This is a genomic window from Phyllobacterium zundukense, assembly GCF_025452195.1.
Taxonomy (GTDB): domain Bacteria; phylum Pseudomonadota; class Alphaproteobacteria; order Rhizobiales; family Rhizobiaceae; genus Phyllobacterium; species Phyllobacterium zundukense_A.
On the sequence record NZ_CP104969.1, the window covers coordinates 137672 to 192783 of the forward strand.

The window sequence follows — 55112 nt, forward strand, 5'->3', positions numbered from 1 at the left end:
AGCCGGTACAACGGCAGAGATTACCCTGCAGAGACTTCTCGATTTCCTGGATATTCGGTTTCGCGTTCTGCATCCACAGACCGTAGAGCGACATGACGAAGCCGGGCGTGCAGAAACCGCACTGCGAAGCATGGGTATCAACCATCGCCTGCTGCACCGGATGCAATGTTCCATCCGATCCAGCCAGCGCCTCGACCGTCACGACATGGCAACCGTCCAGCGAACCAACAAAGCGGATGCAGGCGTTGACTGATTCATATTTGAGCAAGCCGTTGAACAGGCGTCCCACGAGGACTGTGCAAGCGCCGCAATCGCCCTCCGCACATCCCTCCTTGGTGCCACGCAGTTTGCGGTCAAGCCGGAGAAAATCGAGGAGAGTTTCGGTCGGAGAAACGTCGGTGCGTTCGACAACCTTATCGTTGAGCAGAAACCGGATGCTGTTGCGGATTTGTAGTTCCATGTGGAATCAGCTCCCCCGATAGGTTGAATAGCCGAAAGGAGCGACAAGCAGTGGCACGTGATAATGAACGTTCTCATCATCGATCCCAAAGCGGATCGGGACTACGTCGAGAAATGGCGTCTGGCCATTCGCAGGCTGGCCGCCGAAGTATTCGCCTACGTGGAACCGAAGCTCGTAAGCACCAGAGCGCATATCAACGCCGGTCAATAACGGTTTGTTGCAGCGTCCATCTTCATTGGTGCGTGTGCTGTGCAGAGGTAGAAGGCGGTCGCCATCGACGCGAAAGAGATCGATCCGCAAGCTGGCGGCGGGCTTGCCGCTGGCCGTATCGAGCACATGGGTCGTCAGGCGGCCGGCAACTTCATCGTGAAGGCTCATGTGTGTTCCTCCCTCCCGCGGAGTACTTTCAATTTCCATCGCTCAATGTGCCCCTTGGCATCAGTCCCGGGTAGGCAGCGCCTGATTGCAGGACTTTCAAAATTTTCTGGGGGAATGCCTCGTCCATTATTTGAGTATTCAGAGTGGAATAGCGATTTGAGGAGGGACCACATTGGCGAGATATTCCCGCGACATGCACGGCTACGGCGCAAATCCACCGCCAGCCAACTGGCCAGATAGTGCGCGCATCGCCGTTCAGTTCGTTGTGAATTACGAAGAAGGCGGCGAGAACTGCGTTCTGCATGGCGACGCCGCCTCCGAAGCTTTCCTGTCAGAGATTGTCGGCGCACAAGCGTGGCCTGATCAGCGCCACTGGAACATGGAGTCCATCTACGAGTACGGAGCCCGCGCCGGTTTTTGGCGCCTCCACGGCCTGCTGACATCGAAGAACGTGCCCGTCACGGTCTACGGCGTGGCGACAGCCCTGCAGCGGTCGCCTTCGCAAGTTCAAGCCATGCTTGATGCAAACTGGGAGATCGCATCGCACGGCCTGAAATGGATCGACTACAAGGATTACAGTGCTGGCGCCGAGCGCGAGCACATGCTCGAAGCGATCCGCATCCACACTGCCGTTACCGGCGAACGTCCCCGCGGCTGGTACACGGGTCGATGCTCGGCGAACACAGTCGATCTGGTGACCGAAGAAGGCGGCTTCGACTACGTCTCCGATTCCTATGCCGATGACCTGCCCTATTGGTACGAATCCGGCGGCAGGCAGCAGCTCATCGTTCCCTATACGCTCGATGCCAACGACATGCGGTTCGCCACTCCGCAAGGGTTCAACGCCGGCGACCAGTTCTTTTCCTATTTAAAGGACAGCTTCGATACCCTTTACGCGGAAGGCAAAGCCGGTTCGCCCAAGATGATGAGCATTGGTCTGCATTGCCGTCTGGTTGGCAGGCCCGGACGAGTCGCAGCTCTTGCCCGGTTCATCGACTATTTAAAAAGCCACGAGAAGGTCTGGCTTGCCCGCCGCATCGACATCGCGCGGCACTGGGCAGCGAACCACCCATACGAGGCGCGTGGATTGCGTCCGTCATCGCTCGATGAAGCCGCATTTGTCGAACGCTTCGGCGGCGTCTTCGAACACTCCGACTGGATCGCCGGGCGCGCCTTTGACTCAGAACTATCCGCCGCAAATGACACCGCAACCGGCCTCCATGCAGCGTTGACCAATGTGTTTCGCAGCGCGTCCGAGAGCGAACGCCTCGGCGTGTTGAATGCCCACCCGGATCTCGCCGGAAAACTGGCGCAAGTCAGGCGCCTGACGGAGAGCTCTGCGCTGGAGCAGGCATCCGCAGGTTTGGATGAGTTGACCGACAACGAGCGTGAGGACTTCACCACGCTCAATACGCGTTATATCGAGACTTTTGGATTTCCATTCATCATCGCGGTCAAGGGCCGAGGCAAAGACGAAATCCTTTCCAGCTTCAAGACCCGGATCGCGAATGATCACCAGACAGAATTCAACACGGCGTGCCGCGAAGTGGAGAAGATCGCTCTTCTGCGCCTTCAAGACATGCTGCCAAATTGAGGAATGAAAATGTCAAACACAAATGCAGATATCCCCGCATTCGCGCGCAACGCGATCAACCTTGCATCGGCTGGCCTCGGGGCAAAGCCGATCTTCGCGACCGATGAGTTCTTCGCACCGCTTGAACGCATGCTGAGCGACGAGCCTGCAGTTTTCTATCCTGAAAAATTCGACGACAATGGCAAGTGGATGGACGGTTGGGAAACACGCCGGCGCCGCAGTAGCGGGCACGACTATGCCATTGTACGGTTGGCGGCAGCTGGAACGATTTGCGGCTTCGACGTCGATACGGCGCATTTCACCGGAAACTATCCTCCTGCCTGCCGTATCGAAGCTTGCAATGTAGCGGGCGAACCTGACGAAGCCACCTTGTGGACCGAGGTGCTCGGATTGAGCCAACTCGGCGCCAGTTCACACCACTATTTTACTTGCAGCTCCAAGCAAGTATGGACTCATGTTCGCCTGCACATACATCCGGACGGCGGCGTTGCACGCTTGCGTGTCTATGGTCAGCCGTCGCTAAACATTGACAGCGTCAATGGTGAGGCAGTCGATCTTGCGTCCTCGCTTCTTGGCGGCCGGGTCGTCGCCATGTCAAATGCGCATTATGGCTATCAACGCCTGCTCGCGCCGGGTCGCGGCATCAATATGGGCGACGGTTGGGAAACACGCCGCAGACGTGAGCCAGGCAATGACTGGATCATCATCAAGCTTGCCGCGCGCGGAACCATTGAAAGCGCAATTGTGGATACGGCCCATTTCAAGGGGAACTATCCGGATGCCTGCTCGATTCAGGTCGCCGATCTTGGCGACGCCGGCGAGAGCCTCGATGAGTTGGTTGTCGCTTCATCCATGTTCTGGGAAGAGATTTTGCCTGCCCAGAAGTTGTCCGCGGACAACATCCATGAATATGGCGGCAACCAGATCAAGCAAAACGGTGCAGTAACGCATGCTCGCTTCAACATCTATCCGGATGGCGGCGTGAGCCGGTTGCGGCTGTTTGGCAAAATCGCCCGCGGATAATCATATGCGCGAAATCCTCATTCAACAGGTGACCCGGGAGGCGTTTGCGCCTTTCGGAGATGTCATTGAGATCGAAGGCGCAAGCAGCTTTCCCATCAATCATGGCATGTGCATGCGCTACCATGATCTGGCCAAGGTCGAGACGACTGGCGACAACGCACGTACCTTGATCAGCCTGCTGCGCGGCAAGCCTTACGAGCTGCCTCTCAAGCTGGAAATGGTCGAACGGCATCCATTCGGCAGTCAGGCATTCGTGCCCCTGTCGCGCAATCCGTTTCTCGTCGTGGCAGCTCACGACCAGCCGGATGGCCCAGGTGACCCTGTCGCCTTTCTGACGCGACCGGGCCAGGGTGTGAACATTCATCGCAACGTGTGGCACGGCATTCTGACGCCGCTTGAGGGCCAGTCAGATTTTGTTGTCATCGACCGGGGCGGCGACGGCATCAATCTGCAGGAACACTTCTATCCCGAGACGTTTCTCATACGCTAGCGCCGAACAACACACGCAAAAAAGACCGCCCTCCTCAGGAAGGGCGGTCAATTTTTGTGCGATAAAACAATCAGTTCAGCGGAATAGAGTTCTCGTCCTTGCCGGCCTGATACTGCTCCGAGAGTTCCGCATATTTTGCGCTGATCGCCACAGCGCGGTTTTTGAGTCTCGCCCGATCCCGTTCGGGAAGCTGCGCGATCATCTTGTGGATGGAATAGCTGTTCCAGAAAGCGTTTTCCTTATTGTAACCGCCCGGCTCCAATGTGAAAACTTCCTTCAAGATTTTGAGATCGTGCGGGATTGCAAATGCATCACGCGAATCTTCGTGGCTGAAGAAGTAGTAGAAATTGTCAAAACCTGCCCAGGTGATAGCTGAAAGGCACATGGAACAAGGTTCGTGGGTCGACAAGAAAATCAGTTCGCGCGGATCTGGACGGGTAACTTCCGCCATCTCGAAGAAGCGCTTCAATGTATGAACCTCGCCATGCCATAGCGGGTTTTCCGTCTCATTGTTGGTCTCCGCCAAGACGAGCGACAAATCCGATTTGCGCAGCAGCGCCGCGCCGAAGATCTTGTTCCCGGCGGCTACACCGCTCTCGGTTTTTGGAATAATCCAGCGCTCGATCGTATCAAGCAGTACCTCAACAAGGTTGTTCGTCGCGGTTTTCTGCTCCATCGGTGGCTTTCTGATCAGGGATTGTTTGATATTCAAAATAGCAATGGCGCGGATGCGACGCAATCGCCGCATCCGCGCCAGATCGTGAGGTCAGCCCGGAAACAGCGCGAACTTTATAACAAAGAGCGCAGCCACAAGCCATGTCGCCGGGTGCACAACACTCGCCTTGCCTGTGAATGTCTTCAGCACGACATAGCTGATGAACCCGAAGGCGAGACCATTCGCTATCGAATATGTGAACGGGATCATCAAAGCGGTTATCGCAGCCGGTGTCGATTCCGTAACATCGTGCCACTCGATGTCGACGAGTTCATGCATCATGAGTCCCGCCACATAGAGCAACGCTGGAGCGGTTGCATAACCCGGCACGGAAGCCGCGAGCGGCGAGATGAACAGTGCTGCCAGAAAGAGCAGGGCGATGGTCAACGCGGTCAAACCTGTACGACCGCCAGCTTGAACGCCCGAGGCACTTTCGACATAGGCGGTTGTGCTGCTCGTCCCGAGCAATGAGCCGGCCACGATTGCCGTACTGTCGGCAAACAATGCGCGGCCAAGATTATTCGGCTTTCCCTCTTCGATCAGCCCGGCACGCTTGCTGACGCCGATCAAGGTTCCGGTCGCATCAAATACTTCGACAAGAACGAAAACGAGGATGACCTGAAGAAGCCCGGTGTGCAGAGCACCCATGATATCAAGCTGGAGGAAGGTTGGTGCCAGACTTGGTGGCGCTGAAAACACGCCCTTGAACTCGCTCACGCCAAGGATCATCGACAGGACTGTCACAACAAGAATGCCGATCAGAATTGCCCCGCGAACTTTGAGCGCATCGAGCGCGGCGATGACGAAGAAGCCCAGGATCGCGAGCAACGCACCTGTACTTCCAAGATGACCCAAACCAACGAATGTCGCGGGATTTGCGACAACAATGCCAGAATTTTTCAACGCTATGAATGCGAGGAAGAGGCCGATACCTGCCGCGATCGCGCTCCGCAATGATTTGGGAATGCCCGCGACGAGCCAGCGACGTATTCCCGTTACCGTAAGTAGTAGAAAGATGCAGCCCGAGATGAACACTGCTCCGAGCGCCTGCTGCCAGGAAAAGCCCATGGCAGCCACGACAGTAAACGCGAAGAAGGCATTGAGGCCCATGCCAGGCGCCATGCCGATCGGCCAATTGGCAACCAGCGCCATCACGCCGGAACCGAGTGCGGCGGCGATACAGGTCGCGACAAACACAGCATTGCGATCCATCCCCGTCGAGGACAAGATCTCTGGATTGACGAAAATGATATACGACATCGTCAGGAACGTCGTCAGTCCTGCCAACACTTCCGTGCGTACCGATGTGTCGTGGTCGTTAAGCTTGAAAAGCTTTTCGAGCATAGTTCCTCCCCTTGGCAAAAGCCTAAGTCTCCGGTTGCCTGGCAAGCGCGCTACGCGTCAATGCAGGCTGCCTCTTTTGAGTTTTCGATAATTCTCCTATCAGGAGATGGCAGGCATACACTCCTCCGCATACCGCCGCTCCTCAGTGTCGCCACTGCAAACGGGATTGTGCGATTTTCGTCGCGGCGATGCTAGGCACCTATTCCGCATTCATTTGCGAAACACCTTCAATATTTTCTTGAGCTTTATGATGGATTTACCGCGTCGCAACGATGAACATGCGAGGGAATGGCAATAGCACTATCCCGTCATCCATCGGCTTGTAGGATTGAGCCAAACGTCGCCTGTACTTGTCAAGAAAATCTGCTCGTTCATCGCTATTTAGCAGAGAAAGATACGGGCGTAGCGCTGAGCCCTTGAACCATTCGATGATGCCATCCAGCCCTTGCAACGTATGATGATAGGTCGTGCGCCAAATGTCGACGCGCTGGCAATGGGGCCGCAGCAATTGATAGTAGAATGACGCGGTGCCTATCTCGCCGCGAGTGGCATCCGCCTGTGTCACCCTTGCCGCCCAGCGCGCGTCAGCCGCCACTTCCCGCATAGCCACATGTGTCGCCTCCTGCAGATTATCTGGCATCTGTATCGCCAGGGAGCCTCCAGCACTGAGAAAACCCGTCAGCCGCGGGAAAAGCCGGTCATGGTCAGGAAGCCACTGCATGACGGCATTGGCGTAGAGAAGATCGGCATTCCTTTGAGGCTGCCACACATCAATGTCGGCAACCGCGAATTCGCAGTCCGGCAGTCGCTCCTTGGCCTTGGCGGTCATATCCGCAGAAGAATCGATCCCATGGACTTCAGCATGTGGATACCGCTTCACAAGCAGTTCGGTGGAGTTGCCCGGGCCACAGCCGAGATCCACCGCAAATTGTACATCCTGATTGGGAACAGCAGAAAGCAGGTCATTTGCCGGGCGGGTTCGTTCGTCTTCGAACTTGAGATACTGGTCAGGCGACCAATCCGCTTTTCTCATCTGCGACTCATGCTCCCTGTCATTTGCGCTAGCCTTAGCATGGCCACGGCAATGAAGCTGAAAGAATGCACCGTTCAATGAGGACACATCGTCTATTGAATTCGCCGCATAATGTCCGACGCTATCGTCTTGACGATATTCCCAGGCGTGAGGATGCTGGCCCTGCTTTCCTGGATCTCGTTTTCGGGAGGTTGGGCAGTAAAATCTGTGGGATTGGTATCATCCGGGAAAAACGCAGGTCCGACAGTCCTCACATTTTGATGGCGTGGCTCGTCTTCATCAATGTCTCCCTGAGCAGGTTCTTCCGACAGGTTGTCGACATCTGGTTCTCCGGTCTCTTTCACCACTGATATGGTAGGCTTTGATTTGGAAACGGGCGTCCCCGGTGCGGCCGCCATCATGCCGGCTTGAGCATGGCACGTGCAACCCGGCACGGCTTTGACACCCGCCGTGCGGTAATTGAATGCATTGGGGAGTTCGCTGTAGGGCTTATTGTCGGCGACAGAAATCATTGCATCCGATTCCTGTTCGGGCACCGCGTGATAGTACAATTTCGCGTTCCCAACCGGACACATCGCACTGCAGGCATTTTGATCGCGCGCAAAATATTTCGGCTTGGTCGAAAACGAGATCGGGAAATAATATCCATCGCATGTACGCACACAAATGGTTCGAAAACCCTTTTTGACGACGCCGTTAACGCTCGGCTCTGTCCCTTCATACGTCGCTGCAAGCGTCTCCGGCGCCGCAGTCGCCTTGCGATATGCCTCGCGTTCATCCAGTTGCCGTTTGACAATTATTTTGGGAGCAGGCTTTTGCTCGTCAGATTGAGTGCCAAACAGAACTTCCAGCAAGGTCTTGCGCCTGACATTGGATGAATCGTTGTTTTTACCAGTCGAAGCCACCCTGTCATTGCAGCCTCTAGCTGCCATTGAGGCCAGAATCTGCTGGCGCGAAGGTTGCGCCGAACCGGATCTTTCACCCGGATTTTGAAGCCTTGCGAGTTTGGCGGACATAGCATCGATTGTTTGGGCATAGCGCTTGCAGAGTGCAGGATTCCCACGAGAAAACAGGAAGCCTCCACAGCCTGCGTTGCTTGCCTTCGCCCGCATTTGTTGGAGCTGCAGCGCTTGCCGCTGCACCAGAGGGCTGTTCTTCTGCGAAACGCTTCTACCGCTTGACGCGGCCACCAACTGCCGCTGCATAGTCGCACATGCCGCAGGGGCGGCGTGGGCGATTTTTAGCGATGTCGGAGCAAGCCCCGATATCAACCCGGTCACAACCAAAAGTTGAAAGAATGGAAACAGCCGCGTTGCCATTTGCAGCCCTCCGAGACGCACCAACCTGAAGAAAGCTCAATCGCGTTAGATGACAGAAAAAACGAATGCTTGGCGGAGTTGCCAGATCGCAATACCTCCGATTTCAACGAAACTTTCGACGCGAGAATAACTCATTCTTCCAATTAACGTAATCCCAATTATTTATTTACCGTGTTAATATTAATGACGATTTCGTGAATTACTGTCCCGAGCAACTCGGCGGAGTATTAACCACTTCTTCGAAGTCGATCAACATGTTTTACTCCGGTACACCTCTTCAGTTAGAATCCATTATATAATAGATAGCTGGCTACGATTCATTCCGCCTCTTACATTTGGGTACTACGAGAAATGCTCTCGCGGTTCATTTTTCGGCGCACAGTAACCTTTACCATTATCTGTGAATCTCCCCTCGACAACACTTAGGGAATCACATTTGCTGCCGCTAATATTGGTAGAGTTTGAATAATGCCCAGCGGGAGGTGACCCAATGTCCAGCAATCTGTTATCAGCCATTTGGATTAGTATCGGATTGTTTGCTTGGCCAGCATCGGCCTTGGCGGACGTCGGCTATACAACCGGAAATGTCAATTTGCGTACCGGACCGGGAGCCAACTATGCTCGTGTCGGAACCTTGTCGGAAGGGACGCACATCAACATTCTGGGGTGTCAGCCGAGTTGGTGCCACGTCGCAACACAAGGCCTTCGTGGATGGCTTTCTGCCAACTACGTCCAGCGGACAAGGGTTATCGTACAACGCCCAGTGGTCATTCGCCCTACTGTCGTTGTAAGACCGCCATATCATTATGGTCATGGTTATCGTCCCCGTCCCAAACCCAACCGCCCGCGGCCAAATTGCAAAATAGCACCCGGATTTCCTTGCAGGTAATTGTCTGACGGGATGGCGGGATAGCCCCTTGGTACTGGTCCCGCCGTGGCGCTGCTATCTTTCGAGAATGCATAATTTTCTAGACCCGATGTCGGGATTGGCCATAGTGGATCGTCTTCAAATCAGAAGGAACGATCCATGCTTTACGCCATACTTTGCTATAATCCCGAAGATGTTGTCAGTTCCTGGACCAAGGAGGAAGATGACGCCGTTATGGCGCGCCTTGCTGTCGTCCAGGAAGAGCTTACCAAGCAGGGACGTCTTGGCCCTGTCGCTAGGCTTCTACCGACTACGGCTGCGACCACCCTTCGTAAAGGTCGTGAGGACCCAATTGTCATCGACGGGCCGTTTGCCGAAACAAAAGAGCAGCTTCTCGGGTTCTACATTGTCGATTGTGAATCGCTGGACGAGGCACTGGAAACGGCGCGAGACCTTGCGCGCGCAAACCCGGGCACCGGCTCCTACGAGATAAGGCCGGTGGGCATCTTCAGGCGAGGATCGAGTTTTCCATGAATGACACGAACTGGATAGACGCAGCTCTGGTTGCCGCGCGCCCACAGGCAGTCGGCGCATTGCTTCGCTACTTCCGCAACCTCGATACGGCAGAGGAAGCATTTCAAGAGGCCTGCCTTCGCGCGCTGAAAAACTGGGGAAAGAATGGTCCGCCGCGAGATCCCACTGCGTGGTTGATCTTTGTTGGCCGCAATAGTGCGATCGACGTCGTCCGGCGGCAGGTGAAACAACAGCCTCTACCACCCGAGGAGCTTCTGTCCGACCTGGAAGACGCGGAAACCGCTATCGTCGAAAAGATAGACGGTTCCGACTACCGCGACGATATCTTGCGCCTGCTGTTCATTTGCTGTCACCCCGATCTCCCTGCAACCCAGCAAATTCCCTTGGCTCTCCGGATCGTGTCAGGCCTGTCTGTCCGGCAGATCGCCCGAGCGTTTCTCGTTGGCGAGAGTGCAATGGAGCAGCGGATAACACGTGCAAAGAGTCGCATTGGAGCTGGCGAAATACCCTTCGAAACGCCTGGGCCGATCGAACGGGCCGAACGGCTCGCAGCGGTCGCGGCCATGGTCTACCTGATCTTCAACGAAGGCTATTCGACCGGTAGTACTGAGGCACAAGCACGATCACCACTATGTGACGAAGCAATCCGCCTGTCGCGATTGCTACTGCGCATCTTCCCGACTGAGCCGGAAATTATGGGATTGACCGCACTCCTCCTGCTGCAAAGTGCCCGCTCTGATGCCCGCTTTGATACGGATGGTTCGGTTGTACTGCTGGAGAACCAGGATCGCGATCTCTGGAATCGCAGTATGATCAATGAAGGGTTGGCGCTGATCGACAAGGCAATGCGCCATAGAGCGCCCGGTCCCTATCAGATTCAGGCGGCAATCGCCGCGTTGCATGCACGGGCCAAGCGCGCGGAGGACACGGATTGGGCCGAGATCGATCTGCTTTACGCAGCACTCGAGAGGCTGACCCCTTCGCCCGTCATCACGCTCAATCGTGCGGTCGCCGTCGCGAAGGTGCGAGGTCCCGCCGAAGCGCTGGCGCTGATCGAGCCTCTGGAGGACAGGCTCTCCGGGTATTTTCATTTCTTCGGTGTCAAGGGTGGCCTCCTGATGAAGATAGGCCGTACCGGCGAAGCTCGCGAGGCGTTCAATCGGGCGATCTCTCTCGCCAGTACGGCCGCAGAAGCCGCCCACATCCGAATGCATCTTGATCGGCTCGCGCGAGACTGATTCCACCAACTGAACTGATTTTCGCAGCCATGTCGGATCGGCGGTTGTTCATTCGTCCTTGGTTCAGACGTAACGAAGGAGAACAACATGACCACGCACGACGAGAAAACCGCAGTCGCGACTGTAATAGAGGACTGGTCGAAAGCAATCAGCAACAAGAATGCCGCGCAAGTCTTGTCTCATCTTGCCGATGATGTTGTACAGTTCACGCTCGCTCCACCACTGCGATATCAGGGCAAGGAGGCTGAAGACCTGCAAGGCTGGTTCGATACGTGGGAAGGGCCAATCGGCATTGAATCGCGAGACATGCGGGCGATCTCTCTCGCCAGTACGGCCGCAGAAGCCGCCCACATCCGAATGCATCTTGATCGGCTCGCGCGAGACTGATTCCACCAACTGAACTGATTTTCGCAGCCATGTCGGATCGGCGGTTGTTCATTCGTCCTTGGTTCAGACGTAACGAAGGAGAACAACATGACCACGCACGACGAGAAAACCGCAGTCGCGACTGTAATAGAGGACTGGTCGAAAGCAATCAGCAACAAGAATGCCGCGCAAGTCTTGTCTCATCTTGCCGATGATGTTGTACAGTTCACGCTCGCTCCACCACTGCGATATCAGGGCAAGGAGGCTGAAGACCTGCAAGGCTGGTTCGATACGTGGGAAGGGCCAATCGGCATTGAATCGCGAGACATGGCGATCTCAGCCGGCAGTGACGTGGCTTTCGCCACAAGTCTCGTCCGCATGTCAGGAGCGAAGACCGACGGCGAGAAGCCCGATGTCTGGTTTCGCCAAACACTCGGCTTGATCAAGCAGAATGGCACATGGAAAATCGTGCATCAGCACGCCTCCGTACCATTCTACATGGATGGCAGTTTCAGGGCTGCCGTCGATCTGAAGCCATAATCCTACCCGGGAGCTCGCGCGATCTGACTTCGGATTATGTGCCGCGTTCCATGCTGGATTGCGCGTTTCTGCTGGCAAACCGGCCGGAATTCGACACTGACCTGCCTTCGGCTGTCCGCATGATGACCAGTGTTCCGGCGCGGGTCTGCGGTCTCGACGACCGCGGCGAAGTTCTTCCGGGCTTGCGTGCAGACCTTATTCGGGTACATCTGGCGGACAACATCCCCGTCATCCGCTCCGTGTGGCGGCAAGGGCTGCTCGTCAACTAAAATGGAAATATCATGACCGAAATGCTCGTCACCAACGCCCGGCTGGTTCTGGCGGATCGAACTCTTGACGGGGCCATGAGCGTTCGCGATGGCCTGATCCGGGATATCGGAGAAGGACCGAGCGCCGTTGCTGATGGCGTTGATTTTGAAGGCGATTTTCTCATTCCTGGCTTCGTCGAACTGCACACCGACAACCTTGAAAAGCATCTGCAGCCGCGGCCCGGGGTCATGTGGCCCTCAAGTGCTGCATCGGTGGTTGGGCACGATGTGCAGATTGCCGGCGCTGGGATTACCACAGTATTCGATGCTGTCGCGGTTGGCGAGTATTCTTCCGCAAGTGCACGCCGCCAGATGATCACAACTACTGTGGAAACTGTTGCTAATCCGCGTGTAAGAGAAGTACTTCGCAGCGAGCATCTCTTGCATCTGCGCTGCGAGCTCGCAGATCCGGCTGTGCTCGATATTTACGAGCCGATTGCGGACAATCCTTACGTCAAGCTCGTCTCATTGATGGATCATACACCCGGGCAGCGGCAATGGGCAGATCTCGCCAAATGGCGGCAATTCAATCGCGACAAAAAATGGACGGATCTCGAATTCGATCAGATGGTTGCGGATCGAATTGCGGCACAATCTCAATATGTTAGTCACTATCGTGCCGCCGTGATCGACCTTGCTCGCGAGCACGGCACCGTGCTGGCCAGTCACGATGACACAACGCCGGAGCACGTCGACGAAGCCATGAACGACGGCATCTCCATATCGGAGTTTCCGACAAGTATAGATGCCGCAGCCCATGCCCACCGGCGCGGCATGAAAGTCGTGATGGGTGCACCGAATGTGGTCCGTGGCGGGTCGCATTCAGGCAACGTCTCGGCGATCGATCTGGTGCAGCGGGATCTTCTTGACGGGCTCTCATCCGACTATGTGCCTTCCAGCCTGATGCAATCGGTGTTTTTGCTCAACCAAAGCGCAGGAATCGATCTTGCCAAGGCTGTATCGTTCGTTTCAGCCAATCCGGCTCGGATGGTCGGCTTGAACGACCGTGGCGTTATTGAGATAGGCAAGCGGGCCGATTTCAGCAGAGTTCGGCTGATAGATGGCGTTCCGGTCATATTGAGCGTGTGGCGGGAAGGAAGGCGCGTCTCCTGACGCGCCAGTATCGTCAAGTACTATACTTTTCGACGAAGGCCTTGGCACTCAGGGCACGCATATCAGGAAGCGTTTCTCCAAGCTTTTCGTGACTCCAGTCCCACCAGGCGAGAGAGATCAACTTCTCCGCAAGTATTTCCGGATGGCGGCGCTTGATGAATTTTGCCGGCACGCCAGCAACGATCGTATATGGCTCGACATCCTTGGTCACCACTGCTGAAGAGCCAACGACAGCGCCGTCCCCGATAGTAATACCCGGCATGATAACGGCGCCATGACCGATCCAGACGTCATTGCCAATGTTTACCTTGTGATCACGGCGCCATTGGAAGAATTCGTCGTCGTCGCCAAGATCAAAACCGAACTGGCGTGAGCGATAACTGTAGTGATGCTGACTAGCGCGCCACGTTGCATGATTTCCCGGATTGATGCGGGTAAAGGCGGCGATCGAACAAAACTTGCCGATCTTTGCGTAAATAATCGAGCCGTCATGCACGATATAACTGTAGTCGCCGAACTCTGTTTCGGCGATGGCCGTGCGCGCGCCAACCTCTGTATATTGCCCCAATGTGCTATCCCGCACGGTTGCCGTCGGGTGAATTGTCGGGGCAATCCCCAGCATCTTTTCGCTCATTTTGGCGCCTCTTGTTGTTGCATGAATCGTTTGGCGGCTTTCTAAGCCCCGCATACGACAACAATATGAATGTATTGAACAATTCCGCGTTATCAGGACAGATCAATCGGCGTCTTGTGCGCGGCAATATCGTGCGGCAGGATGGTTTGGCGCTCGATCATGCGATGCACGCGCGGTTCCGACAGACCGCGATGCAACGCGCGAATCCGATCGCCGATGGCGGCGTCAGCCTGGGTTCGCCGCTGATTGTGACGCACATACTCGACCCAGGTCGGCGTGTGGTAACTTTCGGTCCAGATTTCAGGGTTCTCCAGATCGCGCATCAGCGCCCAATGCCCTGCCCCGTCGCGAATGCGGACCCGCCGCCGCGCCGCCATAACCTCAAGGAAATCAGGGACATCGTCCTCGGTGATAACATAATCTATCATGATGACGATGGGGCCGCTGCGCGGTTTCAGGTCGAGTTTCAGCAGCGGCTCGCTGAACCGATTGAGCGGATCGAGATTGAGCGTTTTAAACTCTGGCAAAGCATAGCGCAGGCCAATTGCCGCGCCGAACAACATGACTATACTTGAAGCGAGCAGTGCCCTGTCTGCGCCATACTCGCCCGCCGCAACACCCCATAACCAGCTGCCGCCGGCGATGCCGCCAAAGGTAGTCGTCTGATAAAGCGACAATGCGCGGCCGACTACCCAACGCGGTGTCGAGAGCTGTACCGTTACGTTGAAGAGCGAAAGCGCAAGCACCCAGCATGCACCGGAAAGCAGCAATGCGACATTGGTCGGCCAGACATTGTTGCTGACTGCGGTGAGGCCGGCACTCACTGCGAAGCCAATAAAGGCAATGCGAACAATGGCTTCGCTCGACAAATATTCCCGCAGACGCGCGCTGATCAATGCACCGGCGATCGCCCCGATGCCGAAGGAGCCGAGCATGACACCGTAAACCAGCGGGCCGCCATGGACGAGATCGCGCGCCACCAATGGTAAAAGAGCGAGAACGGCGCTGGCGGAGAGGCCGAAAATGAAGCTGCGAAAAATCACCTTTCCGATGTTCGGGGACATCGCGACGTAGCGCAAACCGGCGGAAATCGCCCGCCCCAGAGTCTCGCGCGGCAAAGGATTGGCGTCGTATTTTGGCTGCCAGCGGAACAATGCATAAATCAATGGCAAATAACTTATAGTATTGACTGCAAACGCCGCCGCCGCGCCTGCTATAGCGACAATCACACCGCCGATGGCCGGGCCAACGCTCCGGGTGATATTGAAGCCCATGCTGTTCAATGCGACCGCATTCGGCAAATCATTGCGCGGTACCATATCCCCCACCGACGCTTGCCATGAAGGGTTGTTCAGCGCCGTCCCGCACCCGATCAAGAAAGTGAAGCAAAGCAGCAGCCATGGCGTGATCAGGTTGAAGTGAGAAAACAGGGTCAGTAAGACCGATACGCCCAGCATGAAACACTGCGCGACAATCATGACCCGGCGGCGGTTGAAATTGTCGGCAAGAGCGCCGGATACCAACGAAAACAACATGATAGGCAATGCCGTCGAAGCCTGCACCAGTGCAACCATGTCGACGGAATCGGAGATGGTTGTCATCATCCAGGCCGCGCCGACTGACTGGATCAGGGAACCGAAATTGGAGGAAAGGCTCGCAAGCCAGACGGTCCTGAAAATATCATGTCTGAATGGCGCGAGTGGCGATGCCCGGTTTTTCACCTCGTCAGCTTTCTTCTTTGGAATACATGAGCGTTACTATCCCGTTATAGGCGAGACTGCACCGATTGCCAGCCGTCGAATTCCGTCCTCCTGCCAAATTGCGGGTTTCTCACAACTTCATACAATCAGATTAAACGCGCCGGTTGAGATTCTTGCAGCAGATTCGAGGTTTCTTGCATCAGAATCCGGCATTCATGTGTGAGAATCCCGAGAAGATGCGCGATATTTGCACCGGAAACAGCTTCCGAACCCGCGAAATTGGGCAGATTTCGGCAAATCGGCGGAAAATTAATTGAACGAGCGTTTCTTTAATTTACCTGCACAGGTTTCATCCGGTACGATTCAAGAGGTAATCGTAATTTCACCCCCCTCTGTCCTACCGGACATCTCCCCCACAAGAGGGGAGATCAGCCTACAAGAATGTTGGCGCATTATCTCCAATCTTTGTTAGTGCAGGAAGTTAGTTGTGTCATCTGATCAAAGCAATCGCATATGGTAGAATCACCCCCACCCGCAGCTTCGCTGCGACCCCCCCATCCAGGGGGAGGTGGACGATGCCACCACCGCCTTCACCCTCCCTTCGATGGGGAGGGTCGGACCAAAGGTCCGGGGTGGGGTGAGACGTGCCAGCTATCAAGTGTGCAATTTCCGCGGACACAAAATCAACCAGATGCGATTACCCTGCCCAGAAGGGAGAGATGTCCGCAGAGGGGGTGAGACTCTGTCCAATCAAATTTGACAGTGGATCGTCATTTGCCGCGCCGGAACAGAATCTCGCCCTTGCCGGACACGGCGACATCGCCGCCAAATTTGCCCGGTCTTGCACCGAGCAGCGGCTTGTCCATGATTTTCTCCTGGATAAGAAACCTGTCGAACACGCCCGAAAAGGCGATGTCGGTTTCGCCGCAGTCGACAAAGGTCGGAGCAAGATTTTCCGGGCGGCGGTCGAGGAACAGGGAGCCGCGTTTCATCAGGTAACCGGGCATCGCGCCAACGCGGCCGGTCACGACAATCGATCCGGCGATCATGCGGTAGCCGGCATAGTCACCGCAGCCCTTGAGGACGGCAATGATGCCGCGGCGCAATCTCTCGCCTGCATAGTTTCCTGCCTTGCCGCGAACAATCAGCAGGCCGCCTTCCATGCCGGTGATTTCACCGGCAAGCGGCCCGCCGAGATCGTCTCCGGCATTGCCCTTGATCTCGAGCCGGCCATCAACCATGCCGGAACCCGCGTGATCGCCGGCGCTGCCGTCAATTTGCAGAGAGCCGCCGGACATTTTCCTGCCGACCTCAAGGCCGACATTGCCCGTTACCCGGATGGCGCCACTGCTCAAGCCGGTACCGACCTTGTCGAAGCGCGCACTGCCGCCCTCGAAGATGATGCTCTCCGGATCCTTGCCGGTCACCTTGAAGATATCGCCCACCAAGGCGGGATCGCGGGTGGTTCCAACGCGCAGCTTTTCTATCTGCACATCCGTCAGCCCGGCCAGCCCGGCAGGTGTCAGAGCCGACAGGTCGAGACGTTCTTCCGGATCGACACGAAGCGAGAAGGTCAGCGCTTTCATGGAAGCAGATCCTTCAGGTGGTAGTGGAACTTGCCGAGCTTGCCGCCGTAGTTACCGGCGCTGATCCGAACCGCACCTCGCTTGGGGCCAAGTTCGATGACCGCTTTCAGCCCTGCGCGCATGGCAGCCGCCACAGCGTCGTTGGTTTCGCCATCAATGACGATCTCCAGCACCGCATTGACCTCCGGCGTCAGTGCAGAATTGACCACACCGCGCAGGGTGGGTGCGAAAGCATCATTGGTCGAAGCCATCATGCCCTTATATTTGCCGCCGACTTTCGAGCCCGACCGGACGACGCCTCCCGGGAACGGCATGATCGCGCCGGGAACCTTTTCAATGGCGGCCACCGCACGCTCGGCGGCGCGCATGGCCTTGGCGTTATCGGCGGCGAGAAACAGCAGATTGCCGCCGCCGACGGCAAGCTTGGTCAGCCCCGTTGTCGCTTCGCACAGGAACTCGCCATCCATCACGGGTACACGCCAATAGTGCTTGCCACCAAACTTCTTCGATATCTGCCAGCCATCGCCGAAGTAACGCAGCGCATTGCCGAGGTCGAGCGGTGCTGTTCCCTCAAGATCGGCAAAGCAGGCGCTGCCGGGCGATGTCAGCACGCATTGGCCGAGACGGTTCTTCAACTGCTTCTGCAATTCGTCCGTGCCCATAGCGAAAATCATGACACGGCAACCGGGCTGGCCATCGGGAGTTTTCGATGCCGGCAGATCCCTGTCGATGGCCGCCTCGCAGCCGCAGCCGATGACCGACGTCGCAAAGCCGGTCATGGTGATCGCTGCCTGCCGTGCCCATTTCAATGTCGGCGCCGTGATGATGATCGCGGTGGCGCGCATACCGAACGCTTCGGCAAAAGTATCGTCGATAAGAACGCCATTGCGGGTCAGCTGATGCATCTGGTTCATGAAGTCACCTCCGCAAATGGGTCCGGACGCTGGATTGCGGAATCCGGGAAGGTGAACCAGTCGAGCGAAAGACCGTAGCGCTCTTCGTGGTAGGCCTGCATGCGCTTGACCATCGCCTTGTCCGGCGGCGGGTTGAGGCGCAGGGTCTTGCCCCAGCGATAGTGGGTTACCTTGCCGTTCTTGACGACGAGATCGCCATTCTTGAAAACCAGCGCCGCCTCGCGGAACATTTTTGCGATGTCCCTGCCCCTGCGATAGACCGCGACATCGGCGATGGCCCCTGCCCCGAGATGACCGCGATCCCTGAGGCCAAGCAGCTTCGCCGGTGCTGCACGGGTCATGATGGCGATCTCTTCCAGCGTATATTCGCGGCGCACCGAAGCGAGCGTCGTCAGCCCGAGCGCGGTTGCATTGAGCTCTGTGGATTTCGCATCGCGGGCATCGCTGCTCATCAAAAGTTCGAAGAGTTCCGGATAGGCGGTGAAAGGCGCGCCGTTCGGGTGATCGGTGGTGAAATATACGCGCCATGGATCGGTGATGAGCAGGAAAAGCTCGAGGCCGACGGCCCATTGCAGCGAGCCGTAATAGTCCTGTTTATAGCGATAGGGCACAATGCCGCCGCCGCCATTGCCATCGCCATCCAGAATCACGGTCTTTTTCGGGCTGGCATTGCCGATTGCGGAAAACTGCCGCATCACGTCCGACGAGATGGTCACCGTCTGGCCGAACATCACCTGGCCGATATCGATGGTGACATCGGGGTTGGCATTGACGGCTTCCGCCAGCCGTGCCGCCTCGGACGAAAACTTGCGCTTGCCCTCGGTGCCATAGCCATAGAACTGGAGGTGGGCGAGATGCAGCGGCACCCCTTCCGTGGCGGCGATCGTTGCGGCGGCCGTATCGACGCTGCCGGCAATGCCGAGATTGTTGGCGTGCACATGCAAGGGATGCGGAACGCCAAGCCGCGTCACCGATGCCTGCAGCGACTTGACGATCTTGCGCGAACTGACGCCGTATTCCGGCACGGTATCATCCAGCGAGAACGAGCGGACATTCTCCTTGAAGGCCGCCGCAGCACCGGCATTGATGACCTTTACGCCGAGGGCGCGGGTCGAGCCGATGACCCAAGCGACATAATCGTCGAGCATCGCCGAGGACTTGCCATTGCGGAGGAGCGACAGGGTGAAATCGTCATTGCCGAGGATCGCGAGCGTCGCCTTGTCGATGATCGGGATGTCGGCGAGTTCGAGATGCGTGTGCAGTGCGGTGTACGGCGCCATCGCTGGCTCGACAACGGTTGTGAAGCCCATCTGTGCGTAGAGGGTGCCGGTCTGGAAGGTCGACCAACCGGCATTCGACAGTGGCGTATTAGCCGGGCGAACCTGATGCGCGCGGTGATGCTCGGGCAAGAGCAAGCGCGCGGTGTTCACATTGCCGCCACCGATATGCGAATGGATATCGATAGCTCCGGCCATGACGATGCAGCCCGAAACGTCGTGTGTCTCATCCGCCGTCGCGCCCTTCGGCGCATCGACAAGCAGGCCGTCGCTGATCCAGACGTCGCGCTTTTCTGTCGCGCCGTTGACAGGATCGACGACCTCTCCGCCGGTAAGACGGATCAGCATGGCAGCGCCCTTTTGCCCGGAAGAGCCTGCGCGAGTTGACCTATGATGCTCGAGACGCTCGGAAGCTCTGAGGGCTGGACGGCCTGCACCGCCCTGAATGTGCCGGTCCGGCTCGAGTAGGAAACGCCATCATGATCGATGCCGGCCTTGCCGACGCAAATCGTAATTCTGGCGCCCGACGTTGGACTATTGGTTTTGCTCAGCGATATCAGCGGTATCTTCCCCCCCCCGAGGGGGAGTTTCGCCGCCCCTCGTCGACATCCAGACATGAAGGTCCGCTTCCTTGTCGCGGATCATGCGCTGGATGTCCCATCGCCCGGGGTCATAGCTTGGGAGGCTATTCGAGAAACCTGTTCGGGGCGGAAAGCCCGTCATCCAAAGTGACGTAAGTGCCGTGCCCCACGCATCGTCATCGGCGGGTAGAAACACGCTGCTGGCGCGGCCGGTCTTGTTCAGATCGGCAATCAGGCCCTGCAGCATGACGAGGCCTGCTGTTTCGCCCGACGTGCCCGAGAAGACGAAAACGGGGAATTGCGCCGTGGTCAGGGCCTTCTTGAAGCGGTCGATATTGGTCAAGGAGGCAGCAATGCGCTGGCCCTGCAGCCCGGCGCGAAGCACGCCAAGCGCGGCAGGCAGAGACAGTCCCTCTCCGCGCAGTGGTACAGCTTTCAACTTGCGGGCGAGCTTGCCAGCCTCAGTCGTTTCGGTTCCATCGATATGGAACCAGCTGCGCTTGTGCTTGTCGCCGAGATCCGGCTGCGAATCCGCCCAGGCCTGCAGGAGTTCGTGATGGGTCGAAGGGATTTCGCCGACGATGACGATCAGGCTGGAACGGCGGCGCGCTTCTCCCGGCACCGTGAACATGCCGCCATGATCGGTGAACAGCGCGACCTCTCTGGCAAGCACATCGCCTGCCGCATGATCGTAAGCGCCGCCTAACCTTTCGGCGAGCGCAATGGCACTGCGCGTACCATGCACATCCGCATCGAGGGTGAAAACTGGACAACGGCTGGACGCCAGAAGCTTTGCAGCATTCCGAACAGCATCCGTCAAAGGTACCGGCTGGCTGCCAACCCATGCAACCGACATATTCCGCAACTTTCTGGTGCCAGCCTATACTTAGCGACCTTTTTTTCGAATGTGAACCCTAGGATGCGTCGATATTCACGCCATGACGGTCTGCAAACGGTATTTTTCTACGATCCGGTGCTCTCGTACTTCAAGTACGCTCCGCTCCGGTTCTCGAAAATCACCGTTTTCGCCTCGTCACGATCGCGAATCTCGTCACACCCTATAGCGGCGTGCAAAAAATTTGAGATCAATCGTCGTACTTAACATAGGCGAAGCGCTGGTCGGTTTGCGGCGTTCCTTCCAGCGATCCCGCCTCCTTGCCCGGTTGCCAGTGGACAACGCTCTCGATCTTTGTGGCGAGCTCGAAATCCTTGTCGGTGATGCCCTTGGCGGCATGGTTCTGCAGCAGGACCTCGACCCATGCGTAGGAGGCCTTCAAATCCGGATGATGCCATGCGGCTTCGGCGAGGTGGCCAACGGTGTTGATCACCATCAGGGTCGACTTCCAGCCATGGGTCTTGTACTTGCGGCGAATCCAGCCGTTCTCATAGCGCCAGTGCGGCAAATCCGCCTTGAGCTTTTCAGTAATTTCGCTTTCGGAATATACCTTTTCCTTTGGCTTTTTCTCGTCGGTCATCGGCGATACTCCACTTCTTTGTTCATGATGCTTGCACCTCGGTCGAAAGACGATATCATAGTGCAGGGCCCGATTTTTGAGATTGTGTAAAGAATAGCAAATGTCGGAATCCGTCACCATTAAAGTCCCGGCGCGCCTTCATCTCGGCTTTCTCGATATACCGCGTTCTGGCAGCGACCGCTTCGGCAGCGTCGGCTTGCCTGTGCAGGACATCGCGACAGTCCTGACGATTTCCCGTTCGGCCGAGACACAGGTTCATGGTGATGAACAGGCGCGCATCGAACAGCATGCCCTGTCACTCTGCAATCATCTCGGCATCAAGACGCAACACCGGATCAATGTGCAGCGAGCGATCCCGCGGCATATCGGCCTCGGCTCCGGCACTCAGATTGCGCTGGCTGTCGCGGCTGCTATCCGCACGCTGCATGGTTTGCCGCTCGACGCCGTCAACGACGCTGTCCTGCTCGGACGCGGCTCTCGTTCCGGCATCGGTATTGCTGCATTCGAAGAAGGTGGCGTGATCGTCGATGCGGGCAAAGGCGCCGGCAGCGCGGCGCCCACCGTTATTTCGCGCATCCCTTTTCCTGAAGCCTGGCGCATCATCCTCGTCTTCGATGCCTCGACACAAGGCATCCATGGCGAGGCCGAGATCGAAGCCTTCCGGACATTACCGCCGTTCCCGGTCGAAACCTCGGCTGCGATCTGCCGCCATGTGCTGATGGGTATCATGCCGGCGCTGATCGAACAGGATCTCTCATTGTTCGGCCGGGCTGTGGAAGCGATCCAGGCCGAGATCGGCAACTATTTTGCACCGGCGCAGGGCGGCGTTTTCACCAGCAAGCACGTCGAAGCCGCTATACGGCAGCTGGCACAGGCGGGTGCTGTGGGTATCGGTCAGAGCTCATGGGGACCGACAGGCTTCGCCTTTGCCGCCTCACAGACTGAGGCGACGCGCATTGTCGATGCGATCGGCGGGCGGTCGCCCGGCACCACCATCCAGATCGTTGCCGGCAGAAACGCAGGTGCGGATATCACGCACACCGCATTGAACTTCGCAACAGCTTAGGGCGCCACAATTAACAGGGAGCGGAAACAGTGAGCCGCAAAACCATCCTTCACATGCTGACACCACTTCGGCAAATGAGCCCATTCGACGTCAATATGGCGCTCGATGCAGGCTATGACGCCGTGGTTCCCTATACGGATGTCACCCTTGCCGATGTCGGCAATCTCGTCCAGGACGCGATTTTTTCGCGCCCGCCGGATGCGGGTGTTGCGACAGGCATCTTCCTTGCGGGCAAGGACGCGCCGACGGCGCTCGACATGCTCGATGCGGCGAAGAAAGCCATGGTGCCACCCTTCGAAATTTCGGTGTTTGCCGATCCGGCAGGCTCCTTCACCACGGCAGCGGCGATGGTCGCCAAGGTCGAAAAGGCGCTGATCAAGCACCATGACCGCGAATTGAACGGAACCTCGGTGGCGGTCTTCGGCGCGACGGGTGTCGTCGGCTATTGCACGGCGGTCATCGCGGCCGAACAGGGCGCGCGGGTGACGATCGTGGGTCATGATGGCATTGAGCGCGTGCAGGAGATTGCCGCGTCGATCAAGCAGCGCTTCGGCGTAACAGTCGAGCCTGCCGACGGCTCGACTGAAGCCAAAAAGGCTGCAATCGTCGAGGGCACGGAAGTCGTGCTGGCGGCGGCGAAAGCTGGCATTCAGGTGATTTCGCAAGCGCAGCTCGGTTCTGCGGGCGGGCTGCTGGTCGCTGCCGATGTGAATGCAGTCCCGCCGGCGGGTATCGAGGGCTTGAAAGTCAATGCCAATGGCGAGCCGCTCGATGCGACGCGAGCTGTCGGCATTGGTCCACTCTCCATCGGCAACGTCAAATACAAGACTCAAGCCGGTTTGTTCGAACAGATGATCAAGGCGCAAAAGCCGGTTATCTTTGATTTTCGGGACGCATTCACCCTTGCTCGCGACCTTGCCAAATAGGTCAGGACCCATTGATATGATCGAAATGGCGCCTGAAACGGCAAGAAGATGCGAGGAGAGGTGCGAAGGGCGGGGTCTTCCCCCCGGCCGAGCGGTTCGACACTGCAGCTTGCGGCCGTTTCGGCGTCCGCAGGATAGGGTCCATTTGCCCGGCAACTTCGTCGCAAAGGCTCGACAATGGATAGACATTGCCATCGCCTTTGCTCCTCGTATCCGAACAAATGGCCTCCTACCATTTGGATCAGATCAATGAGTCCTGACCCTAATCCCGCGATCCTGATCGCCGCGATTTCCGGACGCTCTCTCGCAGCGGCGGCGCGGCGTGCCGGTTTCCGGCCACTGGTAGCCGACCTTTTCAACGACGCCGATACGCTGGCACTGGCGGAGCGCGCGTTGAAGCTTTCCGGCAGCCTGCAGGGCGGGATCGATGAGGAACGGATCACCCGGACGCTGGCTGAACTTGCTGGCAACGACCAGCCGGTGGCCGTGATCTACGGCTCGGGTTTCGAGCGCAGGCCGGAGATGATCGAGGCGATTTCACGCCAGTTCCAGATCGCCGGCAACACCGCGAAAACGGTCCGCCTGGTGAAGGATCCGGCCCGTCTGGCACAGCTGTGTTCCGAGCTCTCGATACCGCATCCCGATATTCGCTTCGATGCGCCGGAACATCCGCAAGACTGGCTGACCAAGCTCGCCGGCGGTGCAGGTGGGTCGCATGTAAAGCCCGCCAATGGCAATGGGTCGGGACACGAGCATTATTTCCAGCGCTTCATTCCGGGCAGGAACCTTTCCGCGCTGTTTCTCGCCGACAGGCAGGAGGCGCACATTGTGGGCTTCAGCCGGCAATGGTCGTCGCCTTCGAAGCACACGCCATTTCGCTATGGCGGCGCGGTACGACTGCGGCGCTATGACAAGAACAAGGCAGCGCAGATCGAGGAATGGCTGACGGCGTTGACCAAGCGCACCGGCCTTGCCGGGCTCAACAGCGCCGATTTCATCGATGGCGATGCCGGCCTCAATCTGATCGAGATCAATCCGCGCCCCGGCGCGACGCTCGACATTTTTGATAGCGATAAAACACCGCTTCTGCGCCAACACTTACGCGCCGTCATAGGATCCAACATAACCTTGCCCGCCTACAAGGGCTCGACCGCTTCGGCGATCGCCTATACGGCGAAAGCAATCAGCGCCTTTCCGAAAATCGACTGGCCGGCGCTGACGGCGGATCATCAGATGTCAGGAACGACACTTGAAGCAGGCGACCCTGTCTGCACGGTTTTTGCCACGGCTCCCTCCGCTGCAGCAGCGATGCGCGCCGTGAAGAGCCGCGTCAAGGAGCTCGCGGTTAACTGGAGGGGGGATTTTCCATGAGGGACGGTCATGCCTATCTGAACAGAAACGCGCAACGCATAGCCGACAGCATGATCGAGGATGCGGACCGGCTCGGCGTCAGTCACAGTCGCGGAAGCCTTGGCGAGCATTTGATCGATGCGGGCGCGGACAGTCCGGGCGGCATTGAAGCTGCTCTGCGTATCGTCGAAATCTGCCTCGGCGGGCTCGGAACCGTGTCGGCAGGGCTGAGCTCGGGCAAGTGGCCCTATTCGGTCGATGTCCGCTCGTCGCAACCGGTTCTCGCCTGCCTCGCCAGCCAGTATGCCGGATGGAATCTCTCGCACGAAAAGTACTTCGCCATGGGTTCCGGTCCGGTGCGCGCTCTGGCAAGGGTGGAGCCGCTTTTCGAGGAAATCGCCTATCGCGAACCGGAGGCTGAATCATCGGTGATCGTGCTTGAAACCTCAACCCCGCCGCCCGGTGCAATCATCGAGAAGGTGTCGAAGGCGACAGGGCTCGCGCCTGACAAGCTGACCTTCATCTATGCTCCAACACAAAGCCTGACGGGCGCCGTGCAGATTGTCGGGCGCGTGCTCGAAGTCGCGCTGCACAAGGCGCACGACCTCAAATTCCCGCTGGGTGATATTGTCGATGGTGCGGGCCGCGCGCCGATCCCCGCGCCGCATCCTGACTTCCTGCAAGCCATGGGACGGACCAACGATGCCATCATCTATGGCGGAACCGTCCAGCTTTTCGTCAAGGGCAGCGCTGAAGCGGCGCGCAACCTGGCGGAGCAACTGCCGAGCCACACGTCTCGCGACCATGGCCAGCCGTTTGCCGATATTTTCAAGAAGTTCAAAGGGGATTTCTATGCCATCGATCCGCGCTTGTTCAGCCCCGCCGAGGTGATCGTTACAGCGATCGAAACCGGTGATACGTTCCGCCACGGCGGAATTCACAATGCAATGCTGGAACAATCCCTGGGCTGAGAATGTCGTATATGGATAGTGTAGATCACCCCCCTCTGTCCTGCCGGACATCTCCCCCTTGGTGGCAGGGGTATCGCAGATGCACCCCCACCCGCAGCTTCGCTGCGACCTCCCCCATCAAGGGGGAGGTGGGAGATGCCACGCGCCTCTTTACCCTCCCCTTGATGGGGAGGGTGGGGGAGATGTCCGGCAGGACAGAGGGGGGTTGGAAATGACCGATACGATACTGATCCTTTCTGACCGGCCCGACCGCCAGGTGAAACAGTTGCGCGCCTCGTTGCGAAAGCTCGGGTTCAACGTCCTGGCGCTGCCGCTGGTGGATATCGGCTTCGACAGCCGCTATCTCTCCGGCATTGCGATCCCGCGCATGAACGGCGCCCTGCCCGCAGCAGTGATCGTGCGCTCGATTTCCTCGGGTACATTCGAGGCGATCACCCGCCGTCTCGGCATCCTGCACGCTTTTGCCCATCTTGGTGTTCCGGTGTGGAACTCGGCCAAGGCCATCGAGCGCTGCGTCGATAAATCCACCACCACATTCCTGCTGGCACAGGCAGGACTGCCAACGCCGGAAACCTTTGCGGTGGAAAGCGTTGCCAATGCCCGCCTGGTCGCGACTCGCGAGCTTGTGCACGGTCCACTGGTACTGAAGCCGCTGTTCGGCTCTCAAGGCAAAGGCATTCGCCTGATCCGCAGCATCGAGGACCTGCCGGAGCCGGAAGAAGTCGATGATGTCTATTATCTGCAGCGCTTCGTGGCACGCCCTGGACCGCCTTACTGCGACTATCGCGTTTTCACCTGCGATGGCGAAGTGTTGGGCATGATGGCGCGGCGGGCCGAAGGATGGATCACCAATATCGCCAAAGGAGCGAAGGCGGAGGCTGTCGAAGGGCCGTTGCGCGCCAAGCTCGAAAGCCTCGCGCTCGCGGCTTCCGCAGCCATCGGCACCGATTTCGCCGGTATAGACATTATTCCGGCGGCGGATGGCAAATTGCTTGTCCTTGAGGTCAACAGCATGCCCGCCTGGACAGGGCTGCAATCCGTCGTTCCCGTGCGCATTGCCGATTGCATCGCCAATGCGCTGGCGGCTTGGATCGAGGACGAACTCGACGAAAGACCGGCGGCGTGACCGCGACGCGCGAACAGATAAGGCGCGCCTATATCGACGCCTGCTATCAGGAGATCGACGCACTGAAACCCGGCAATGTGCACCGTTTTGCCGATGGTCACCGCATGAGCGCCGAGCAATTTTTCGAAAGCGCGCAGGCTTCATCGCAGGCCGTGACGGACCCTGCCCTTTCCACCGGACAACGCATTCTTGCCGCGGTCAGGGAGACGCGTCGCAAGGTCGGAACCAACACCAATCTCGGCATCCTGCTTTTATGCGTTCCCCTGGCCAAGGCGGCGGCAAATGGTGGGGAGGACCTGCAAGGCGGCCTTGCTACGGTCCTTGAAAAACTGGACGTCGACGATGCGCGCGATGTCTTTTCGGCGATCATGCTGGCGCAGCCCGGTGGCCTCGGCTCCGCACCCAGACATGATGTCTCGACTGTCCCGCAAGTGTCACTGCTGGAAGCGATGGGCGAAGCGGCGGACCGCGACATGATCGCCCGGCAATATGTCACCGGATTTGCCGATATCTTTGACGGAGGGCTGAAGGCTTACAATGCTGCTGCAGATCGGGGCGAGCGCGAGATGTGGCCGGTCGTTTTCACCTATCTGTTTTTCCTTTCGGCCTTTCCCGACAGCCATATTGTCCGGAAACACGGCGGTGCAATTGCCGGAAAAACACAAAAGCAAGCGCAACAAATTCTGACGCGGGTCGAAGGCCTCAACGATGGAAAAGAGCGCGAAAAATTGCTTCTTGCTTTCGACGCCCAATTGAAAGCCGACAACATCAATCCCGGAACCTCCGCAGACCTGACAGTCGCCACGCTTTTTACGTTCTATCTCAACTTGGCCTTGCATAATGACGAGGTAAATGCTTGAATTTCCCCAGCGGATTTCGTCCGCTGCTATCTGGCCAACCGACCCCGCTCGAAGGGTGCTGTGAACAAGGATAGCTGTCCATCGAGAGTCGTGTCTCGAGGTACGGCGTCTTTGGACAAACCATTGGGAAAACGGTTTAGGAGGAAATTGGCCGTGGCAAAAATCAATAAGGTTATGGTTGGCGAATCGCTCATCGGCGATGGAAATGAAGTCGCGCATATCGATCTTCTGATCGGACCGCGTGGCAGTGCTGTCGAGACGGCATTCTGCAATGCATTGACGAACAACAAGGACGGGTTCACCTCCCTTCTTGCGGTTATTGCGCCGAATATGGCGTGCAAGCCGAATACGATTTTGTTCAACAAGGTTACGATCAAGGGCGCCAAACAGGCGGTCCAGATGTTCGGACCTGCGCAGCATGCAGTGGCTAAAGCAGTTCAGGACAGTGTTGCCGATGGCACCATTCCAGCGGACGAAGCCGACGATCTGTTCATCTGCGTCGGCGTCTTCATCCATTGGGAAGCAGAAGACGATGCGAAGATCCAGGATTTCAACTATCGTGCGACCAAGGAAGCGCTTCAGCGCGCAGTGACGGGCAAGCCGACTGCCGCCGAAGCAACCGCACAGCGCGATTCAGTCAAGCATCCATTCAGCGCTTAGACACGAGACAACCCCGCACAGAGCACACCCTCTGTGGAACCGGAGGGTCTGTTGCGCCGGTTGGCAAAAAGTCTGGGCTTCTAGACATGAAGAAGGGGGACACCCCCTTCTTCCACTGCTTCATCCCCGATATTCATTCTGCATCAGAGACGCGACCGCCTCGGGTGTCAGCGCACCGCTATGCAGCGCCGTTGCGACGAGTGCAGCCGAGATGCCGATAGCTTGCAACCGCTCGAGATCGTGCACACCGCGAACCCCGCCGGCGGCTATTACCACACGGTCGCCAGCGCGACGCTTGATCTCTGTCAGCCGTTCGAAATCCGGACCGGAATTGGCCCCGATGCGGCCAAGCGTCATGACGATAATGCGCGATGGCCAGTTGCTTGCGTTTTCAAGAATGGATGGGGGACCAAGGAACGCATCGCCCCGAAAATCCAGCGAGAGAACGAGACGCGGGTTGGAGTGGCAGGCCTCCAGCAACGATGGATCAATTTGGGATTCGGAGCCAAGCACGGGCCAGATGCCATCTGTCGCAAGAGCGGTTTCCAGTTGCTCCCGATCGTTGAAACCGGCGTCGAGCCAGATATCGGCGTTCGATAATAATGGCTGCAATCGGTCCAGAGAACTTGCCCGGCGGCGCTCTATCGCATCGAGATCAGCGATATAAAATGTGGAGAACGGATAGAGCGAACGAAGGCCCGCAGCGACATCGAGTATATCGGCGGTTGGGCTAAGCGGTGTTTCGATGGGGCGGTAGGAATCGCGATCGCCCAGGCGCGCGCGGACCACGAGACCATCTTTTATGTCGAGTACCGGAATGATATGCACGGGTATGATCCAAGGAACGATGCGCCCATGAAATCCCGATTTGCCAACGAAGGAAAGACACTTATTACCGGCTGGGATATCGGCGGCGCTCATCTCAAGATGGCGCAGTGCCGGGATGGCGAGATCATCTCGGCGAAAATCTTCAAGACGCCGCTCTGGCTCGGGCTGGAACAGACGCGTGAGGCATTACGGGAGATCGATGAGCTGCGGGGCGAAGGCAACACCAATGTCTTCACCATGACCGGCGAATTGTCCGATACATTCACCTCGCGCGAGGCGGGAATTGCCGGCCTGCTGGACTTCATCGAGATGGAATTCGGAGCCGGTAATACGCTGATATATGCGGGCCGGTCGGGCTTTTGCGACCTCAGCACGGCGCGCAGCCTTGGCAGCGATATCGCTTCCGCCAATTGGCACGCCACCGCAAGCCTGAGCGCAAAGCTGGCGGGCACCGGTCTATTCGTCGACATGGGCTCAACGACCACCGACATTCTTGCGTTCAAGGATAGCGTGCTGGTCAATGACGGATATTCCGATGCGGAGCGGCTTTTGACCGGCGAGCTGGTCTATACGGGGTTTGCCCGTTCCGCGCTGATCGGCATCGCCGCGCTGGTTCCGGTGCGCGGGCACATGACGCCGTTGATGAACGAATATTTCGCCAATACCGCCGATCTCGGCCGCGTTCTCGGCACGCTGGACGAGGCGGATGACAAATATCCTTCAGCGGACCGCCTGCCAAAGACCGTCGCGGGTTCAATTCAGCGCTTGGCGCGCATGGTCGGGCGCGACAGCGGCGATCTTGAAGAGGATGAATGGATCGATATTGCGCGCTGGTTCAGCGAACAGCAGCTGCGTATGATCCACGACGGCGCGTTCCGGGTGGCCCGCAAGCTGGATCAGGCTGCGCCGGTCATCGGAGCAGGTATCGGGCGGCCGCAAATCAGGCAGTTGGCGAAACGCATGGATCGCCCTTACGTGGATTTCGGTTCGTTGGTTCCTGCCACCGACGACGCTCGCGACGATGCCAGCAAGGCAGCGCCGGCGGCGGCCGTCGCGTTGTTGGGGTCAATTTACTTAGATCACCAAACTGCCGCCTAGACCTGCGGGACCCTTGTCACGGCCCATTTTTCCTTTATATATGACCACTAGGGTCATATGGAGCATATCCCGATGAAAGAGATTCAGTTGAAGGATGCCAAGGCAACGTTCTCACATGTCATCGACGACGCTGTTGCCGGGGAAACCGCCGTCATTACACGTCACGGCAAGCGCGAGGCTGTGATCATCAGCTATAGCGAATATGAACGGTTGAGCCGAGTCCCTTCGCTTGGCTGGCTGCTTACCAATTCACCTTTGGAGGATGGCGATCTGCCCGAACGCAAGCCTGCGAAGGCTTTGCACCGCTCAGCATTCTGATCGTGTATCTCCTCGACACGAATGTTGTCAGCTTGCTTGCACCGGCAGTGCGCAGGACAGAAGCTGACGAGAAAGTCGTTGAGTGGGTTCTTCGCAGATCGGCGGATCTGTGGCTGTCAGTCATCACGGCCGCGGAAATAGAAGATGGAATAGCGAATGCCGCCCGCAAAGGCGCCACACGAAAATCGCGCCACCTTGAAGAGTGGTGGGGAGAGATCCGTCATTATTACGGGAACCGTATTCTGCCGCTGGACCTCGATACCGCAAGAATCACCGGGCATCTGATGACAATAGCGCGTGCGGCAGGTGTCAGCCCAGGCTTTGAGGATATTGCGATCGCGGCAACCGGACAGAGAAATGATCTGACCGTGCTAACGGTCAACGAAAGGGACTTCAGACCGCTCGGCGTCAAGTATCAGAATCCGTTCAGTACGTTGCCCAGTTAGCAGGGTTCAGCTTTTGACGGAAACATCCCCCTCACCCGACCTCGCTCCGCTCGGCCACCCTCTCCCCGTTGGGTAGAGGAAAGAAGCCAAGCCTGGCACTGTTTTTTCTTCTCCCCTGCGGGGAGAAGGTGGCCCGAAGGGCCGGATGAGGGGGTGCGTTTACCGAAACGTGCTAAATCTGACCGCCATGATGATGCACGGCGTCCTTGCCTTTCGCGTCGGCAGCGTCGCGATGATCCTTGACCTTCTCCATCAACCAGGACCATGCCTGATGTTCATCCGGTCCTGCGGTCTTCTCGATAGCAATTGCGAGGTAGGCGATCTCCGCCTCGATCTTTTCCGGTGGCAACATGGAAAGACGGCTGACGAGGATTGCGAGTTCGAGTACGGCAGCCTTGGCGCGGTTAAGCCCGGTGAACGGTGCGTGCGTGGCTTCGGAAACCACTTTGCAATAATGGCGCGGGCGTATGGCATCCTCGTCGATGGAGACGACCTTGAGCACCGAATGGCTGAGCGCTGCCTCCAATCGTGGCACCGGGCAGTTTTTCACCGCAACAGTCGGCCAGTCCTTGCGGCCGGTCAGGCAGCCGGCGAAGATCAGCATGTCATCGGTATAATTAGCGATCGCGAACGGAATGGCGGAGAGATTTTCAAGCGTTTTCGAAGGGCGGAATGGCGCGATCACCCAGCCATCCTCGTGCTGGATGATACCGAGCGGCGCAATGTGCGCGACGCCCTTGGTGTCGACCGTAGTAACAATGGTCTCCCTAATATAGGTCACCGCGTCTTGTCCTTCTTCGCTTTCAAAGTGTGCCCCGCTTCCGCCAACCGCAATCGGTCCTGTTGTTTGCCGGGAGCAGCCACGCCCCAGGAAAGCGGCTCATCCTGCGTGTAGCGCTTGCCGAGCCTCCAGGCGATCTCCGCCTTGGTGAGCTCCGCACCGAGATAGAAGGCGTGCGCGCCGTCATTCTCAACGCCGAGGCCCGGGAAAAGTTCAAACGCATCCTGAGCGATCCTGTGGCCCTGGCCGTTGAAGATGTGCACGCCATCCGGAGCGGTCATGATGCGGAAATTGGCATCGCGCACCTCAGCGGCAAGCGCGGCAATATCCTCGACGCTGTTCGGGTAGGGCTTGCGGTCGTGCACCTGTAGCAGAGCGGCATCGTAGCCGCGCGGCAGGGCATGATCCTCCCTGGCCGCAAACATGGTGCGGCGCGCGCTGTCGTGCTCCTCGACCGTGCGGATCGTATGCGGGCTGACATTGACGACAAGCACATTGCCGATCGACAGCTCTGAGCAGATGCCCGCAAGCAGGGCGGTGACACCGGAACTGTCGGCGTCGGTGAGTTCGGTGAGATTGCCGGTGCCCATCATCATCGGGATATCCGGCCAGCGGCGGCGCGCTTCAAGAAAGCGCCCTAACGAGACGGAAAAGCCGAAATGGATCGGGTCGAGCACCGGATCGGCGATGAAGGCGATATCCGCGGCTTGAGCGGCAGCGATCGCGCGGCCAAGCGAATCCAGATCGCCCGGGTTCGAAGGAATGAGAACAGGCGTGACACCATATTTGATGGCAAGGCCGATGGTATGTTCGGTGAGGCTCAGGAGATAGTCCGCACCGGCCGCAGCACTCGTTTCGAGCTCTTCGAGATTGGCTGAATCGACACTGACCTTGAGCCCCTGATCTTTCAAGGCGCGAACGGCATCGGCCAGATGCGGAAACGGGGTTTCCGGCAAGCAGCCAAGATCGATGACATCGGCACCGGCAGCGGCAAGATGCGTTGCACGCTGCATGAGCGCATCGAGCGACAGCGCCGAAGCATCGACGATTTCGGCAAAGATTCGCATGTCATGCCTTGAAAGATCGATGGGCTTGCCGACACGGCCGAGAAAGACCGGGAGATCGGCGACCTCATCGGGACCGCGAACGAATGGAATACCGAAACGCTGGCTCAAACTGTCGAGATCTCCGCGGTAGCGGCCGGGCAGGATGATGCGATCGGCCGATATCGGCGGCTTCAGACGGCGCGCGATGATGTCCTCGGTCATCAGCGCCGCGACCTTCACGCCAATATCGACGATCTCGTAGGTAAACGCTGTCTTACCGAGATCGGCGAGGATCCGTTCCAGCCGTGCACGGGCAAGATGCCCGGTCAGGAACAGTAACCGCTCAGCCATCGCCGGAAATCACCTTCTGGCGGGCGCTGATGGTTTCTATGAGTTCGGCCAGCGACTCGACGACCTTCGTCCGTTCATAGGTCTTGAGCTTTGCAGTATTTTCCAGATCGATCGGGCGCGGATAGACCTTGACCATGCCGCTCGGCGCCATGGTCTCAAGTTCGGGCGCCGTATCGCAGGCAAAAACGATGGACGGCACGAGACACTTCCCCGCCTGTGCATAGACGTTGGTGGGCAGCGAATCCGAAATACCGGCGACGCATTTTGCCACCGTGTTGGATGTGGCCGGCGCGATCACGGCCGTGTGGTAGACGCCGGTGTAAAACCCGCCAATGGGCACGGAACTTGCCGTCTTGTCATGCAGCACGCGCGTCGTATCGAGAAAGTCGAGCTTTAGCCCGTACATGCGCAGCACTTCGTTTGCTGCCTTCGATACGAAGACATCGCAATGCTCGAGCGTGCGGATCAGTTCGAAGCTTTCAATGAAGAAATGGCCCGAACCGGTCAATGCCCAGGCCCAGCGCGGCGTATGCAGTCTCGTCATTGCGCACCCATGGCTTCGGTCTGTCTGTGCCGCATGATCCTGCGTCCGGGGATGGATGCCAAGGGCAAATCGAGCCTATCCAGCATCCCGGGACCGGCGACATAGAGGTTCGCGCCCTCGCCCAGCATATCCGGCAGCATGTTGTCGACAATGCCCGCAGCGGCAAGTTCCCGCACGGTTGCGTAGTGGGCGTATTCGTCGGTCTGCTTGACCAGCAGCAAGTCGCCGGCAGGTAATACTCTGGCCAACCAGGCGCTGAGGCTGTCCGATGTGATATGCCAGGAACACGGTATATCCACCGCGCCCAAGGTCATCGATGACGGAAGCCAGACGGGTGTTGCGCCGGCTTCCAGCACCTCGCCGATGTGCGATAGTGACCGCGCCACCCGCAATTGCGGATGCCGCTCGGCAATGGCGATGCCGAACTGGTCCATGGCGAGGATGGCCATCGCATGTGCTGCCTCGTCGGAATATCCGAGACGCTTCTGCGAAGTCCGCACCTGATCGGCGAAAGGCCCGCCGCCCGGCACGATGACCAGCGGAAAGGTTGCGCTTGCAAGAAGGTCGATCCAGCGCTGCATTTCGGCTTGGCCCGCCGTGCTGCCTCCAAGCTTGACAACGAGCGGTTTCATGAAGACTTCCGGCCCCCGTGGGCGTGGATCGGCCGGGGCTTGGCCGATGAATTCTTCACATCGTTTTTCCGCTCGATCTCGACACCGACACCGCCGGGTCCAAGCTCCAGCTTTTCGGCCCGCACGACAACGCGGGTCACACGCGGATTTTCCAGAACAAAAGCTGCGACCTGCTCTGCCAGCGTTTCGGCAAGCTCGATATGGCCGCGCGCGACGATGGCACGAATGCCGTCCATGATGAGATCGTAGGAAACGACGTGGCGCATGTCTTCCGGGTTGCGCGTCACCCGCAAGACATCGGCCGACACATCGAAACGCACCTTCTGCGCCTTGCCATGCTCGAAACTATAGGCGCCGATGTGGACGGGCAGAACGAAATCGCGAACGAAGATCTTGTCGGTACCAAGCCCCGCCTCGGCAGGATCGGGGAAGTAGCCGCGCGCGGCGAGCAACTTGTAGTCGACGCCCGGGGGTGCGCTTGCCTCGAGAGCCTCGGGGATCAGGCCGCGAATTTTCGCCGTTGCCTGTGCATCGATTGGCGCGGTGCGATCGAGACCCGAACACAGCGCACCGCGGAAACCGAGAAAATCCGGGGCATAGGCCAACAGACGCGGGATATCCGGCGCTTCAAGCGATCCGGCAACGCCAACCTTCAATCCGCGCGACTGGCCATCCTTGATGAAGGTGCCGATCTGGTCAGGAGTCATGTGATTGAGCAACCGCCCTTTCGACTTGTCGGCCGTATCGATCATCACGCCGTGGAATCCGACGGACGAGAGCTCCGCAAACAGATTTTCGCTGTATGTATCGCGGTAGTCGGCGAAAAGCACTGCAATCAATTTTTTGTGCGACGCTAGCGGCTTTAGTGCTTCCAAACAGCCGGCTAAGTTCCCTGACGCGAAGAGCCCGATCTTGATATAGTCCACACCAGTTGCAGCAAATTCCTCAACCTTTGTGCGAACGACTTCAGGTTGCATGGGAAGATCGCCGCAGGCGGCACTGACAGACCGCCTTCCCGCGATAAAAGCTATAACTTCCAGAAGCTTGGACGGTGCAACCGCGCCAAGTGCACCATTGGCCGGGTCCTTCAGATCGATGATATCCGCACCGTTCTGGAAGACGATTTCCGCTTCCTGCACGTCCTGAACGCTTGCCAGCATTTGTGTCATCAGCATAGCCCCCGAAACAGATTGGAAATCTTGCCTGGTGTCAAAGAAAAGTTGACACCTAGGGTTGAGATTATGGCGGGGTTGTTTAAAAACACTATGGGCACCTCTGTTCTTAAGCGACCGCCATTACGTGAATGGCGGCTAGTCTGAATGGTATGATCATGAAGAGTACGGTGCCAAACACTCTCTCAGTTTTATTCGGCTTTTTTTTGCTGTTCGTCAACGTGTCGGCGGTACCGGCGCAGCAGGCTGCGACGAATAAGCCTGCAAAACCGGTGGTTGAAACGCGCATCGGCTATCTTCGCGCCTACGAACCGCAACTGGCACTATCCGTACTCGATATTCCGCCGCGCGACGAAGGTGTGGCGGGCGCCAATGTCGCCATCAACGACAACAATACGACCGGCAAATTTCTTGGCCAGAGCTTTGTCCTGGACGTAACCGAAACCAAGTTCGACGCCGACGTGGTGCCTGTGTTCAAGGAAATGCTCGCCCGCGGCGATCGTTTCATTCTCACCGACATTTCCGCCAGGCAATTGCTGTCGATCGCCGATCTCGCCAAGGATAGCGACGTCCTCTTGTTCAATGTAGGCGCCACGGATGACAGCCTTCGCGAGGAGGAATGCCGCGCGAACATCTTCCACACGGCGCCGACACGAAGCATGCTCGCCGACGGACTGGCGCAATACCTCGTCTGGAAACAATGGCGCAAATGGGTGCTGCTCTATGGCTCGCACGACCGCGACAAGCTCTATGCCGATGCGATCCGCCGCGCCGCGACACGCTTCGGCGCAACGATCGTGGAAGAGCGGCTTTACGAGGACAAGGGTACTGCGCGCAGGACCGACACCGGCGTTATCCAGGTGCAAAAGCAGATGCCGGTATTCACCCAGAACCTGCCGGAACACGATGTGGTCATCGTCGCCGACGAGAGCGAGGTTTTCGGCAGCTACGTCCCTTACCGGACCTGGACGCCGCGGCCGGTAGCGGGAACGGCCGGACTGGTTCCCTCGAGCTGGCACCCCGCCAGCGAACAATGGGGCGGATCACAGATTCAGAATCGTTTCGACAAGGCAACGGGGCGGCGAATGCTCTCGAAGGACATGCAGGCATGGACCGCAGTGCGCATATTGGGAGAGGCGGTCACGCGGTCAAAGGGGAATGATCCCAAACAGGTCGAAACCTTCATCAAGGCGGATGACTTTTCCATAGCCGCCTTCAAGGGGCAAAAACTCAGTTTCCGCAACTGGAACTGGCAGCTGCGCCAGCCGATCCTGATCGGCGACGGCCATGGCGTCGTTTCCACTTCGCCGCAGGAAGGTTTCCTGCATCAGTTCTCGGAACTCGACACGTTGGGCGTGGATAAACCCGAAACCAAGTGCAAGCTCGATTAAAACATGAACATAAATGGGAGGACAAAGATGCGACGACATAGGTGCCTGCTCGCTGCGACCGTAGCGCTGCCATTTCTTGCACAGCCCGCCTGGGCAAATCTGGTCTATGTCTCGAACGAGAAGGACAACACGGTAACGGTGGTCGATTCGAAGACCATGGAGGTGGTCAAGACGATTAACGTCGGGCAACGGCCGCGCGGTATCACCATCTCGCCGGACGGCAAAATCATCTATGTCTGCGCCAGCGATGACGACACGGTCGAGATGATCGATGCCGCGACGAACGAGGTCATCGGATCGCTGCCGTCAGGGCCAGACCCAGAGCTTTTCGTCCTGTCACCCGACGGGCAGACTCTCTATGTCGCCAATGAGGACGACAATCTCGTCACGGTGATCGACGTCAATACGAAAGGCGTGGTTGCCGAGATACCGGTGGGTGTCGAGCCGGAAGGCATGGGTGTGAGCCCCGACGGCAAGACCATTGTGAATACCTCGGAAACGACAAGCATGGCGCATTTCATCGATACGTCGACCCATGAAATCACCGACAATGTGCTCGTGGATTCGCGCCCGCGCTTTGCCGAGTTCAAGCCCGATGGTTCCGAAGTCTGGGTTTCCGCTGAAATCGGCGGCACGGTATCGGTCATCGATAACAAGACCCGCGCGGTGACCCACAAGATCACCTTCGAAATCCAGGGATTGCGCTCCGAACAGATCCAGCCTGTGGGTGTCCGCATCACCGCCGATGGCAAAAAGGCCTATGTGGCGCTCGGCCCGGCGAACCGTGTTGCCGTGGTCAACACGGAAACCTACGAGGTCGAAAAATATGTGCTTGTCGGCCAGCGGGTCTGGCAGCTCGCATTCATGCCGGATGGCAAGCAGATCATCAGCACGAACGGGCTGTCGAACGACATCACATTTATCGACACGGAAACCGATGAGCCAATCAAATCGGTTACGGTAGGGCAATTGCCCTGGGGCGTTGCGATATCGCCGAATTGAAAGCATTTCTGAAGACCAAAGGGAGGAATTACATGACAACATATAAAACCCTCGCACTGGCTGCGGTTCTCAGCATCGGGCTGGCTCAATCCTTTGCCTTTGCCCAAGCTGACGACGATGACGACGCCAAGGCGGCTCCCGAGCCGAAGGCGGCAATGCAGGCAAAACCGCCGGCGATCACGCGCGGCAGCAAGAATGTGCCGGAGCTTATTCTCGGTTCGAAAGAGGATGAATTCACGGTCAACCAGAAGGATTTCGAACTGGTTGCCGGACAGGGCTATCGCTGGAAGATCACGTCCGCAGCAGGACTTGAATACAAATTCGTCACCGATCTTTTCCGAAATGTCTGGATGAACCAGATCGTCATCAACGATCTTGAAGTGCATATGGATGGCGGGCCGGCCTGGCTCGAATTCGACTCGCCAGGGACGATCAATGTACAGTTCACGGCGGTGCGGCCCGGCAAATACACATGGTCCGTGCCAGACCTTGCAGACAAGGGAATGAAGGGTACGATTACCATCAAATAGCCGTCAGTTTGCGGCAAGGTCGTCGTCGCAAAGTACCAAGGGTGGAGCTTGATGGGTACAAATGCCGGACTGAGGAACATCAATGACAAGTCAATGCCGGAAGCGAATCTTCCGGCGCTTGATCTCGCATCCGTGAGTTACGCCTATGGCAAACGCCAGGCGCTGGAAAACATCACGTTTTCCATAGCGCCCGGACGCTTTGCCGTGCTGCTCGGCCTGAACGGAGCGGGCAAGACGACGCTGTTCTCCCTGATCAGTCATCTGTTCGCAACAAGGCACGGCCGCATCCATGTGTTCGGCCATGACATCGACCGGCGGCCGGGTGATGCGTTGCGGCGGCTCGGCATCGTTTTCCAGGCGCGCACGCTCGATCTCGATCTTTCGGTGCATCAGAACCTCTCCTACCATGCATCGCTGCATGGTATCCGCGCGCGCGAAGCCAACCAGCGCATTCACGATCTGATGCAGTCCATCGACATGAGCGACCGGCTGCACGAGAAAGCCCGCAGTCTCTCCGGCGGGCAGATCCGGCGCGTGGAGATTGTCCGCGCGCTGTTGCACGAACCCTCGCTGCTGCTGCTCGATGAAGCGACGGTCGGCCTCGATATCAAATCGCGTGCCACCATCCTTTCCGATATCCGCAAGCTGGTGGAGGAGAAGGGGATCAGCGTCTTATGGGCGACACATCTGATCGACGAGGTCAGTCATGCGGATCAGGTCATCGTGCTCAACCAGGGCAAGCTCGTCGCCAATGGTCCGGTGCATGACGTGGTCAAGAACGCCGGGGCGGAGACGATCAACGAGGCGTTCTCGCGGCTTACCGGGATATATGCACTGAATGCGGGGAACCGGCTATGACGGACATTGCCAGCCGCGTCCCCATCGGACGCAGCCGCTTCGGCGTGATGAACTATCTGGTTTGCCTCAAGGGTATTCTCATCCGTGAGGGCCTGCGCTATCTCAACCAGCGCGAACGTTTCATCTCGTCGCTGGTGCGGCCACTGCTGTGGCTGTTCATCTTTGCGGCAGGCTTCCGCCAGGTGCTCGGCGTTTCGATTATCCCGCCCTATCAGACCTATGTGCTGTACGAAGTCTATATCACGCCCGGCCTGTGCGGCATGATCCTTTTGTTCAGCGGCATGCAATCATCTCTCTCCATGGTCTACGACCGGGAAATGGGCAATATGCGCACGCTTCTCGTCAGCCCGTTTCCACGCTGGTTCCTGCTGGTGTCGAAGCTTTTGGCCGGCGTCGCGGTGTCCATTATTCAGGTCTACGCCTTCTTGTTCATCGCCTGGTTCTGGGGCGTAAAGGCGCCGGCGTCCGGATATCTGCTGACGCTGCCGGCGCTGTTCCTGTCGGGCATGATGCTGGGTGCGCTTGGGATGCTATTGTCATCCCTGATCAAGCAGCTGGAAAACTTCGCCGGCATCATGAACTTCGTGATCTTCCCGATGTATTTTGCCTCATCTGCACTTTACCCGTTGTGGCGCGTGCAGGAGGCAAGTCCGCTGCTTTACAAGATCTGCCTGCTCAATCCGTTTACCTACGCGGTCGAACTGGTGCGCTTCGCTTTTTACGGACAGATCGAGTGGACCTCGCTGGCCGTCGTCTGCGGGTTCACCATCGTTTTCATTGCGGGCGCGATCATCGCCTACGACCCCTCGCGCGGTCTCGTCATCAAGAAACAAGAGGGAGGCAATAATTGAAACGGTCAGAGGTATTCTTCGCGGCGTCGGCTGGTCTTCTCCTGTTATGTTCCGGCGGTGCTGCTCTTGCCGCGGCGAACAATGATCCGAGCTGGCCTTGCGTCCAGCGCAAGGTACCGGAACTTTCGATCGGTCAGGTGTGGAACGGCCCGGACATTCCGGAGGCGGCGAAAAACTGGGATAGCGATCCAAAAATCGATGATCTCGTTAGCGAAGTCGCGGCGCGGCGCAACCCGCTCGACGCCGCACAAAAGCAGGTCGTAGAGTTTGCCGGGAGTCTGCCCAAGGAGCAGCTTAACGACAAGATGTTCATGCTGTTCCAGGGTGTATTCGACACCTTGAACCGCGAGCGTGAGCAGGTGATTTCTGGTATCTCACGCTACGCCGACAAGCAACGCGACATGGCGGCGGATCTGCGCAAGGAAGCCTCGACGGTAGACGCGATGCGAGCCAAACCTGATCACGATCCGGAAGAACTGGACAGGTTGAATGAAAGGCTGACCTGGGAAACCCGCATATTCGAGGAGCGGGTCCAATCGCTGACCTATGTCTGCGAAGTGCCGACGATTATCGAGCAACGCCTGTACGGCCTGTCGAAGACAATCGAGCAAACGATCATCAAACCTTGATTGCAGCCGCCGCAGAAGGGATTGTGCGTGGTTCGACAAGCTCACCATGAGGGAGGTGGTGGATTGCAGTATAATCACCACCGGTACAGATCTGGATAATACCGATAGTACGGATCTAGGCTCCCTGCATCATCAGCATCCCTCATGGTGAGCTTGTCGAACCACGCACAGCACCTATGCTGAAGTTGGGTCGAGTTCGACGGATTTTCCAATCCTTCGATAGGTGAAGGCGTCTGGCGTCGTGTCGGCCGTCTTCGTGCTGATGGCCTCGTTGATGAGCGCGCCCATACGGGCATGCAGCGGGGATTTGATGCAGGCCGGGTCCGTAGCAGCCGCGTCGCCGGCGATTGCCATGGCCTGACAGCGGCAACCACCCCAATCGATCTCCTGACGCTCGCAGCTGCGGCATGGCTCCTGCATCCAGCTTGTTCCGCGAAACGCATTGAATGCGGACGATTCATGCCAGATTCGGCTGAGGCTCCAGTCGCCGAAACGCTCGAAATGCAAAGACTTGATCGTGCCGGCCGCATGGCATGGAAGCACGGTACCATCGGGCGCTACCATGAAGGCATCGCGAGCCCAGCCGCCCATGCAGGGCTTCGGATAGATGGCGAAATAATCAGGCGTGACGAAGTCTATCGTCATGATACCGCGCAGACGCTCCTGCGCTTCTTCGACAATCTGCACCTGCCGCTCGACCGCTTCGCGCTCCGGCATGAGCGCCTTGCGATTGAGCAGAGCCCAGCCCGCATATTGCACATTGGCGATTTCGAGCCGCTCGGCGCCAAGGGAGAGCGCGAGTTCGATGAAATCCGGTACTTCTTCCATGTTGTGGCGATGGATCGGCGCATTGATCGTCAAGGGCAGGCCCGCCGCGCGAACGCGGCGTGCCGTTTCGAGCTTCTTTTCATGGGCGCCGCGCGAATTGCCGATCTTCTCGGTGGTGGCAGCAAACGCACCCTGGAAACTCAGCTGGATATGATCAAGCCCGGCCTCGGCCCAGGCTTCAATTCGGCCATCAGCGATGCCAACGCCCGCCGTGATGAGATTGGTATAGACGCCCCGCCGCGCGAGACAGGCAATAAGCTCCCCGAGATCGGTACGAAGCGTCGGTTCGCCGCCGGAAAGATGTACCTGCAGAACGCCGAGGTCCGCCGCCTGTTCGAACAGCGAAAGCCAGCCTGCCGTATCCATTTCCCGGTTGGCTTTCAACAGCTCGACCGGATTGGAGCAATAGGCACACTGCAACGGGCAGCGATGCGTCAATTCCGCCAGCATGCCGATCGGGGGTAGGACAGGTTCGTTCATAACGTCACCAGAAACTTGTCGGACCATTCCTGCAGAAAGCCGGTTACATCCGGCGCGATCTCGGCTTCATCCGCTGCATACTGGTCCGCCAGCAATGCAATCATTTGCGCGACGCTGTGGCGCCCGTCACACAGCCTCAAAATATCGAGGCTCACTTCATTCGGCCAGAACACCCGTTCCGGCGACAGCAGCGCCCATGCCTCGCGCACCGTATCATACTGCAGCCGTGCATGAGACTTTAATATGGGTCGCGATTGCATGGAAACAACCGCACGGACACGGCTTGCCCCAGTCATGCCGCCTCCGGATCGAAAGCGCCGGGCGGGATATTGCCCTTTTCACCGTAAGCATGAGCTAACGCATCGAGCATTGCCCAGAGGATATCGCATTTGAAAATGAGCGCGTCGATGACCGCCTGCTGTTTTTCCGGCGTATCGGCATGTTTCATCACATAGGCCAAGGCGAAATCGGAATCGCGTGACGCCTGTGTCGGCCGCTTGTCGAAATAGGCCAGGATATCCGGCGTCACATAATCATATTTCGCCAGCATGGCCGGAACGCGCTCGCCGATGATGACAGGCGAGAAAAGCTCTGTCAGAGATGAGGCCACGGCCTCAAGCAGCGTGCGGTTGGTGCAGAAGGAAAGGTAGGCGCCAACGGCAAATCGCGTGCCCGGCAGTGCCAGCTTTTCGCTTTTGACATCATCTGCATCGAGACCAAGACCCGTAGCAAGCTTCAACCAGCGCGCAATGCCACCGCTCCAGCCGTCGTCGCCATCGTGATCTTCGATCCGCTTGCGCCATTCGGCACGAAATTCGGGATCTTCGGCCCGGGCAATGATCATCGCGTCCTTGCGCGGAATGACCGACTGATAGCAATAGCGATTGAGCGCCCAAGCCTGCATCTGCCCCTTGGTCAGGGCCCCGCTGACCATCTGGTGATGATAGGGGTGGCGATTGTGATAGCGCTCCGCACCGACCTCGCGCAGAACTCTTTCCAGATCAGCTGGCGACAATCCGTCTCGCGCCGCATTGCCGAATTTGCTCAAAGCCTGACCTCCATGCCATCAAATGCTATTTTCCAGCCCGCGGCGACAACGGCCGCATGTTCAGGCGATGCCGCGTCGAGAATGGGGTTGGTATTGTTGATGTGCACATAGATCCGCTTCCTGATGCCAAGATCCGCCAGGGCCGCCAGCGAACCACCCTCGCCCGAAATGTACATATGACCCATGCGCGCGCCGGTTTTTGTGCCCACTCCTGCCGCGATCATCTCGTCATCGGTATAGACGGTGCCATCGAAGAACAGGCATTCGGCAGCTGACAGCCGCTCTCGAAGGGGGGCGTCGATACCGGCGCAGCCCGGAATGTAAAAGGCCGTCGTCGCACCATCACCCGATGCGATGCGCAGGCCGATCGTATCGCCTGTCATCGTGCCAAACCCCTCACTCGCCTTGGATTTATCTTCGAGGAACAGCGCAACCTTACCCGGCACAGCAAAAGTTTCGACGGTTATGCCGACGCGATTTCCTTGGGCATCAAGAATATCCGTGCTCTCGCCCAAGGGGAGTTCGCGCCTTTCGACGATTTCCCGATCAAGGACGTTGAAAATCGAATTGGATTCGAGCACGTCGAGAACCCGCCCTGTCGCATAAATCGCGAAGGGTTCGCGCTCACGCAGGCTGAGCAGCCCGGCGATATGATCGACATCGGCATTGGTCAGGATGACGGCGCGGATGGGCGTCGAGCGCAACGGTCCATCGGCCCGCGGCTGCAATTCAGGTGTGACGGCAATCTGCTGGCGAATGTCAGGCGACGCGTTGAACAAAACCCAATCACGCCCGTTCGCGCTGGCGGCGAGACTCGATTGGGTTCTCGCACGGAAATTGGCTTCGCCATTCCGTGCTCCACGGCTCAATCGATAATTGCAATTCCACTGGGGAAACCCGCCTCCTGCTGCGGAGCCGATGACTGTCAATCGCATGCGGGCACAAACCCTCTCCTTCCGGAAACCAGGTTCCGGCCGAACAACCACAAGGTGCCGCCCTACGCGATCAGATCGCGCAGGGCGATGGGTCAGATCTTACTTTTTTGCCTTGAGTTCTGCAGGCAGGTAACGTGAAAGTTCCATACCGGCAGCAACCTGACACATGGTAGGTTTTGTCCATGTTTTCTTCATGCTTTCCTCCTTCTGCTTAAAGATCAAAGATTGATCTTTCTCCTTATCATACGCCTTTATGGCGCAAGATTGAAATTAAAAGGGCTCATTTTTCTGTGTTGGCTGCTTCGCCGCGGTCCAGCCATCCGTGCCGAGAGGATACCAAAGTACCGATTTGTATCCCCACTCGACAGCTCGTTTGGCTGCATTCCATGACATCCAGCAGTTCGCCATACAGTAAAAAAGCACCTTTCGTTTCGTGTCGTCGCCCAACCGAGATTTCAGCCCCTTGCGAAAATAGGCTTCCGTCTCCTTGTTTATGATTCCGTAGCCCACATTTGCGAGCCATATGCTCCCGGGAATATCTTCCCGGACTTTTTCCCTCCAGATGGTCCCGGCCGGAAGATTTGCCGGCTTGGGATCACGAGGAAGGACATCGACGAACACCGCCGATTTGTCTTTCCACAGGGCGATGGTTTCCTCGGTGGTGACCACCTTTGCCCCCTTCAAAGTGGCGGGAACCGGCGCCCTGTAATTTTCGGTCCTGTAGTCCGTCGGCTCCGGCGCCGTTTCACCCGCGAAAGCCGTCGTCACCAGTACGGTAAGTAAAACGGCCAACGCGCAGGAACAGTTCCGCACCGGTTTTTCACCTCGCTTCATCCACCCACCACGCTACTGCGTGATCAGCTTGTTATTCTCGTCGACCAACGGCACCTGGAAATTGAGCAGGATCTTGTTGATCTCGCTCTGGTTCTCCCGGATCACCTTGTTCAATGTGCGCTTCCACTCCTGATCGGATGGGCGCACACCCATCGTGATCCGGTATGCCATATGCCCGGTCTTTTCCTTGACCAGGGGAATCACCGTCAGGTTGGGATCGATCTCCTTGGCATAATAACCTGCCATCGGCCCCCAAAGGATCGCAACGTCGATCACACCACTTTCGAGTTCCTTGATCATGACCTCCGCCATCGAAGGCGCGAGCCTTGTATCGACCATCAGGGGATAGGGATGAACGTTTTTCATATAGCCGACCTTGGCGAGATTGGCAGACGGCGGGGTTCCGGCAACAACGCCTATTTTCTTGTTCGCCAATTTGCTGTCCTCGATTGTATCCACACCATCGAGGCCGCTGTCCTTCTTGTAGATCATCACATAGGTCGAGCGATAATAGGCATTGGTATTCTGGACGAGTTCGTCGCCCTGCGCGTATCCCATGATGATGTCGCAGCGATTGGCCCGCAGCGTGCTGCGGACGAAGCCTGTCGCCATCGGGAACCACGTATATGCCACCGATTTACGCCCGGTCTTCGCAGCCACGAGCTCAGCCAGCTTGTTTTCGAACCCCTTGCCGCTCTCATCGGAGAACGGCATGTTGGATGGATCCGAGCAAACACGCAGGACGTCAGGATCGACCAGTTCGCCCGAGGCTCCAAGACCCGCACCTTGGGCCAGGACCCCGGACGGCACGGCAAGTGCCGCCGCCATGACGCCGCCGGCAATCCATCTCGTCAGGGGTATCGCATATCGCATCATTTACCCACCCATACAGGAGGCTTCCGCCTCTTTGGCTGCAGGCGGTTTGTCCGCATGCTTTGCAGGACGCCCGCGAGGCAGATCGCCGACGGCCCGGGCACGCAGATAAACGTAGAGGTCGTCCATATAGCAGTAGACGTTCTTGTTGTTGCCAAAAGCCGGCATGACGTTTTCCTTGCCAGCGCTGAGGTTTTTGCGCCCTTCGGCAACTATCGACAGGAACTCCGCATAGGGCATCGTCTTCAGCGAGTTTGCCAAAGCCGGCGCGAAGGAAGAACCTGCACCATCCGCGCCGTGGCAGACAAAACAATCTGAATTGAACCGGCGAAACCCGCTATAGGTGTACCAGTCGACCGTACCATCCTCGTCAATCTTGAAGGTGGGATTCCCGTCCTTATCGGCATATTTGCCGTTTTCGTCGGAGGCAACAGCTGCTGCGGCTTTGTCATCGGCGTAAGCGCTGCCGGGGCCCGCTACAAGCGCAAGACCGGCAGTGACGGCAAGCAATGTCATTCGAATAGGCATACAAGAACCTCGCATTCAACTCGTCAATTCGGCTCGGCACCTTGCGGCGCCGCCTGGACGGTTGTTTGATCATCGATATGGGTCAGGTGACACGGGGGGCCCGGCCTGGTTGAAACCGGGCTCCCATTATTCAAAGCCTGCATCCGCGGGCTCACTGTGTCAGCTTCGTTCCCGATTACTCAGGAACAGCGAAAACGGTCAACTGACCGCCCAAGGCCGTGTAGTCGGAGAGCGCAGCATAACCGCCCACCGCACCGAGGCCTTCATTCGGCTTCGTCAAGCCGGCGGCAAGACCGATACCAGCCCATCCGCCAACACCGGACAGAACGGCAACATATTGTTTGCCCTTATGTTCGTATGTGGTGACGTTACCGATGATGCCGGACGGAGTCTTGAACTTGTAAAGTTCCTTGCCGTCCTTATCGACCGCCTTCAGATAGCCTTCAAGCGTTCCGTAGAAGACGACATCGCCATCGGTGGCCAAAGCGCCTGACCAGACCGAGAACTGCTCGGGTTTGGACCAGACGATCTCACCCTTTGCCGCATCCCATGCGATGAAGTTACCCATGCCGCCATGGCTGTTCGGAGCTGGATACATGGACAGTGTCGCGCCGACGTAAGGCTGACCGGCGGTGTAACTGACCTTATAGGGCTCGTAGTCCATGCAGACGTGGTTTGTTGGAACATAGAAGAGCTTGGTCTTTGGCGAATAAGCGGCCGGCTGCTGATCTTTCGTACCAAGAGCTGCCGGGCAGATACCCGTGGTGTTGACGTCTTCGCCTTGTACCTGCGTCGAGTATTTGTCCACGACCTTCGGGCGGCCGTAGGTCTTGCTATCCTTGTCCATGTCGACTTCCGTCGCCCAGTTCACTGCCGGATCGTATTTCTTTGCGACCAGAAGTTCACCGGTTGCACGATCCATCGTATAGGCAAAGCCGTTGCGATCGAAGTGCACGAGGACATCACGCGGCTTGCCATCGACCTCGATGCCATCCGCAAGGATCATTTCGTTGATACCGTCATAATCCCACTCGTCATGCGGGGTCATCTGGTAGAGCCATTTCGCCATGCCTGTATCGGCATCGCGGGCCATGATGGTCATGGACCACTTGTTGTCACCGGGACGCTGACTTGGGTTCCAGGTGGATGGATTGCCGGTACCGTAGTAGATCAGGTTCAGCTTGGGATCGTACGAATACCAACCCCACGTCGTTCCACCACCGGTTTTCCACTGGTCACCTTCCCAGGTGTTGGTGCCCGAGTCTTTTCCGACTGGCTTGCCGAGCTGGGTGGTCTTTTCCGGATCGATCAAGGTTTCCTTGTCGGAACCCATCGACCAGGCACGCCAGGCCTGCTTGCCATCCTTCATGTCATAAGCCGTCAACGCACCGCGAACACCAAATTCACCACCGGAAATACCGACGATGACCTTGTCTTTCACGACCATTGGCGCGGATGTTCCGGATTCGCCCTTGCTGCCATCTGACGCCTCGGCGTTTTTCACGGACCAGACCGGTTTACCTGTCTTTGCATCGAGGGCAACGAGCGTTGTATCGGCCTGATAGAGGAATATCTTGCCGTCGCCATAAGCTACGCCGCGATTAACGGTGTCGCAGCACATGATAGGAATGACGTTTGCGTCCTGCTTGGGTTCATACTTCCAGAGGATTTTGCCATCATTGTTCAGGTCAAGCGCAAAGACGGTGTTCGGAAAAGGCGCATGAACATACATCACATCGCCGACGATGAGCGGGCCTCCTTCATGGCCGCGCAGCACACCGGTCGAAAACGTCCAGGCGACCTGAAGGTTTTTGACATTGTCCGCAGTGATTTTATTGAGTTTTGAGTATCGCGTATTAGCGTAATCGCCGGTCTGGATAGCCCAGTTCTTCGAATCAGAAATCAGACCCTGAAGATCGTCATTGGCCAGAGCACCCCCCGCCAATGAGAACGTCATGGCCGTTGTAGCCAATGCAATTCCAATTAAATTTCTGTGTACACGCATTTTGAGTCCTCCCTAAGTTCACATTTATGAACCATCGGACGAAGCCGTTTTTCAGTGCGGGTTCGCTCCATTAGCTCACGCAAATGGGGAAGTATTTCCGGCAGCGTGTCACGACAAAGCCAGGCGCGCAGAGGGCACCGTTACTGCCCACCTCGCTTGGCCTACGAAGACTGTCACCACTCCCTTGACGGCAACGTCCTTGAAGCCGGAAACAAGTTGACGATAGGAGAAAGAATTGCATTAGGCAAGCGGGATTATCAAATTATATTTGCTGCGTTGCAGTATACTTTGCTGCATCGCAGTAAGTATCCGATTTAGTTATTATATTCTGGCAGCCCGTCCTGTCACATAATTTGATACTTATGGAACGGATTCTGTTTGCAGTTTGTTATTGTTGTTTGCTATCTATCTGGAAAATGTATATTTACCGTCCGCAAATGCGAGGATGCCATGATCACATCGAAAATCACGCAAATTACCGTGTTAGCAGGTGCAGCAATTGTCCTTTCCTTGCCGGCTAATGCTGCGTCAGATTACCCCACTTCGACCCTCGCCGAATATGTCTACGGCTGCATGAAAGCCAATGGTGAGAACCGCGATGTACTTCAGCGCTGTTCGTGCTCGATCGACGTGATCGCGTCCGTCGTGACCTACCCTCACTACGAAGCCGCCGAGACCTACAAACAGATGGGTTTGCTGTCCGGAGAGAATGGTGTCCTGTTTCGTGAAAGTGCTCCCGCGAAAGCTTCGATCACCGAATTGAAGCGGGCTCAGGCGGAAGCCGACGTCCGCTGCTTCTGAAGACCTCGATAATTCATCTTGATGGCCATCTAGGGCAGCTTTCTCGACTTCCGGTGCTCACGAACGAGAAAGTTCGCTGCGCTCCGGCTCCTCGAAAACCACCCTAGATGGCCATCAAGATGAATTCTGGAAGGTCTTCATGGCCGTGTTTTTCGATCACAGGCTGGAGGATTCCAGCGGCCACTCGTCCTGGAATTTCTTGCCTTCGGTATCGGCAGCCTCGACCTTCACATCCTCGCCGGGTTTCGCATCGAATTCGAAGCGGAAATTCGGGTCTTCCGAAATTGAAATCCCGCCTTCCATCGACATGATAAGCCTGTCACCCTGCGACACGGTCAGGCCCTGGATGAAGTGCGCGGGGATATAATAGCGCGTGACCTGATCCATCTGCAGCCCGGAATTGTTGGGGTGGCGAATCATCAACTGCATTTCAGTTGCGCGGGTCATCGGCTCGTTGCCAGGCGTCTTGGCTGTAAAGACGCGCAGCTTCATCTTGCCGAGCGAAGCCAGGGCTTCATCCTGATTTTTCATCGCCGGTGCGGAGCAGCCGCCGGATGCCTTGACGAAAGTCTGCGTCATATGAAGTTTTCCATCTTCGGTTTCGGCAATGGCGCGAACATAGGAATAGGCATTGACCCGAAGGCGCGTCGCCAGATGGGTGACGCCCGCATCCTTGCCGAACTGGAACACTGCAGCGACGGGTGACGGATTTTCATCGACGATGAGGGTGACAGCCTTGATCCGGCCAGTTGCCGCATCGGTTTTGAAATGCAGATCGATGGGTACGATTGCCGCATCCTCGGCGCGTTTCGGTGCATCGATCGTGATGATGCCGCCAGCATCTCCGATCGGCTTTTGGCCGAAGACATCGCCCTTCAAACCATCCCAGGTTTTGGTATCCGGAACGCTCGCGCTTTGCGCGTTGGCGGCAAACGGTATCGCCGCTCCAACGAGCGCGAGAAGGACGAGCGCAACCATCCGGCTACCCAGTCGTATCGGCTTTATCGTCATATTCTGCCTCCACCAAGAAGATTGGCGGTGCCCGGCCATGCATGAGTATACCACCTCGGCTGGCGTAGTTGCAAACGGGTTCATTCCCATTCGAGTTCGGCAAAGGCGGCCGTGGCGTTGCGCAGATTGTAGTCGTCAAAGAGACGCCAGTTGTTCCGCTCACTTTCCGCCGCTGTCTTGACCGCCTCCGCCATTGGCACGCCATCGGCGATGGCCTTGCGAATGTCGCGGGCGAGCGCATCGAAGTAGCGCTGCTCCTGTTCAAGCGCCTGCGGCCAGGCTGACGGAACGGGACCATGTCCCGGTACCGCAAATTTTGCCTTGATCCCTTTGAGTTCCCCCAGCTGTGCGATCCAGCCAAGCAACGATCCATCCATCGTCGGAAGATGCTCGATGAAACACAGATCGCCGGTGAAGAAGGTACCGGACTGTTCGTCGAAAACTGTAAGATCGTTGTCCGTATGAGCTGGCTTCCAGGCCTTCAAAGTAAGCTTCCGATTACCGAGATCGAGCTGCTCCTCGCCGGTCACAAGCTGCGTGGGCGGTATGATCTTTATGTCGGCCATCAGCGCACTGCCCATGGCGTCGCGATAGCTCTGCAAATAATAGTCGCCGCGGCTGGCAAGCGCGCGCGGCAGATTGTGATGCCCGACAACAATCGCTCCTGTATCTCCGAACGCGGCGTTTCCGAAAATATGATCGGGGTGCATATGCGTGTTGATCAGGTAGCGGATCGGCTTATCCGTCCTGGCGCGAATGGCGGCGACGAGTTCCCTGCCCTCGGCAACACTGCCGCCGCTGTCGATCACGGCGACCGCTTCGTCGCCTATGATGAAGCTGACATTGCAGATCTCGCCCTCGTTGTTCGCGGTCATCATCTCGGGCCTGCCCGCAAAGGCGAAGACCCCGCCGGCAATCTCCTTGACAGGCAAAGGCTCGATCGGGCTCGACTGCGCCCGCGCCAGACGGACATGCGAAATGCCGCAACAGGCGAAAAAGACACCAGTTTTAAGAACGCTGCGCCGGGTCGGCTGACTCATGGCGCGTTCCTCACCCCGGCGAATTTTTCATTGAACGAACGCAACAGATCCGCCTTCACCTGCTCATTGCGATAGTTGCGTGGCAGACGGATATCGAACGTACCGATCACTTGGGCGGGACGCTCGGAAAGCACGATGATACGGTCGGCGAGCATGATTGCCTCCTGCAGATTATGCGTCACCATCAACGCGATCGTCGGGCGCTCGGACCACACGGAGAGCAGCATATGGCGTAGCTGCTGCGCTGTGGACTCATCCAGCGAGACAAATGGTTCATCAAGCAAAAATATATCCGGCTCGATCGCCAGTGCGCGCGCTATCGCCGCGCGGCGTGCCAGCCCCAGCGACAGCTCTGCCGGATAGAAATTGCGCATCTTCGACAGGCCGAGCGTGCTGAACAAGCCATCGAGATTGGTCTCGCGCTTGGGCTGCGGCATGGCGAGCCGCACATTCTGCTCAACTGTACGCCAGGGCAGAAGCATCGGCTCCTGAAACACCGCCCCGATACGCGCGTCCGCCAATCCGGGCAACTGGATCGACCCGCGATAGTCGCTGTCGAGACCAAGCAAAATGCGTAAAGTAGTGGTCTTCCCGCAACCCGACGGTCCAAGGATACAGGCGAACTCGTTCTGCTCGACCTCGAAGCGCAGATCGCGCAGGACCGCAATCGTTCCACCGTTGGACGAGCGGAACGTTTTCTCTTCTATGTTGACCTTAAGCCGCGCTGCGACGCCAGCGAGTTGATGTGTGTTCAAGCGGTTGCACCACGACGAGTTCGATGAAGAGCATGACGGCAACAAAGGCCAGGGTATAGGCCAGTATCGCCGCGACATCGAAGAGTTGAAAAAACAGGTTGATCTGAAAACCGACACCATTGGAGCGGCCGAGCAACTCGACCACGAGCACAATTTTCCAGATCAGCGAAATACCGGAACGCGATGCGGCGGCTATGTAGGGCTGCAGCTGCGGTATCAGTATATGCCGCAATCGATCCAATGCATTGAAGCGGTACACCTGCGCCATTTCCGCGTAGCGCGGATCGAGCGCCCTCGTTCCTTCGCGCAAGGTGACGACCACATTCGGGATCTTGTTGAGCGCTACAGCGCCGATCGCTGCGGCTTCATTGAGCCCGAACCAGATATAGGCGAGGACGATGATGACCAGCGCGGGTATATTGAGGAAGAGAATGACCCACGGATTGAAGAACTCGTCTGCGCGCCGGTAACTGCCAAGCAGGACACCGATCACCGAACCTATCAGCATCGCCAGCACAAAAGAGGCAGCGACGCGGCACAAGGTGATGCCGAGATTGTAGGGCAGATCGCCGCTCGCCGTTTCGCTGAGGAATGTTTGCAGAACCAGCAAAGGCGCCGGAAACGAGCGGCTGGGCCAGATCGTCGCTCCGGCATGCCATGCAACGACCAATACGCCAAACGACAGCAACACCATCAGCGGCGAGCTCCACTGCCACTTCGAAGCCGCGGTGGAAACAAGCTTGCCCGTTTGCTGCTGTTCGCGCGATGCAAGGGCCAATTAGTCTGCCCTCCAGAAGGTGCCCGGCGCCAATGTTTTTCCGGGGCCGACGAGCCGTTCGCCGCCAAGATCGGCGAGGATAGCATAGAGCTTGGTCGCGTCGGCCTGTTCGTCCTCGATTGGCCGGTCGGGAATACCCTCGCGATAGCGGTCACGCAGCGCATCCAGCTCATGGCCTTCGGCTTTCACCACCGGCGCCAGACGTTGCCATTCCTCATCGGAACTGCCGAGCAGGGCCTTAGCATCTCTGCTGGCCTTGACGAACCCTGCAATTGCGTCCGGATGGGCGTCGGCCCATTTGTCGTGAAAGATGTAGCCGATGGCCGAAACGTCACCTGTAGCGCCGAGCGCCTTTGCAGCATCGCTGGTACTGACGAGGCGGTGAAACCCATTGGCTTCAAGCCTTGCGCAAAAATTCCAGAAGTTCAGCACGGCATCCAGTTCACCTTGCTGCGCCTTTTCGGCAAGCAGCGGCGGCGTGCCGTAGACAATTTCGCTTTGCGCCGGCAGATCGAGTGAGAACTGGTGCTTGGCATAGCCCTGCATAAGCAGCCAGCTCTTGTCCAGCGGCCCACCTGCCACACCGATCTTCTTGCCCTTCAGATCCGCCAGACTTTTGATCGGCGAGCCATCAGGAACCATCAAGGCGCCGACCGAACTCGAATAGGGCACGAAGGTCAGGTCTTCGCCCGACGCGCGCTGCCGCGACACCCAGAGCCAGTCCGTGACGATGATATCAACATCCCCGGCCATCATGGCGACATTGGTTGCATCTTCACTCGCGAAGAAGCGGACATCGACATTCACGCCATATTTTTCGTCGAGCTTATGTTGCTTGATCGTATCCAGCTCCCAATTGACAGTCCCGAATTTCAGGACGCCAACACGAACGGTCTCAGCAGCCAGGCCGGCCTGCGTGTCAAACCCAAGGGCGAGCACAAACAAGATACAGAAGCGGAAAAGGCGTTGATATAGTCCTGTCACGATGTCCTCCCAGACAAGTCGCTTTTCTAGAGCTCTATATCCTTTGATGGATAGTCGCATTTCCAACGAATGACCTTAACGTTGGGATGGTCGCCGGACCATTTTGCAATTTCCGTCGGCGCGAGGAGCATGCAATTGTTCAGACCGCCGCCCCTGTTTTCAAAATGCAGGCGCTCCTCCCGGCAACTCGCCGGGTTGGATATGAGACAGATGGTCAAAACGAGGTCAACAACATCCATACAAGCACCTCCCAATCCTCTGACACGTCCCACCTTCATAGCGCCGAAATCTCAGGATTCCTGACTGGCAAGAAGATTGTAGTGCGGATTTCCCAAGGTGCCCGATGAGAAATGTTCGTCACAAATTACGGGTGTCACCTCTTGGCGTCAATCGCCACCGGCCGAGAAAACGCGATCGTGAAGCTGCGGCGTTATATCCTTTTCAAACAATTGACTTATCAGGCGCTGAAGGTACCTTCTGGAAGTGTTCTAAAAATTGGTGGCGCCAATGCATGGAAAATTGGCGCCGGTCTTCGTCCAGGGCACCCTTGGCGAAAATGAGGAGATGCCATGCGTTATTCTACCGTTCTGATTGGACTATCAGTTGCGATTCTGTCTGTTGCCGGAGCCCGGGCCCAAGACGCCGGCGACGCAACGGCAGGAGCGACAGTTTTCAAGAAATGTGCAGTCTGTCACGTGGCGGATACCGACAAGAACAAGGTCGGACCTTCTTTGTTTAAAGTGATGGGCAGAACCGCGGGAACCCATCCAGGCTTCAGCTATTCACCCGCGATGAAGGCCGCAGGCGCGGCCGGACTTGTCTGGGATACTGCCAGCCTCCGCGATTATCTGCACGATCCGAAGGCCAAGGTGAAAGGCACGAAAATGGCCTTTCCCGGTCTGAAGGACGACAAGGAAATTACTGATCTTGAAGCCTATCTGAATCAATATAAATAGCCGGATCGCCGCCGGTCGATCCGGCCGGCGGCACCCAGTCAGACAATCTCACGCCATTTGATCGAACAGCCGACCGATGCGATCTGCTCGCGCGGCCCCTGCCCTGTATTGGCAATTTCCTTCATCGCTTCGAACAGATCGCGGCGGATCTCTGGCGCTGCCGCTTCCTTGCGTGATGCGTCGAGGCGTCCCCGATACTGTAGTTCACCCGCGCCATTGAACCCGAAGAAATCAGGCGTGCAGACGGCCCCGTATGTACGCGCCACGCTCTGATCAGCGTCATGCAGGTAGTGAAACGGAAACGCGTTCTCGCGGGCAAAAACCTTCATG

Annotated in this window: 62 protein-coding genes and 1 pseudogene (2 of these 63 running past the window's edge); 28 read left to right on the forward strand and 35 right to left on the reverse strand. The window is 57.6% G+C overall.

Annotated features, from left to right (window positions below; all coding sequences use genetic code 11):
* A protein-coding gene (xdhA, locus tag N8E88_RS00585) for a xanthine dehydrogenase small subunit (RefSeq protein ID WP_262290552.1) crosses the window boundary here: on the reverse strand, positions 1-460 show its 5' end (the start). It extends 1022 nt beyond the left edge of the window; 460 of the gene's 1482 nt are visible here — the first part of the coding sequence; it begins with the start codon at positions 458-460; its stop codon lies off the left edge, out of view.
* Between the two features lie 6 nt (positions 461-466).
* Positions 467-838: a hydroxyisourate hydrolase gene (gene uraH, locus N8E88_RS00590; RefSeq protein WP_262290553.1), complete on the reverse strand. Its 372-nt coding sequence runs from the start codon at positions 836-838 to the stop codon at positions 467-469.
* Positions 839-1031: 193 nt separating this feature from the next.
* Between uraH and puuE the strand changes: the two genes are divergently transcribed.
* The 3 genes from puuE to N8E88_RS00605 are packed head-to-tail and all read left to right on the forward strand — an operon-like array spanning position 1032 to position 3945.
* Positions 1032-2432 (forward strand): allantoinase PuuE, encoded by a 1401-nt coding sequence (gene puuE / locus N8E88_RS00595; RefSeq protein WP_262290617.1) that lies wholly within the window; start codon positions 1032-1034, stop codon positions 2430-2432.
* A 9-nt stretch (positions 2433-2441) separates the two neighbouring features.
* Positions 2442-3455: an allantoicase gene (gene alc / locus N8E88_RS00600; RefSeq protein ID WP_410010502.1), complete on the forward strand. Its 1014-nt coding sequence runs from the start codon at positions 2442-2444 to the stop codon at positions 3453-3455.
* Positions 3456-3459: 4 nt separating this feature from the next.
* Entirely contained in the window at positions 3460-3945 is a 486-nt protein-coding gene (locus N8E88_RS00605; protein ID WP_262290555.1) for an ureidoglycolate lyase, read from the forward strand.
* Positions 3946-4015: 70 nt separating this feature from the next.
* On the opposite strand, the gene N8E88_RS00610 is transcribed toward N8E88_RS00605, so the two are convergent.
* The 4 genes from N8E88_RS00610 to N8E88_RS00625 form a co-directional block, all read right to left on the reverse strand.
* Positions 4016-4621 carry a deaminase gene (locus tag N8E88_RS00610; RefSeq protein ID WP_262290556.1) on the reverse strand — a complete coding sequence of 202 codons (606 nt, stop codon included), beginning with the start codon at positions 4619-4621 and terminating at the stop codon, positions 4016-4018.
* A 90-nt stretch (positions 4622-4711) separates the two neighbouring features.
* Positions 4712-6004: an NCS2 family permease gene (locus N8E88_RS00615; RefSeq protein ID WP_262290557.1), complete on the reverse strand. Its 1293-nt coding sequence runs from the start codon at positions 6002-6004 to the stop codon at positions 4712-4714.
* A gap of 256 nt (positions 6005-6260) precedes the next feature.
* On the reverse strand, positions 6261-7037 hold the full coding sequence (gene tam / locus N8E88_RS00620; protein ID WP_262290558.1) for a trans-aconitate 2-methyltransferase: 777 nt from the start codon (positions 7035-7037) through the stop codon (positions 6261-6263).
* A 92-nt stretch (positions 7038-7129) separates the two neighbouring features.
* Positions 7130-8356, reverse strand: a complete 1227-nt coding sequence (locus N8E88_RS00625) for a DUF2865 domain-containing protein (RefSeq protein WP_262290559.1) — start codon at positions 8354-8356, stop codon at positions 7130-7132.
* A gap of 490 nt (positions 8357-8846) precedes the next feature.
* Here N8E88_RS00625 and N8E88_RS00630 point away from each other — a divergent pair, with 490 nt between their 5' ends.
* The 7 genes and pseudogenes from N8E88_RS00630 to N8E88_RS00660 all read left to right on the forward strand — a co-directional run bounded on the left by N8E88_RS00630 (position 8847) and on the right by N8E88_RS00660 (position 13323).
* Entirely contained in the window at positions 8847-9245 is a 399-nt protein-coding gene (locus N8E88_RS00630) for an SH3 domain-containing protein (RefSeq protein ID WP_262290560.1), read from the forward strand.
* A gap of 138 nt (positions 9246-9383) precedes the next feature.
* Positions 9384-9758 carry a YciI family protein gene (locus tag N8E88_RS00635; RefSeq protein ID WP_262290561.1) on the forward strand — a complete coding sequence of 125 codons (375 nt, stop codon included), beginning with the start codon at positions 9384-9386 and terminating at the stop codon, positions 9756-9758.
* Complete coding sequence (locus N8E88_RS00640) at positions 9755-10996, forward strand: RNA polymerase sigma factor (RefSeq protein ID WP_262290562.1); 1242 nt, start codon at positions 9755-9757, stop codon at positions 10994-10996. Before N8E88_RS00635 ends, N8E88_RS00640 begins: the two co-directional genes overlap by 4 nt.
* Positions 10997-11083: 87 nt before the next feature.
* Positions 11084-11284, forward strand: a pseudogene (locus tag N8E88_RS00645) (nuclear transport factor 2 family protein); the annotation flags it as partial.
* Positions 11285-11470: 186 nt separating this feature from the next.
* Positions 11471-11902 carry a YybH family protein gene (locus N8E88_RS00650; RefSeq protein ID WP_262290564.1) on the forward strand — a complete coding sequence of 144 codons (432 nt, stop codon included), beginning with the start codon at positions 11471-11473 and terminating at the stop codon, positions 11900-11902.
* 50 nt (positions 11903-11952) lie between these two features.
* Positions 11953-12171, forward strand: a complete 219-nt coding sequence (locus tag N8E88_RS00655; protein WP_262290565.1) for an amidohydrolase family protein — start codon at positions 11953-11955, stop codon at positions 12169-12171.
* A gap of 12 nt (positions 12172-12183) precedes the next feature.
* Positions 12184-13323 (forward strand): alpha-D-ribose 1-methylphosphonate 5-triphosphate diphosphatase, encoded by a 1140-nt coding sequence (locus N8E88_RS00660; protein ID WP_262290566.1) that lies wholly within the window; start codon positions 12184-12186, stop codon positions 13321-13323.
* Positions 13324-13336: 13 nt separating this feature from the next.
* Here the strand turns inward: N8E88_RS00660 and N8E88_RS00665 are convergent, their stop codons facing one another.
* The 7 genes from N8E88_RS00665 to N8E88_RS00695 form a co-directional block, all read right to left on the reverse strand.
* Positions 13337-13957 carry a DapH/DapD/GlmU-related protein gene (locus tag N8E88_RS00665; protein ID WP_224506325.1) on the reverse strand — a complete coding sequence of 207 codons (621 nt, stop codon included), beginning with the start codon at positions 13955-13957 and terminating at the stop codon, positions 13337-13339.
* A 92-nt stretch (positions 13958-14049) separates the two neighbouring features.
* On the reverse strand, positions 14050-15678 hold the full coding sequence (locus tag N8E88_RS00670) for an MFS transporter (RefSeq protein ID WP_262290567.1): 1629 nt from the start codon (positions 15676-15678) through the stop codon (positions 14050-14052).
* 749 nt (positions 15679-16427) lie between these two features.
* Positions 16428-17243 (reverse strand): formylmethanofuran dehydrogenase subunit C, encoded by an 816-nt coding sequence (locus N8E88_RS00675; protein WP_262290568.1) that lies wholly within the window; start codon positions 17241-17243, stop codon positions 16428-16430.
* Positions 17240-18148, reverse strand: a complete 909-nt coding sequence (gene fhcD / locus N8E88_RS00680; RefSeq protein ID WP_262290618.1) for a formylmethanofuran--tetrahydromethanopterin N-formyltransferase — start codon at positions 18146-18148, stop codon at positions 17240-17242. Before fhcD ends, N8E88_RS00675 begins: the two co-directional genes overlap by 4 nt.
* A 5-nt stretch (positions 18149-18153) precedes the next feature.
* Positions 18154-19782: a formylmethanofuran dehydrogenase subunit A gene (locus tag N8E88_RS00685; RefSeq protein WP_262290569.1), complete on the reverse strand. Its 1629-nt coding sequence runs from the start codon at positions 19780-19782 to the stop codon at positions 18154-18156.
* A gap of 186 nt (positions 19783-19968) precedes the next feature.
* Positions 19969-20871, reverse strand: coding sequence for a molybdopterin-binding domain-containing protein (locus N8E88_RS00690; protein WP_262290570.1), 903 nt, complete (start codon positions 20869-20871; stop codon positions 19969-19971).
* A gap of 229 nt (positions 20872-21100) precedes the next feature.
* A complete protein-coding gene (locus N8E88_RS00695; RefSeq protein WP_262290571.1) occupies positions 21101-21490 on the reverse strand; it encodes a 4a-hydroxytetrahydrobiopterin dehydratase in 390 nt (129 codons plus the stop codon).
* A gap of 100 nt (positions 21491-21590) precedes the next feature.
* Here N8E88_RS00695 and N8E88_RS00700 point away from each other — a divergent pair, with 100 nt between their 5' ends.
* From N8E88_RS00700 to fae, 7 genes are all read left to right on the forward strand, one after another.
* Positions 21591-22556, forward strand: coding sequence for a beta-ribofuranosylaminobenzene 5'-phosphate synthase family protein (locus N8E88_RS00700; protein ID WP_262290572.1), 966 nt, complete (start codon positions 21591-21593; stop codon positions 22554-22556).
* Positions 22557-22585: 29 nt separating this feature from the next.
* Positions 22586-23482: an NAD(P)-dependent methylenetetrahydromethanopterin dehydrogenase gene (locus N8E88_RS00705; protein ID WP_315975184.1), complete on the forward strand. Its 897-nt coding sequence runs from the start codon at positions 22586-22588 to the stop codon at positions 23480-23482.
* Positions 23483-23731: 249 nt separating this feature from the next.
* Positions 23732-24853 (forward strand): ATP-grasp domain-containing protein, encoded by a 1122-nt coding sequence (locus N8E88_RS00710; protein ID WP_262290573.1) that lies wholly within the window; start codon positions 23732-23734, stop codon positions 24851-24853.
* Positions 24850-25803 (forward strand): methenyltetrahydromethanopterin cyclohydrolase, encoded by a 954-nt coding sequence (gene mch / locus N8E88_RS00715; RefSeq protein ID WP_262290574.1) that lies wholly within the window; start codon positions 24850-24852, stop codon positions 25801-25803. The genes N8E88_RS00710 and mch overlap by 4 nt, the downstream gene beginning before the upstream one ends.
* Positions 25804-26014: 211 nt before the next feature.
* Complete coding sequence (locus N8E88_RS00720; RefSeq protein WP_262290575.1) at positions 26015-26929, forward strand: ATP-grasp domain-containing protein; 915 nt, start codon at positions 26015-26017, stop codon at positions 26927-26929.
* Positions 26926-27789: a triphosphoribosyl-dephospho-CoA synthase gene (locus N8E88_RS00725; RefSeq protein ID WP_262290576.1), complete on the forward strand. Its 864-nt coding sequence runs from the start codon at positions 26926-26928 to the stop codon at positions 27787-27789. Before N8E88_RS00720 ends, N8E88_RS00725 begins: the two co-directional genes overlap by 4 nt.
* Positions 27790-27942: 153 nt before the next feature.
* The gene (gene fae / locus N8E88_RS00730) at positions 27943-28449 is read left to right on the forward strand and encodes a formaldehyde-activating enzyme (protein WP_112529174.1); all 507 of its coding nucleotides are present in this window, start codon (positions 27943-27945) and stop codon (positions 28447-28449) included.
* A 120-nt stretch (positions 28450-28569) separates the two neighbouring features.
* Here the strand turns inward: fae and N8E88_RS00735 are convergent, their stop codons facing one another.
* Positions 28570-29277 carry a HisA/HisF-related TIM barrel protein gene (locus N8E88_RS00735; RefSeq protein ID WP_262290577.1) on the reverse strand — a complete coding sequence of 236 codons (708 nt, stop codon included), beginning with the start codon at positions 29275-29277 and terminating at the stop codon, positions 28570-28572.
* Between the two features lie 27 nt (positions 29278-29304).
* On the opposite strand from N8E88_RS00735, the gene N8E88_RS00740 reads away from it, so the two are divergent.
* The 3 genes from N8E88_RS00740 (at position 29305) to N8E88_RS00750 (ending at position 31139) form a co-directional block, all read left to right on the forward strand.
* Positions 29305-30375 carry a hydantoinase/oxoprolinase family protein gene (locus tag N8E88_RS00740; RefSeq protein WP_262290578.1) on the forward strand — a complete coding sequence of 357 codons (1071 nt, stop codon included), beginning with the start codon at positions 29305-29307 and terminating at the stop codon, positions 30373-30375.
* Positions 30376-30447: 72 nt separating this feature from the next.
* A complete protein-coding gene (locus N8E88_RS00745) occupies positions 30448-30693 on the forward strand; it encodes a type II toxin-antitoxin system Phd/YefM family antitoxin (RefSeq protein ID WP_262290579.1) in 246 nt (81 codons plus the stop codon).
* 2 nt (positions 30694-30695) lie between these two features.
* Entirely contained in the window at positions 30696-31139 is a 444-nt protein-coding gene (locus N8E88_RS00750; RefSeq protein WP_262290580.1) for a type II toxin-antitoxin system VapC family toxin, read from the forward strand.
* 172 nt (positions 31140-31311) lie between these two features.
* On the opposite strand, the gene N8E88_RS00755 is transcribed toward N8E88_RS00750, so the two are convergent.
* From N8E88_RS00755 to N8E88_RS00775, 5 genes are read right to left on the reverse strand one after another with little or no spacing between them, the layout of a single operon-like run.
* A complete protein-coding gene (locus tag N8E88_RS00755) occupies positions 31312-31920 on the reverse strand; it encodes a DUF447 domain-containing protein (RefSeq protein ID WP_262290581.1) in 609 nt (202 codons plus the stop codon).
* Positions 31917-33317: a DUF6513 domain-containing protein gene (locus tag N8E88_RS00760; RefSeq protein ID WP_262290582.1), complete on the reverse strand. Its 1401-nt coding sequence runs from the start codon at positions 33315-33317 to the stop codon at positions 31917-31919. Before N8E88_RS00760 ends, N8E88_RS00755 begins: the two co-directional genes overlap by 4 nt.
* A complete protein-coding gene (locus N8E88_RS00765; RefSeq protein ID WP_262290583.1) occupies positions 33310-33861 on the reverse strand; it encodes a flavoprotein in 552 nt (183 codons plus the stop codon). Before N8E88_RS00765 ends, N8E88_RS00760 begins: the two co-directional genes overlap by 8 nt.
* The gene (locus N8E88_RS00770; RefSeq protein ID WP_262290584.1) at positions 33858-34493 is read right to left on the reverse strand and encodes an amino acid kinase family protein; all 636 of its coding nucleotides are present in this window, start codon (positions 34491-34493) and stop codon (positions 33858-33860) included. The genes N8E88_RS00765 and N8E88_RS00770 overlap by 4 nt, the downstream gene beginning before the upstream one ends.
* The gene (locus N8E88_RS00775) at positions 34490-35662 is read right to left on the reverse strand and encodes a (5-formylfuran-3-yl)methyl phosphate synthase (RefSeq protein WP_262290585.1); all 1173 of its coding nucleotides are present in this window, start codon (positions 35660-35662) and stop codon (positions 34490-34492) included. Before N8E88_RS00775 ends, N8E88_RS00770 begins: the two co-directional genes overlap by 4 nt.
* A gap of 173 nt (positions 35663-35835) precedes the next feature.
* Between N8E88_RS00775 and N8E88_RS00780 the strand changes: the two genes are divergently transcribed.
* The 6 genes from N8E88_RS00780 to N8E88_RS00805 are packed head-to-tail and all read left to right on the forward strand — an operon-like array spanning position 35836 to position 40926.
* Positions 35836-37056, forward strand: coding sequence for a lanthanide ABC transporter ABC transporter substrate-binding protein PedA1 (locus N8E88_RS00780; RefSeq protein WP_262290586.1), 1221 nt, complete (start codon positions 35836-35838; stop codon positions 37054-37056).
* A 27-nt stretch (positions 37057-37083) separates the two neighbouring features.
* Positions 37084-38058 (forward strand): YVTN family beta-propeller repeat protein, encoded by a 975-nt coding sequence (locus N8E88_RS00785; RefSeq protein ID WP_262290587.1) that lies wholly within the window; start codon positions 37084-37086, stop codon positions 38056-38058.
* A gap of 32 nt (positions 38059-38090) precedes the next feature.
* Complete coding sequence (locus N8E88_RS00790) at positions 38091-38588, forward strand: cupredoxin domain-containing protein (protein ID WP_262290588.1); 498 nt, start codon at positions 38091-38093, stop codon at positions 38586-38588.
* A gap of 51 nt (positions 38589-38639) precedes the next feature.
* Positions 38640-39446, forward strand: a complete 807-nt coding sequence (locus tag N8E88_RS00795) for a lanthanide ABC transporter ATP-binding protein PedB/LutE (protein WP_262290589.1) — start codon at positions 38640-38642, stop codon at positions 39444-39446.
* Positions 39443-40297 (forward strand): lanthanide ABC transporter permease protein PedC, encoded by an 855-nt coding sequence (locus N8E88_RS00800; RefSeq protein WP_262290590.1) that lies wholly within the window; start codon positions 39443-39445, stop codon positions 40295-40297. The genes N8E88_RS00795 and N8E88_RS00800 overlap by 4 nt, the downstream gene beginning before the upstream one ends.
* Positions 40294-40926, forward strand: coding sequence for a hypothetical protein (locus N8E88_RS00805; RefSeq protein ID WP_262290591.1), 633 nt, complete (start codon positions 40294-40296; stop codon positions 40924-40926). Before N8E88_RS00800 ends, N8E88_RS00805 begins: the two co-directional genes overlap by 4 nt.
* Positions 40927-41100: 174 nt before the next feature.
* On the opposite strand, the gene pqqE is transcribed toward N8E88_RS00805, so the two are convergent.
* The 9 genes from pqqE to xoxF5 all read right to left on the reverse strand — a co-directional run bounded on the left by pqqE (position 41101) and on the right by xoxF5 (position 48409).
* A complete protein-coding gene (pqqE, locus tag N8E88_RS00810; protein ID WP_262290592.1) occupies positions 41101-42234 on the reverse strand; it encodes a pyrroloquinoline quinone biosynthesis protein PqqE in 1134 nt (377 codons plus the stop codon).
* The gene (pqqD, locus tag N8E88_RS00815; protein ID WP_262290593.1) at positions 42231-42530 is read right to left on the reverse strand and encodes a pyrroloquinoline quinone biosynthesis peptide chaperone PqqD; all 300 of its coding nucleotides are present in this window, start codon (positions 42528-42530) and stop codon (positions 42231-42233) included. Before pqqD ends, pqqE begins: the two co-directional genes overlap by 4 nt.
* On the reverse strand, positions 42527-43282 hold the full coding sequence (gene pqqC / locus N8E88_RS00820; RefSeq protein ID WP_262290594.1) for a pyrroloquinoline-quinone synthase PqqC: 756 nt from the start codon (positions 43280-43282) through the stop codon (positions 42527-42529). Before pqqC ends, pqqD begins: the two co-directional genes overlap by 4 nt.
* Complete coding sequence (pqqB, locus tag N8E88_RS00825) at positions 43279-44217, reverse strand: pyrroloquinoline quinone biosynthesis protein PqqB (RefSeq protein ID WP_262290595.1); 939 nt, start codon at positions 44215-44217, stop codon at positions 43279-43281. Before pqqB ends, pqqC begins: the two co-directional genes overlap by 4 nt.
* Positions 44218-44316: 99 nt before the next feature.
* Complete coding sequence (locus N8E88_RS00830; RefSeq protein WP_100002498.1) at positions 44317-44412, reverse strand: pyrroloquinoline quinone precursor peptide PqqA; 96 nt, start codon at positions 44410-44412, stop codon at positions 44317-44319.
* Positions 44413-44487: 75 nt separating this feature from the next.
* Positions 44488-45009, reverse strand: a complete 522-nt coding sequence (locus N8E88_RS00835; RefSeq protein WP_262290596.1) for a PQQ-dependent catabolism-associated CXXCW motif protein — start codon at positions 45007-45009, stop codon at positions 44488-44490.
* 54 nt (positions 45010-45063) lie between these two features.
* Complete coding sequence (locus N8E88_RS00840) at positions 45064-45927, reverse strand: substrate-binding domain-containing protein (protein ID WP_410010503.1); 864 nt, start codon at positions 45925-45927, stop codon at positions 45064-45066.
* Positions 45928-46452 (reverse strand): c-type cytochrome, methanol metabolism-related, encoded by a 525-nt coding sequence (locus N8E88_RS00845; protein WP_262290597.1) that lies wholly within the window; start codon positions 46450-46452, stop codon positions 45928-45930.
* Between the two features lie 175 nt (positions 46453-46627).
* Positions 46628-48409: a lanthanide-dependent methanol dehydrogenase XoxF5 gene (gene xoxF5, locus N8E88_RS00850; RefSeq protein WP_262290621.1), complete on the reverse strand. Its 1782-nt coding sequence runs from the start codon at positions 48407-48409 to the stop codon at positions 46628-46630.
* A gap of 498 nt (positions 48410-48907) precedes the next feature.
* Between xoxF5 and N8E88_RS00855 the strand changes: the two genes are divergently transcribed.
* Positions 48908-49258: a hypothetical protein gene (locus N8E88_RS00855; RefSeq protein ID WP_262290598.1), complete on the forward strand. Its 351-nt coding sequence runs from the start codon at positions 48908-48910 to the stop codon at positions 49256-49258.
* A gap of 156 nt (positions 49259-49414) precedes the next feature.
* Here the strand turns inward: N8E88_RS00855 and N8E88_RS00860 are convergent, their stop codons facing one another.
* The 6 genes from N8E88_RS00860 to N8E88_RS00885 form a co-directional block, all read right to left on the reverse strand.
* Positions 49415-50269 (reverse strand): quinoprotein dehydrogenase-associated SoxYZ-like carrier, encoded by an 855-nt coding sequence (locus N8E88_RS00860; RefSeq protein WP_262290599.1) that lies wholly within the window; start codon positions 50267-50269, stop codon positions 49415-49417.
* Positions 50270-50349: 80 nt separating this feature from the next.
* Positions 50350-51309, reverse strand: coding sequence for a quinoprotein relay system zinc metallohydrolase 2 (locus N8E88_RS00865; protein ID WP_262290600.1), 960 nt, complete (start codon positions 51307-51309; stop codon positions 50350-50352).
* Positions 51306-52064, reverse strand: coding sequence for an ABC transporter ATP-binding protein (locus tag N8E88_RS00870; protein ID WP_262290601.1), 759 nt, complete (start codon positions 52062-52064; stop codon positions 51306-51308). Before N8E88_RS00870 ends, N8E88_RS00865 begins: the two co-directional genes overlap by 4 nt.
* A complete protein-coding gene (locus N8E88_RS00875; protein WP_262290622.1) occupies positions 52024-52758 on the reverse strand; it encodes an ABC transporter permease in 735 nt (244 codons plus the stop codon). The genes N8E88_RS00870 and N8E88_RS00875 overlap by 41 nt, the downstream gene beginning before the upstream one ends.
* Positions 52759-52842: 84 nt before the next feature.
* Positions 52843-53826: an ABC transporter substrate-binding protein gene (locus N8E88_RS00880; RefSeq protein ID WP_262290602.1), complete on the reverse strand. Its 984-nt coding sequence runs from the start codon at positions 53824-53826 to the stop codon at positions 52843-52845.
* Between the two features lie 26 nt (positions 53827-53852).
* Positions 53853-54065, reverse strand: coding sequence for a hypothetical protein (locus N8E88_RS00885; protein ID WP_262290603.1), 213 nt, complete (start codon positions 54063-54065; stop codon positions 53853-53855).
* 330 nt (positions 54066-54395) lie between these two features.
* Here N8E88_RS00885 and N8E88_RS00890 point away from each other — a divergent pair, with 330 nt between their 5' ends.
* Positions 54396-54782: a c-type cytochrome gene (locus N8E88_RS00890; RefSeq protein WP_112529061.1), complete on the forward strand. Its 387-nt coding sequence runs from the start codon at positions 54396-54398 to the stop codon at positions 54780-54782.
* A 38-nt stretch (positions 54783-54820) separates the two neighbouring features.
* On the opposite strand, the gene N8E88_RS00895 is transcribed toward N8E88_RS00890, so the two are convergent.
* Positions 54821-55112 carry the 3' portion of a thioredoxin family protein gene (locus tag N8E88_RS00895; RefSeq protein WP_262290604.1) on the reverse strand. 266 nt of this gene lie beyond the right edge of the window, so the window shows 292 of its 558 coding nt (coding positions 267-558); its start codon lies off the right edge, out of view — the gene reads right to left on this strand; the stop codon is at positions 54821-54823.

Excerpts from the sequence above, each read along its gene's own strand:
- uraH (WP_262290553.1), bottom strand. The coding sequence starts at position 838 with ATGAGCCTTCACGATGAAGTTGCCGGCCGCCTGACGACCCATGTGCTC.
- puuE (WP_262290617.1), top strand. The coding sequence starts at position 1,032 with ATGCACGGCTACGGCGCAAATCCACCGCCAGCCAACTGGCCAGATAGT.
- alc (WP_410010502.1), top strand. The coding sequence starts at position 2,442 with ATGTCAAACACAAATGCAGATATCCCCGCATTCGCGCGCAACGCGATC.
- N8E88_RS00605 (WP_262290555.1), top strand. The coding sequence starts at position 3,460 with ATGCGCGAAATCCTCATTCAACAGGTGACCCGGGAGGCGTTTGCGCCT.
- N8E88_RS00610 (WP_262290556.1), bottom strand. The coding sequence starts at position 4,621 with ATGGAGCAGAAAACCGCGACGAACAACCTTGTTGAGGTACTGCTTGAT.
- N8E88_RS00615 (WP_262290557.1), bottom strand. The coding sequence starts at position 6,004 with ATGCTCGAAAAGCTTTTCAAGCTTAACGACCACGACACATCGGTACGC.
- tam (WP_262290558.1), bottom strand. The coding sequence starts at position 7,037 with ATGAGAAAAGCGGATTGGTCGCCTGACCAGTATCTCAAGTTCGAAGAC.
- N8E88_RS00625 (WP_262290559.1), bottom strand. The coding sequence starts at position 8,356 with ATGGCAACGCGGCTGTTTCCATTCTTTCAACTTTTGGTTGTGACCGGG.
- N8E88_RS00630 (WP_262290560.1), top strand. The coding sequence starts at position 8,847 with ATGTCCAGCAATCTGTTATCAGCCATTTGGATTAGTATCGGATTGTTT.
- N8E88_RS00635 (WP_262290561.1), top strand. The coding sequence starts at position 9,384 with ATGCTTTACGCCATACTTTGCTATAATCCCGAAGATGTTGTCAGTTCC.
- N8E88_RS00640 (WP_262290562.1), top strand. The coding sequence starts at position 9,755 with ATGAATGACACGAACTGGATAGACGCAGCTCTGGTTGCCGCGCGCCCA.
- N8E88_RS00650 (WP_262290564.1), top strand. The coding sequence starts at position 11,471 with ATGACCACGCACGACGAGAAAACCGCAGTCGCGACTGTAATAGAGGAC.
- N8E88_RS00655 (WP_262290565.1), top strand. The coding sequence starts at position 11,953 with ATGCTGGATTGCGCGTTTCTGCTGGCAAACCGGCCGGAATTCGACACT.
- N8E88_RS00660 (WP_262290566.1), top strand. The coding sequence starts at position 12,184 with ATGACCGAAATGCTCGTCACCAACGCCCGGCTGGTTCTGGCGGATCGA.
- N8E88_RS00665 (WP_224506325.1), bottom strand. The coding sequence starts at position 13,957 with ATGAGCGAAAAGATGCTGGGGATTGCCCCGACAATTCACCCGACGGCA.
- N8E88_RS00675 (WP_262290568.1), bottom strand. The coding sequence starts at position 17,243 with ATGAAAGCGCTGACCTTCTCGCTTCGTGTCGATCCGGAAGAACGTCTC.
- fhcD (WP_262290618.1), bottom strand. The coding sequence starts at position 18,148 with ATGCATCAGCTGACCCGCAATGGCGTTCTTATCGACGATACTTTTGCC.
- N8E88_RS00685 (WP_262290569.1), bottom strand. The coding sequence starts at position 19,782 with ATGCTGATCCGTCTTACCGGCGGAGAGGTCGTCGATCCTGTCAACGGC.
- N8E88_RS00690 (WP_262290570.1), bottom strand. The coding sequence starts at position 20,871 with ATGTCGGTTGCATGGGTTGGCAGCCAGCCGGTACCTTTGACGGATGCT.
- N8E88_RS00695 (WP_262290571.1), bottom strand. The coding sequence starts at position 21,490 with ATGACCGACGAGAAAAAGCCAAAGGAAAAGGTATATTCCGAAAGCGAA.
- N8E88_RS00700 (WP_262290572.1), top strand. The coding sequence starts at position 21,591 with ATGTCGGAATCCGTCACCATTAAAGTCCCGGCGCGCCTTCATCTCGGC.
- N8E88_RS00710 (WP_262290573.1), top strand. The coding sequence starts at position 23,732 with ATGAGTCCTGACCCTAATCCCGCGATCCTGATCGCCGCGATTTCCGGA.
- mch (WP_262290574.1), top strand. The coding sequence starts at position 24,850 with ATGAGGGACGGTCATGCCTATCTGAACAGAAACGCGCAACGCATAGCC.
- N8E88_RS00720 (WP_262290575.1), top strand. The coding sequence starts at position 26,015 with ATGACCGATACGATACTGATCCTTTCTGACCGGCCCGACCGCCAGGTG.
- N8E88_RS00740 (WP_262290578.1), top strand. The coding sequence starts at position 29,305 with ATGAAATCCCGATTTGCCAACGAAGGAAAGACACTTATTACCGGCTGG.
- N8E88_RS00745 (WP_262290579.1), top strand. The coding sequence starts at position 30,448 with ATGAAAGAGATTCAGTTGAAGGATGCCAAGGCAACGTTCTCACATGTC.
- N8E88_RS00760 (WP_262290582.1), bottom strand. The coding sequence starts at position 33,317 with ATGGCTGAGCGGTTACTGTTCCTGACCGGGCATCTTGCCCGTGCACGG.
- N8E88_RS00765 (WP_262290583.1), bottom strand. The coding sequence starts at position 33,861 with ATGACGAGACTGCATACGCCGCGCTGGGCCTGGGCATTGACCGGTTCG.
- N8E88_RS00770 (WP_262290584.1), bottom strand. The coding sequence starts at position 34,493 with ATGAAACCGCTCGTTGTCAAGCTTGGAGGCAGCACGGCGGGCCAAGCC.
- N8E88_RS00775 (WP_262290585.1), bottom strand. The coding sequence starts at position 35,662 with ATGACACAAATGCTGGCAAGCGTTCAGGACGTGCAGGAAGCGGAAATC.
- N8E88_RS00785 (WP_262290587.1), top strand. The coding sequence starts at position 37,084 with ATGCGACGACATAGGTGCCTGCTCGCTGCGACCGTAGCGCTGCCATTT.
- N8E88_RS00790 (WP_262290588.1), top strand. The coding sequence starts at position 38,091 with ATGACAACATATAAAACCCTCGCACTGGCTGCGGTTCTCAGCATCGGG.
- N8E88_RS00795 (WP_262290589.1), top strand. The coding sequence starts at position 38,640 with ATGGGTACAAATGCCGGACTGAGGAACATCAATGACAAGTCAATGCCG.
- N8E88_RS00800 (WP_262290590.1), top strand. The coding sequence starts at position 39,443 with ATGACGGACATTGCCAGCCGCGTCCCCATCGGACGCAGCCGCTTCGGC.
- pqqE (WP_262290592.1), bottom strand. The coding sequence starts at position 42,234 with ATGAACGAACCTGTCCTACCCCCGATCGGCATGCTGGCGGAATTGACG.
- pqqD (WP_262290593.1), bottom strand. The coding sequence starts at position 42,530 with ATGACTGGGGCAAGCCGTGTCCGTGCGGTTGTTTCCATGCAATCGCGA.
- pqqB (WP_262290595.1), bottom strand. The coding sequence starts at position 44,217 with ATGCGATTGACAGTCATCGGCTCCGCAGCAGGAGGCGGGTTTCCCCAG.
- N8E88_RS00830 (WP_100002498.1), bottom strand. The coding sequence starts at position 44,412 with ATGAAGAAAACATGGACAAAACCTACCATGTGTCAGGTTGCTGCCGGT.
- N8E88_RS00840 (WP_410010503.1), bottom strand. The coding sequence starts at position 45,927 with ATGATGCGATATGCGATACCCCTGACGAGATGGATTGCCGGCGGCGTC.
- N8E88_RS00845 (WP_262290597.1), bottom strand. The coding sequence starts at position 46,452 with ATGCCTATTCGAATGACATTGCTTGCCGTCACTGCCGGTCTTGCGCTT.
- xoxF5 (WP_262290621.1), bottom strand. The coding sequence starts at position 48,409 with ATGACGTTCTCATTGGCGGGGGGTGCTCTGGCCAATGACGATCTTCAG.
- N8E88_RS00855 (WP_262290598.1), top strand. The coding sequence starts at position 48,908 with ATGATCACATCGAAAATCACGCAAATTACCGTGTTAGCAGGTGCAGCA.
- N8E88_RS00860 (WP_262290599.1), bottom strand. The coding sequence starts at position 50,269 with ATGACGATAAAGCCGATACGACTGGGTAGCCGGATGGTTGCGCTCGTC.
- N8E88_RS00865 (WP_262290600.1), bottom strand. The coding sequence starts at position 51,309 with ATGAGTCAGCCGACCCGGCGCAGCGTTCTTAAAACTGGTGTCTTTTTC.
- N8E88_RS00875 (WP_262290622.1), bottom strand. The coding sequence starts at position 52,758 with ATGGTGTTGCTGTCGTTTGGCGTATTGGTCGTTGCATGGCATGCCGGA.
- N8E88_RS00885 (WP_262290603.1), bottom strand. The coding sequence starts at position 54,065 with ATGGATGTTGTTGACCTCGTTTTGACCATCTGTCTCATATCCAACCCG.
- N8E88_RS00890 (WP_112529061.1), top strand. The coding sequence starts at position 54,396 with ATGCGTTATTCTACCGTTCTGATTGGACTATCAGTTGCGATTCTGTCT.